The sequence below is a fragment of the Pseudomonas sp. FG43 genome, assembly GCF_057809175.1.
This window is the reverse complement of the sequence record NZ_JBMDJL010000008.1, coordinates 57,672-114,457: the sequence shown is the minus strand read 5'-3', so window position 1 is coordinate 114,457 and position 56,786 is coordinate 57,672. Positions and strand designations below refer to the sequence as shown.

General features: G+C 57.8%; 59 protein-coding genes (2 of these 59 cut by a window edge). 6 read left to right on the top strand and 53 right to left on the bottom strand.

The genetic code is table 11. From position 1 onward, the window contains the following. The 4 genes from ACODS3_RS11910 to ACODS3_RS11895 all read left to right on the top strand — a co-directional run. Positions 1 to 50: the end of a sulfate ABC transporter substrate-binding protein gene (locus ACODS3_RS11910; RefSeq protein ID WP_025260849.1), read on the top strand. The gene continues 949 nt to the left of window position 1, outside the view; only the last 50 of its 999 coding nucleotides appear in the window; its start codon lies beyond the left edge, outside the window; it ends in the stop codon at positions 48 to 50. Between the two features lie 363 nt (positions 51 to 413). After that, entirely contained in the window at positions 414 to 836 is a 423-nt protein-coding gene (locus ACODS3_RS11905) for a hypothetical protein (protein WP_201018457.1), read from the top strand. A gap of 126 nt (positions 837 to 962) precedes the next feature. Next, positions 963 to 1,358 (top strand): hypothetical protein, encoded by a 396-nt coding sequence (locus tag ACODS3_RS11900; protein ID WP_025260851.1) that lies wholly within the window; start codon positions 963 to 965, stop codon positions 1,356 to 1,358. Between the two features lie 459 nt (positions 1,359 to 1,817). Then, on the top strand, positions 1,818 to 2,030 hold the full coding sequence (locus ACODS3_RS11895; protein ID WP_201018456.1) for a DUF6124 family protein: 213 nt from the start codon (positions 1,818 to 1,820) through the stop codon (positions 2,028 to 2,030). A 115-nt stretch (positions 2,031 to 2,145) separates the two neighbouring features. Here the strand turns inward: ACODS3_RS11895 and ACODS3_RS11890 are convergent, their stop codons facing one another. The 10 genes from ACODS3_RS11890 to ccmA form a co-directional block, all read right to left on the bottom strand. Beyond that, entirely contained in the window at positions 2,146 to 2,547 is a 402-nt protein-coding gene (locus ACODS3_RS11890) for a hypothetical protein (protein ID WP_025260854.1), read from the bottom strand. 10 nt (positions 2,548 to 2,557) lie between these two features. After that, entirely contained in the window at positions 2,558 to 3,745 is a 1,188-nt protein-coding gene (ccmI, locus tag ACODS3_RS11885; protein WP_201018453.1) for a c-type cytochrome biogenesis protein CcmI, read from the bottom strand. Next, entirely contained in the window at positions 3,742 to 4,212 is a 471-nt protein-coding gene (locus ACODS3_RS11880) for a cytochrome c-type biogenesis protein (RefSeq protein ID WP_201004669.1), read from the bottom strand. The genes ccmI and ACODS3_RS11880 overlap by 4 nt, the downstream gene beginning before the upstream one ends. Further along, on the bottom strand, positions 4,209 to 4,745 hold the full coding sequence (locus ACODS3_RS11875) for a DsbE family thiol:disulfide interchange protein (protein ID WP_095066870.1): 537 nt from the start codon (positions 4,743 to 4,745) through the stop codon (positions 4,209 to 4,211). Before ACODS3_RS11875 ends, ACODS3_RS11880 begins: the two co-directional genes overlap by 4 nt. After that, entirely contained in the window at positions 4,742 to 6,715 is a 1,974-nt protein-coding gene (locus ACODS3_RS11870) for a heme lyase CcmF/NrfE family subunit (protein ID WP_489034388.1), read from the bottom strand. The genes ACODS3_RS11875 and ACODS3_RS11870 overlap by 4 nt, the downstream gene beginning before the upstream one ends. Positions 6,716 to 6,718: 3 nt before the next feature. Then, a complete protein-coding gene (gene ccmE / locus ACODS3_RS11865) occupies positions 6,719 to 7,186 on the bottom strand; it encodes a cytochrome c maturation protein CcmE (protein WP_201004675.1) in 468 nt (155 codons plus the stop codon). Beyond that, on the bottom strand, positions 7,183 to 7,359 hold the full coding sequence (ccmD, locus tag ACODS3_RS11860; protein WP_122316650.1) for a heme exporter protein CcmD: 177 nt from the start codon (positions 7,357 to 7,359) through the stop codon (positions 7,183 to 7,185). Before ccmD ends, ccmE begins: the two co-directional genes overlap by 4 nt. Further along, positions 7,356 to 8,159 carry a heme ABC transporter permease gene (locus ACODS3_RS11855; RefSeq protein ID WP_489034508.1) on the bottom strand — a complete coding sequence of 268 codons (804 nt, stop codon included), beginning with the start codon at positions 8,157 to 8,159 and terminating at the stop codon, positions 7,356 to 7,358. Before ACODS3_RS11855 ends, ccmD begins: the two co-directional genes overlap by 4 nt. A gap of 72 nt (positions 8,160 to 8,231) precedes the next feature. Continuing rightward, positions 8,232 to 8,903 (bottom strand): heme exporter protein CcmB, encoded by a 672-nt coding sequence (gene ccmB / locus ACODS3_RS11850; protein ID WP_025260862.1) that lies wholly within the window; start codon positions 8,901 to 8,903, stop codon positions 8,232 to 8,234. Beyond that, positions 8,900 to 9,541: a cytochrome c biogenesis heme-transporting ATPase CcmA gene (ccmA, locus tag ACODS3_RS11845; protein ID WP_201018449.1), complete on the bottom strand. Its 642-nt coding sequence runs from the start codon at positions 9,539 to 9,541 to the stop codon at positions 8,900 to 8,902. The genes ccmB and ccmA overlap by 4 nt, the downstream gene beginning before the upstream one ends. A 187-nt stretch (positions 9,542 to 9,728) precedes the next feature. On the opposite strand from ccmA, the gene fliK reads away from it, so the two are divergent. Beyond that, entirely contained in the window at positions 9,729 to 11,333 is a 1,605-nt protein-coding gene (gene fliK, locus ACODS3_RS11840) for a flagellar hook-length control protein FliK (protein ID WP_095066868.1), read from the top strand. Continuing rightward, complete coding sequence (locus ACODS3_RS11835) at positions 11,333 to 11,653, top strand: EscU/YscU/HrcU family type III secretion system export apparatus switch protein (protein WP_201018447.1); 321 nt, start codon at positions 11,333 to 11,335, stop codon at positions 11,651 to 11,653. The genes fliK and ACODS3_RS11835 overlap by 1 nt, the downstream gene beginning before the upstream one ends. A 178-nt stretch (positions 11,654 to 11,831) precedes the next feature. Here the strand turns inward: ACODS3_RS11835 and ACODS3_RS11830 are convergent, their stop codons facing one another. The 43 genes from ACODS3_RS11830 to ACODS3_RS11620 all read right to left on the bottom strand — a co-directional run. Beyond that, complete coding sequence (locus ACODS3_RS11830) at positions 11,832 to 12,236, bottom strand: DUF2802 domain-containing protein (protein WP_201018446.1); 405 nt, start codon at positions 12,234 to 12,236, stop codon at positions 11,832 to 11,834. Next, positions 12,237 to 12,716, bottom strand: coding sequence for a chemotaxis protein CheW (locus ACODS3_RS11825; RefSeq protein ID WP_025260867.1), 480 nt, complete (start codon positions 12,714 to 12,716; stop codon positions 12,237 to 12,239). It lies immediately after the preceding gene. Positions 12,717 to 12,773: 57 nt separating this feature from the next. Continuing rightward, entirely contained in the window at positions 12,774 to 13,664 is an 891-nt protein-coding gene (locus tag ACODS3_RS11820) for a CheW domain-containing protein (RefSeq protein ID WP_489034383.1), read from the bottom strand. A 102-nt stretch (positions 13,665 to 13,766) separates the two neighbouring features. Then, positions 13,767 to 14,555: a ParA family protein gene (locus ACODS3_RS11815; protein WP_221575707.1), complete on the bottom strand. Its 789-nt coding sequence runs from the start codon at positions 14,553 to 14,555 to the stop codon at positions 13,767 to 13,769. A gap of 46 nt (positions 14,556 to 14,601) precedes the next feature. Continuing rightward, a complete protein-coding gene (gene motD / locus ACODS3_RS11810; RefSeq protein ID WP_201004689.1) occupies positions 14,602 to 15,489 on the bottom strand; it encodes a flagellar motor protein MotD in 888 nt (295 codons plus the stop codon). A gap of 6 nt (positions 15,490 to 15,495) precedes the next feature. Next, positions 15,496 to 16,236 carry a flagellar motor protein gene (locus ACODS3_RS11805; RefSeq protein WP_201004690.1) on the bottom strand — a complete coding sequence of 247 codons (741 nt, stop codon included), beginning with the start codon at positions 16,234 to 16,236 and terminating at the stop codon, positions 15,496 to 15,498. After that, complete coding sequence (locus ACODS3_RS11800; protein WP_489034380.1) at positions 16,236 to 17,396, bottom strand: protein-glutamate methylesterase/protein-glutamine glutaminase; 1,161 nt, start codon at positions 17,394 to 17,396, stop codon at positions 16,236 to 16,238. The genes ACODS3_RS11805 and ACODS3_RS11800 overlap by 1 nt, the downstream gene beginning before the upstream one ends. 51 nt (positions 17,397 to 17,447) lie before the next feature. Next, entirely contained in the window at positions 17,448 to 19,718 is a 2,271-nt protein-coding gene (locus tag ACODS3_RS11795) for a chemotaxis protein CheA (protein ID WP_304574350.1), read from the bottom strand. Positions 19,719 to 19,751: 33 nt separating this feature from the next. Continuing rightward, a complete protein-coding gene (locus ACODS3_RS11790) occupies positions 19,752 to 20,537 on the bottom strand; it encodes a protein phosphatase CheZ (protein WP_201004693.1) in 786 nt (261 codons plus the stop codon). 19 nt (positions 20,538 to 20,556) lie between these two features. After that, entirely contained in the window at positions 20,557 to 20,931 is a 375-nt protein-coding gene (locus ACODS3_RS11785) for a chemotaxis response regulator CheY (RefSeq protein ID WP_183134005.1), read from the bottom strand. A gap of 259 nt (positions 20,932 to 21,190) precedes the next feature. Beyond that, entirely contained in the window at positions 21,191 to 21,931 is a 741-nt protein-coding gene (gene fliA, locus ACODS3_RS11780; RefSeq protein WP_025260876.1) for an RNA polymerase sigma factor FliA, read from the bottom strand. Further along, positions 21,928 to 22,761, bottom strand: a complete 834-nt coding sequence (fleN, locus tag ACODS3_RS11775; RefSeq protein ID WP_201004694.1) for a flagellar synthesis regulator FleN — start codon at positions 22,759 to 22,761, stop codon at positions 21,928 to 21,930. The genes fliA and fleN overlap by 4 nt, the downstream gene beginning before the upstream one ends. Before the next feature lie 115 nt (positions 22,762 to 22,876). After that, a complete protein-coding gene (flhF, locus tag ACODS3_RS11770) occupies positions 22,877 to 24,205 on the bottom strand; it encodes a flagellar biosynthesis GTPase FlhF (RefSeq protein ID WP_201004695.1) in 1,329 nt (442 codons plus the stop codon). A gap of 11 nt (positions 24,206 to 24,216) precedes the next feature. Next, a complete protein-coding gene (gene flhA / locus ACODS3_RS11765; RefSeq protein ID WP_201004696.1) occupies positions 24,217 to 26,346 on the bottom strand; it encodes a flagellar biosynthesis protein FlhA in 2,130 nt (709 codons plus the stop codon). A gap of 241 nt (positions 26,347 to 26,587) precedes the next feature. After that, a complete protein-coding gene (gene flhB, locus ACODS3_RS11760) occupies positions 26,588 to 27,724 on the bottom strand; it encodes a flagellar biosynthesis protein FlhB (protein WP_201018442.1) in 1,137 nt (378 codons plus the stop codon). A gap of 1 nt (position 27,725) precedes the next feature. Beyond that, positions 27,726 to 28,511: a flagellar biosynthetic protein FliR gene (fliR, locus tag ACODS3_RS11755; RefSeq protein WP_489034375.1), complete on the bottom strand. Its 786-nt coding sequence runs from the start codon at positions 28,509 to 28,511 to the stop codon at positions 27,726 to 27,728. Positions 28,512 to 28,517: 6 nt separating this feature from the next. Continuing rightward, positions 28,518 to 28,787 (bottom strand): flagellar biosynthesis protein FliQ, encoded by a 270-nt coding sequence (fliQ, locus tag ACODS3_RS11750; protein WP_201018440.1) that lies wholly within the window; start codon positions 28,785 to 28,787, stop codon positions 28,518 to 28,520. Between the two features lie 25 nt (positions 28,788 to 28,812). Next, the gene (gene fliP, locus ACODS3_RS11745) at positions 28,813 to 29,565 is read right to left on the bottom strand and encodes a flagellar type III secretion system pore protein FliP (protein WP_201018439.1); all 753 of its coding nucleotides are present in this window, start codon (positions 29,563 to 29,565) and stop codon (positions 28,813 to 28,815) included. Continuing rightward, positions 29,565 to 30,008 carry a flagellar biosynthetic protein FliO gene (gene fliO / locus ACODS3_RS11740; RefSeq protein ID WP_201018438.1) on the bottom strand — a complete coding sequence of 148 codons (444 nt, stop codon included), beginning with the start codon at positions 30,006 to 30,008 and terminating at the stop codon, positions 29,565 to 29,567. Before fliO ends, fliP begins: the two co-directional genes overlap by 1 nt. Continuing rightward, a complete protein-coding gene (fliN, locus tag ACODS3_RS11735; RefSeq protein WP_117181181.1) occupies positions 30,009 to 30,470 on the bottom strand; it encodes a flagellar motor switch protein FliN in 462 nt (153 codons plus the stop codon). Between the two features lie 60 nt (positions 30,471 to 30,530). Then, positions 30,531 to 31,499 carry a flagellar motor switch protein FliM gene (gene fliM / locus ACODS3_RS11730; RefSeq protein ID WP_201004703.1) on the bottom strand — a complete coding sequence of 323 codons (969 nt, stop codon included), beginning with the start codon at positions 31,497 to 31,499 and terminating at the stop codon, positions 30,531 to 30,533. 9 nt (positions 31,500 to 31,508) lie between these two features. Beyond that, positions 31,509 to 32,009, bottom strand: coding sequence for a flagellar basal body-associated protein FliL (gene fliL / locus ACODS3_RS11725; RefSeq protein ID WP_201004704.1), 501 nt, complete (start codon positions 32,007 to 32,009; stop codon positions 31,509 to 31,511). 181 nt (positions 32,010 to 32,190) lie between these two features. Continuing rightward, positions 32,191 to 33,549 (bottom strand): flagellar hook-length control protein FliK, encoded by a 1,359-nt coding sequence (locus ACODS3_RS11720; RefSeq protein ID WP_304574354.1) that lies wholly within the window; start codon positions 33,547 to 33,549, stop codon positions 32,191 to 32,193. A gap of 85 nt (positions 33,550 to 33,634) precedes the next feature. Beyond that, on the bottom strand, positions 33,635 to 33,997 hold the full coding sequence (locus ACODS3_RS11715) for an Hpt domain-containing protein (RefSeq protein WP_304574355.1): 363 nt from the start codon (positions 33,995 to 33,997) through the stop codon (positions 33,635 to 33,637). 33 nt (positions 33,998 to 34,030) lie between these two features. Then, the gene (locus ACODS3_RS11710; RefSeq protein ID WP_489034370.1) at positions 34,031 to 35,737 is read right to left on the bottom strand and encodes an ATP-binding SpoIIE family protein phosphatase; all 1,707 of its coding nucleotides are present in this window, start codon (positions 35,735 to 35,737) and stop codon (positions 34,031 to 34,033) included. Positions 35,738 to 35,742: 5 nt separating this feature from the next. Next, complete coding sequence (locus ACODS3_RS11705) at positions 35,743 to 36,048, bottom strand: STAS domain-containing protein (protein ID WP_201018434.1); 306 nt, start codon at positions 36,046 to 36,048, stop codon at positions 35,743 to 35,745. Positions 36,049 to 36,107: 59 nt separating this feature from the next. Beyond that, positions 36,108 to 36,557, bottom strand: coding sequence for a flagellar export protein FliJ (gene fliJ, locus ACODS3_RS11700; protein ID WP_201018433.1), 450 nt, complete (start codon positions 36,555 to 36,557; stop codon positions 36,108 to 36,110). A gap of 6 nt (positions 36,558 to 36,563) precedes the next feature. Continuing rightward, positions 36,564 to 37,922 (bottom strand): flagellar protein export ATPase FliI, encoded by a 1,359-nt coding sequence (gene fliI / locus ACODS3_RS11695; RefSeq protein ID WP_201004710.1) that lies wholly within the window; start codon positions 37,920 to 37,922, stop codon positions 36,564 to 36,566. After that, positions 37,912 to 38,718 (bottom strand): flagellar assembly protein FliH, encoded by an 807-nt coding sequence (gene fliH, locus ACODS3_RS11690; RefSeq protein ID WP_201004712.1) that lies wholly within the window; start codon positions 38,716 to 38,718, stop codon positions 37,912 to 37,914. The genes fliI and fliH overlap by 11 nt, the downstream gene beginning before the upstream one ends. Positions 38,719 to 38,733: 15 nt before the next feature. Continuing rightward, the gene (gene fliG, locus ACODS3_RS11685) at positions 38,734 to 39,750 is read right to left on the bottom strand and encodes a flagellar motor switch protein FliG (protein WP_117181174.1); all 1,017 of its coding nucleotides are present in this window, start codon (positions 39,748 to 39,750) and stop codon (positions 38,734 to 38,736) included. Further along, positions 39,743 to 41,539 (bottom strand): flagellar basal-body MS-ring/collar protein FliF, encoded by a 1,797-nt coding sequence (gene fliF, locus ACODS3_RS11680; protein ID WP_201004713.1) that lies wholly within the window; start codon positions 41,537 to 41,539, stop codon positions 39,743 to 39,745. Before fliF ends, fliG begins: the two co-directional genes overlap by 8 nt. A 15-nt stretch (positions 41,540 to 41,554) precedes the next feature. Continuing rightward, entirely contained in the window at positions 41,555 to 41,884 is a 330-nt protein-coding gene (gene fliE / locus ACODS3_RS11675) for a flagellar hook-basal body complex protein FliE (RefSeq protein ID WP_025260897.1), read from the bottom strand. Between the two features lie 240 nt (positions 41,885 to 42,124). Next, entirely contained in the window at positions 42,125 to 43,531 is a 1,407-nt protein-coding gene (locus ACODS3_RS11670; protein WP_489034366.1) for a sigma-54-dependent transcriptional regulator, read from the bottom strand. Next, the gene (locus tag ACODS3_RS11665) at positions 43,531 to 44,745 is read right to left on the bottom strand and encodes a sensor histidine kinase (RefSeq protein ID WP_201004715.1); all 1,215 of its coding nucleotides are present in this window, start codon (positions 44,743 to 44,745) and stop codon (positions 43,531 to 43,533) included. Before ACODS3_RS11665 ends, ACODS3_RS11670 begins: the two co-directional genes overlap by 1 nt. Before the next feature lie 122 nt (positions 44,746 to 44,867). Continuing rightward, on the bottom strand, positions 44,868 to 46,343 hold the full coding sequence (gene fleQ / locus ACODS3_RS11660) for a transcriptional regulator FleQ (protein WP_201004718.1): 1,476 nt from the start codon (positions 46,341 to 46,343) through the stop codon (positions 44,868 to 44,870). 177 nt (positions 46,344 to 46,520) lie between these two features. Further along, complete coding sequence (gene fliT, locus ACODS3_RS11655; protein WP_201004719.1) at positions 46,521 to 46,817, bottom strand: flagellar protein FliT; 297 nt, start codon at positions 46,815 to 46,817, stop codon at positions 46,521 to 46,523. 27 nt (positions 46,818 to 46,844) lie between these two features. Continuing rightward, positions 46,845 to 47,231 (bottom strand): flagellar export chaperone FliS, encoded by a 387-nt coding sequence (gene fliS / locus ACODS3_RS11650; protein ID WP_201018431.1) that lies wholly within the window; start codon positions 47,229 to 47,231, stop codon positions 46,845 to 46,847. Positions 47,232 to 47,349: 118 nt separating this feature from the next. Then, positions 47,350 to 48,804 carry a flagellar filament capping protein FliD gene (gene fliD / locus ACODS3_RS11645; protein ID WP_489034506.1) on the bottom strand — a complete coding sequence of 485 codons (1,455 nt, stop codon included), beginning with the start codon at positions 48,802 to 48,804 and terminating at the stop codon, positions 47,350 to 47,352. An 80-nt stretch (positions 48,805 to 48,884) separates the two neighbouring features. Continuing rightward, a complete protein-coding gene (locus tag ACODS3_RS11640; RefSeq protein WP_201004720.1) occupies positions 48,885 to 49,265 on the bottom strand; it encodes a flagellar protein FlaG in 381 nt (126 codons plus the stop codon). 71 nt (positions 49,266 to 49,336) lie between these two features. Further along, positions 49,337 to 50,185: a flagellin domain-containing protein gene (locus tag ACODS3_RS11635; protein ID WP_201018430.1), complete on the bottom strand. Its 849-nt coding sequence runs from the start codon at positions 50,183 to 50,185 to the stop codon at positions 49,337 to 49,339. Between the two features lie 331 nt (positions 50,186 to 50,516). Next, entirely contained in the window at positions 50,517 to 51,443 is a 927-nt protein-coding gene (locus ACODS3_RS11630) for a ketoacyl-ACP synthase III (RefSeq protein WP_489034362.1), read from the bottom strand. 295 nt (positions 51,444 to 51,738) lie between these two features. Further along, complete coding sequence (locus tag ACODS3_RS11625; RefSeq protein WP_489034360.1) at positions 51,739 to 54,642, bottom strand: glycosyltransferase; 2,904 nt, start codon at positions 54,640 to 54,642, stop codon at positions 51,739 to 51,741. Positions 54,643 to 54,770: 128 nt separating this feature from the next. Further along, positions 54,771 to 56,786 carry the 3' portion of a glycosyltransferase gene (locus ACODS3_RS11620; RefSeq protein WP_489034358.1) on the bottom strand. 1,563 nt of this gene lie beyond the right edge of the window, so 2,016 of the gene's 3,579 nt are visible here — the last part of the coding sequence; its start codon lies off the right edge, out of view; its stop codon occupies positions 54,771 to 54,773.

Sequence of the window (56,786 nt, the reverse complement as noted above, 5' to 3'; positions counted from 1 at the left end):
CCCACTTTGTTGACGGTGGCGTGTTCGATCAGATTTATTCGGGCAAGTAAGTAAATACAGGCCTCACCGGCGCTATCGCGCTGGTGGGGCCTTTTCATTCGTAACAAAACGCTTGCACACCCCAGACATAATCGCTATAAACATGCCACACAAGCACGCTCAGTACTTGAATATGGATATGATCATGTCGACACAGGGAAGGTGTTCAATACCCAAGTGTATTCACACTTAGACCTCCACTTACTTAAATGCATGCGCCTGAACATGACCGCATAACAGCTTGTCAATCTTTCGACGCGCGCCTATTAAAGACAGAATAAAAACAATACCTTTTTTCAAAAAAGGGACACTGCTACGCCTGATTGAAAGTTTAAAACTTTAAAATCATCGTCAACACCAAAAGGACTTTCCACATGCTCAAGAAGACCTGCCTGGCTCTCTTTGCAACTGCCGTACTGGCCACGGGTAACGCCCATGCCGCCTGTGCCAACCTCAACGTCAACGGCAGTGGAGCCAATGTCCTCGCCCAAGGCGATGCCATTGTCTATGGCCCTTACAGCATTTCATGTGCCGGGCCACAGAGCTTCACCTTCCAGGATCTGTCAGCGACAAACAGCAATAACTCGATCAAGCATATTTTCGAGAAACAGAACGGCTCCACCTGGACCGTCGTTTCCAGCAGCACCAGCACCGGCGCAGCGTCCGTTACCAAAAGCTTTTTCATCAGCACTAACGGCACTTACCGTTATCGGATAGAAAACGTCGGCACCTCAAGAATCGCGAACTGGACAATGAGTGGCCGAGTCACCTTGTTCACCATTCCGGGCACGCTGTAACTCTATCGTTCATTAAAGCCCTTTACACATTTAACAAAAATAATACCTTTTTAAAAAAGGAATACTGCTACGCCTGATTGAAAGCTTAAAACCTTAAATCATTGCCAACACCAAAAGGATTTACACATGCTCAAGAAGACTTTCCTGGCCCTCTTTGCGACTGCCGTATTGGCCACGACCAATGCCTATGCCGCCTGTATCAACCTCAACATCAACCGCAGCGGTTCCGATGTTTACCCTCAGGGTGAGACCGTTGTCTATGGTCCCTACACCACTTCATGTGCAGCAACACAGACCTTCAGGTTGCAAGACTTGTCGTCACGATTTGTCACCAACAATATCAAGCACATTTTCGAGAAACAGAACGGTGCCACCTGGACCGTCATTTCCAGCACCACTAGCTATGGTGGCGCATCACTGAGCTTTTACGCCCCCACTCCAGGCACCTACCGCTACCGGATCGAAAACGTAGGCACCACGCCTATCGCGAACTGGACAGCGAGTGGCAGAATCTCCATCTAACTGAACAGCCTGGCAGCGAGTACGGTGTACTCCTGCCAGCCTTCATGATCGGTTTGAACATCCTTCTATAGCGAATTCATTCGCGAAAAATGTCTTCGCGGATAAATCCGCTCCTACCCCATCGCCCACCGCAAGCTTACGAAATGCCGAAAATATAGGACGTTTCTTACAGTCTTATCCCTTTCATGCGCATGAACTTTCCTAGAAAATCCTACCCCCTTGCATGGGTGTTTTTGGCTCTCTAGGCTGTGTCGGTCACTGCTCATCAGTGATCGGGTTTAGCAGCCCTCAGGACATACTCACCATGCAAAAGTACTGCTTATGGCGGCTTTGCGTGGGGCACCTTCGGGTGCGCCGGTTTTTTTGGTGAGTATTCCCCGGTCTGCTAACCCGCGACAAAGCCGCCACCCTCAATCGTTTAGCAGCGAGTGAAAGGTGGCCCCATAAGGAATGCTTACCATGAAAAAAGTAACGCCCGATCCACCAGCCCCGTCACTCGAAGAATCCCTGCTACACGTCTCCGATCTGCTGCGTTGCGCAGCCGCTACCGCCTACGAATCCGGCGACAGCCTCAACGGCCCGAAACGCGACCTGGCCTTTTCTGTCGTGCATCTGATCGGCATGGCCCGAACCGAACTCGATCGCTCGCTGGAACGGGTTGAGCCGCGCTGACACAACCTCTGTAGGAGCGAATTCATTCGCGAGAGGCCCATACATCCGAAGAAAATGTATCGACTTCAAATGACGTCTCGCGGATAAATCCGCTCCTACCCACTTCATCACTCACTCAATTACCAAACTGCCTCCCCAACCCCGCCGGAACCCCACTGGCATCTGTCGCCTGCCATGGGCCATCAGGGCGAGTGGACCAGCTCCAGCCGTTGTTCCATTGGTAGTAGGTGCGCTGGCGGTAGAAGGTATTGGGCTGGTCGTCCATCACGTACACGCCCATGCGCGCATCCCAGTGGCTGTTGCCGCCCGGTGGCGGGGCGAAGCTGGCGGAGGTTTTCGGCGCAGGTGCCGGGGCCTTGGGCGGGGTTTTAGGGGTGGTCGGGCGTGGGCTGCCGGGTTGCTGGCTGCCCGGCAAGGACTGGATGGGTTCCTGGCCATGGGGTTCGGGTGGCTGAACCGCACAAGCACTCAAACCAAGAGCCAGACCCAATAAGGTAATGCGTGCGGTGCGGTACATAAGCGATTCTCTATTTGTCTGGACTGTCGATAGTTAACGCCTGCTGTGCCGTGATGCTACTGGCCAGTGGCTGGCTGCGGCCGATCCACTCACCGGTGGTTGGCTGCCCTGCACGGGACACCCGTGCAACCAGTTGGACTTGCGCAAAGTTCGACAGTTTCAGTTGCGGCATCATTGCGTCGGAATCACCCAGCTCGACCTGCGCCGGCAGGTCGGCCACGGTGATGCGCTTGACCGCCAGAGGTGCCGGCGGGCCGTTCACGGCACGGGCAAAGATGAATACGCTGTCGCCCGGCTGGACACTGGCCTTGAGCGCTGGTGCCAGGTCGACACGCACTTTGATACGCGCAGCATCGGCAACGGCCGGAGCCGCCTTTACCCCCAGGTTTTCGCGGGCACGGGCAATGCCGCCTTCCAGTGCCGAGCGGGACGGGTCCTGTGGGGGCAATACGCCCAGCAGACGGGTCCAGTAATCCACCGCGACCTGATAGCGCTCGCTTTCGAAGGCGGCGATACCCAAGAGCCCAAGGCTGGTGGCCTCTCGCGGATCGGCTGTGAGGGCTTCGTCGGTCAAAGCCTGGACCTGAGGTGTGAATCGCTTGTCGCTGGCGAAGTACAAGGCCTGCGCCCATTGCCCCAGCAGTTCCGGCTGACGCCCGGCCAGGGCCACGGCCCGCTCAAGCATTTTTGCGGCATCGCCCGGACGTTCCTGGGCCATGTAGCTGCGGGCCAGAAAGTAAAAGCCTTCGGCCGAATCCGGCTGAGCCTCGACCGTGCGTTCAAGACGCCGGGTCATGTCCGCCAGGGAAGTCGGCGGCTGGGAGAACTCACGGGCCAGTTCGACCTTGTCGCTGGCCCCGTAATGCAGGTAGAGGCCCATACCGAGAACCGGCACCAGTACCGCCGCCAGCAAAGGCAGGGACTTGCCCAGCCGCGAGTTGCGCACAGGCCCGGTGTCTTCGGTATCGGCCAGCAGTTCCCGCGCCGCTTCCGCACGGCCGCTCTGCATCTGCGCGGCAGACAACACGCCCTCCTCCTGCTGGCCTTGCAACTCGGCCACGCGCTCTTGATACAACGCGACGTTGAGGGCGGTGCGATCCTCTTCCTGTTGCACATGACGACCGCGCAGGATCGGGATCAACAAGAAACTCAGAGCCACCAGTAGCAGCAAGCCGGCTGCCATCCAGAAATCGATCATTCTCGGTTTTTATCCAACAGATGGGCGAGGCGCTGACGCTCCTCCTCGGAAAGAACATCGGCCTCTTCGCGGCGTTCACCGCGGCGGCGACCAACAATCACGCCAATCACGACCAGCCCGAGAAGCAGCAACGCGGCCGGGCCGAACCAGAGCAGCCAGGTGCGCGAACTCAGTTGCGGGTTGTAGCGCACGAATTCGCCGTAACGATTGACCATGAACTCGACGATCTGCTGATTGCTCTGGCCTTCACCGAGCATGCGGTAGATTTCCTTGCGCAGGTCAGCGGCAATCGGTGCGTTGGAGTCGGCGAGGTCCTGGTTCTGGCATTTGGGGCAACGCAGCTCCTTGGTCAGCTCGCTGTAACGGGCACGCTCGGCTTCGTCGCGAAACTGATAGGCATCGATGGCCGCCTGGGCGAAACCGGCCAGACCAAGGCTCAGGACAGCAGCAGTCAACCAGCGCTTCATGGCCTGCCCTCATCGACCAGCGCCTGATACAGGCCGGCCAGTTTTTCCCGCCAGACTGTCTCGTCGATCACGCCGACGTACTTGTGGCGGATGATGCCATTGCTGTCGATCAGGAAGGTTTCAGGTGCGCCATAGACACCCAGGTTCACGCCCAGCGAGCCTGCTTCGTCGCGGATATTGAGCTGGTAGGGATCGTGGAAATCCTTGAGCCACTTGATCGCGTCGGCGTTCACATCCTTGTAGTTGATGCCATAGATCACAACGCCTTGCTGCATCAGCTTGTTGAGCACCGGATGCTCGACACGACAGGCGACACACCAGGTTCCCCACACATTCACCAGTGCCGGTTTGCCCAGCAGATCGGCGCGGGTCAATACCTTGTCGCTCTCGACCTGCGGCAGGGAGAACTCGGGGAATGGCTTGTCGATCAGCGCCGAAGGCAGCTCGGCGGGGTCCAGGTAAAGACCGCGATAGAGAAACACTGCGACAACCAGAAAGATTGCCAGTGGCAGCACCATGATCCAACGCTTCATACCGCCGCTCCCTCCATGCCCAGCGCTTCACTCACTTTATTCTTGACCTTGACCCGGTAACGCCTGTCCATCGCTGCAAGCACTCCACCCAGGCCGGTCAGCAGACCGCCGAACCAGATCCAGCGCACGAACGGTTTGACGTGGACCCGAACCGCCCAGGCGCCGTTGCCCAAGGGCTCGCCAAGGGCGACATACAGGTCGCGTGTCACACCCGCGTCGATACCGGCCTCGGTCATCATCGATTGCTGCACGGTGTAGAGGCGTTTTTCCGGATGCAGCACCGAAATCACTTTGCCGTCCTGCAAGACCCGGACAGTGCCGCGATCGGAGGTGAAGTTCGGCCCTTCGTAGTGCCTGGCTCCCTCGAACACGAACTGATAGCCGCCCAGTTCGGTGGACTCGCCGGGGGCCAGACGCAGGTCGCGCTCGGCGCTGTTCTGGCTCGACAGCACGACACCCAGCGCGCAGACCGCAATCCCGATGTGCGCCAGCTGCATGCCCCAATAGCTGCGGCTCAGACCGCGAGCGCCCTTGAGCAGGCCTTTATGGCGGGTCTTGTCCAGAAGGTCCCGAACACCCGCCAGCAGCACCCAGGCCGCCAGCATGAAGGTGGCCATCACCGCCCAGTGGAAATCCCCCAGTACGAAACCGGCGATAACCGCCAATACCGCACTGCCGATCAGCACTGGCGCCAACATGCCCAACAGCCATTTCAATGGCGTGTCTTTCCAGCGTACCAATACACCGACCGCCATCACCACCATCAACACCCCCATCAGCGGCACGAACAGCGCATTGAAATACGGTGGGCCGACCGACATCTTGGCGCCGCTCACGGCATCGAGTACCAGCGGATAGAGCGTGCCGAGCAGGATCATGGAAGCCGCGACCACCAGCACCAGGTTATTGCCCAGCAACAGCGTCTCGCGGGACCACAGGCCAAAACCCACATGGCTTTTCACCACCGGGGCGCGGACGGCAAACAGTGTCAGCGAGCCGCCCACTACCATCAGCAGGAATATCAGGATGAACACGCCACGCTCCGGGTCGGAGGCGAAGGCATGCACGGAGGTCAGCACGCCGGAACGCACCAGGAACGTACCCAGCAGACTCAGGGAAAACGCCGCAATGGCCAGCAATACTGTCCAGCTTTTGAAAACACCGCGCTTTTCCGTGACCGCCAGCGAGTGAATCAGCGCCGTGCCCACCAGCCAGGGCATGAAGGACGCATTCTCTACCGGGTCCCAGAACCACCAGCCGCCCCAGCCCAGTTCATAATAGGCCCACCAGGAACCCAGAGTGATGCCGATCCCCAGAAACGCCCAGGCGACGATGGTCCACGGACGCGACCAGCGCGCCCACGCCGCATCCAGACGTCCGCCCAGCAAGGCAGCGATGGCAAAGGCGAAGGCCACAGAGAAACCGACATAGCCCATGTACAGCATCGGCGGATGCACGATCAGGCCAATGTCCTGCAACAGCGGGTTGAGATCACGGCCATTGGCCGGAACCTGCGGCAGGATGCGCGAGAACGGGTTGGAGGTCAGGATCAGGAACGACAGAAAGCCGACGCTGATCATGCCCATCACTGCCAGCACCCGAGCCAGCATGATCTGCGGCAATTGCCGGGAGAAGACCGATACGGCAAAGGTCCAGCCGCTGAGGATCAAGGCCCAGAGCAGCAAGGAACCTTCATGGGCGCCCCAGACGGCGCTGAACTTGTAATACCAGGGCAAGGCGCTGTTGGAATTCTGTGCGACGTAAGCCACCGAGAAATCATCGACCATGAAGGCATGGGTCAGGCAACCGAACGCGAAGACCAGAAAGCTGAATTGCCCCCAGGCAGCGGGACGCGCCAATCCCATCCAGAGGCGGTCGCCTCGCCAGGCACCCAGCAGCGGTACGATGGCCTGCACGATAGACAGGCACAGCGCCAGAATCATGGCCAGATGGCCGAGTTCAGGAATCATGGCTCAACCCTGCTTCGATGGTGTGGGGGATGGAGCCGGAGCGGACTGACCGCTTTCCTGCAACGCCTTGGTCACTTCGGGCGGCATGTACTTCTCGTCATGCTTGGCCAGCACTTCATCAGCCACGACCACGCCCTCGGCGTTGAGCTTGCCCAGCGCAACAATGCCCTGCCCTTCACGGAACAGATCCGGCAGGATGCCGCGATAGGTGATGGTTACGGATTTGCTGAAGTCGGTGACCACAAACCGGACATCCAGAGAGTCGGACGAGCGTTGCAACGACCCCTTCTCGACCATACCGCCCGCCCGGATGCGTGTGTCCAGCGGTGCTTCGCCGTTGGCGATCTGGGTCGGGGTGTAAAACAGGTTGATGTTTTCCTTCAGGGCACTGAGCGCCAGGGCCAGGGCAATGCCGACCCCGGCCAGTATTGCGAGGATGATCAACAGACGCTTCTTGCGCAGCGGATTCACTTCTTGCTCTCCCAGCGCAGACGACGCGCCTCTTGTTGCAGGTAACGCCGACGCGCCAGCAACGGCAGCGCCACATTGAGAATCAGCACGAACAGGCAGATACCGTAAGCCGACCAGACGAACAGGCCATGGCGACCCATGGCCAGAAAATCACTGAATGACTCGAAACTCACTGTGCGCCTCCGCTGCTTGAAGAAGGTCGGCTTGCCGGATCCTGGCCGAGACTGGCGAGGACTTCGGCTTTCACCCAGCTGGCACGCGACTCGCGCTTGAGCACTTCAAGGCGCATGCGCACCAGCAGGACCGCACCGAAGAAGCAGTAGAAGCCCAATGTCGTGAACAGCAGCGGCAGCCACATTTCAGCGGGCATTGCCGGTTTTTCCGTCAGCGTGAAGGTCGCGCCCTGATGCAGGGTGTTCCACCACTCCACCGAGTACTTGATGATCGGAATGTTCACGACCCCGACGATGGCCAGCACCGCACAGGCTTTGGCGGCACTGTCGCGGTTGGTGATGGCGTTGCCCAGAGCGATCAGCCCGAAGTACAGGAACAGCAGAATCAGCATGGACGTCAGGCGTGCATCCCACACCCACCATGAACCCCAGGTCGGCTTGCCCCAGATGGCTCCGGTGACCAGCGCCACGGCCGTCATCCAGGCGCCGATGGGCGCCGCGCTCTGCAATGCGACATCGGCCAGCTTCATCTTCCAGACCAGACCGACCACGCCACAGACTGCCAGCATCACGTAACAGGACTGGGCCAGCATGGCAGAGGGAACGTGGATGTAGATGATGCGAAAGCTGTTGCCCTGCTGGTAGTCAGGTGGCGCAAAGGCCAGGCCCCAGACCGTGCCGGTGCCGATCAGCAGCACGGCGGCAATGCTGAGCCAGGGCAACATGCGCCCACTGATGCCATAAAACCACTTCGGCGAACCGAGCTTGTGGAACCAGGCCCAACTGATGCTGTTTTTCATCACGCTGCTTTTCATCACGGTGTATCCCGGGTTTTTACTGATGGCCGGCATTTGCCAGCCTCAGAACCTCAATTATTCGCCGACGCTGATCTTCAGGCCGGCGGCTATTGCAAAGGGTGTCAGGGTTACAGCCAAAGCGGTCAGGCTACCAAGCCAGAGTAGATAACCGGTTGCCGGCATGCCTTGCAGTGCGGCTTGCAATGCGCCACTGCCCAGGATCAGTACCGGGATATACAGCGGCAGGATCAACAAGGCGAGCAACAGGCCACCCCGCTTCAAACCGACTGTCAGTGCGGCTCCGACTGCCCCCAGCAAACTCAGCACTGGCGTTCCCAGTAGCAGGGAAAACAGCAGAACCGGCAAGCATTGGGTGGGCAGGCCGAGCATGAGCGCCAGCAACGGCGCCAACAATACCAGTGCCAGCCCGGAAAAAACCCAGTGTGCCAGCACTTTGGCCAGAACAAGAAGCGCCAGAGGGTGTGGCGAAAGGACCCATTGCTCCAGTGATCCGTCCTCGAAATCACTGCGGAACAGGCCGTCCAGCGAGAGCAGGACCGATAAAAGCGCAGCGACCCAGAGCAGCCCTGGCGACAAGGTTTGCAACAATTGAGTCTGCGGGCCGACCGCCAGTGGGAACAATGCAATCACGATAGCGAAAAAAACCAGTGGGTTGAGCAGCTCCGCCGGGCGACGCACAAGCAGACGCGCCTCACGGGCGAGCAGAAGGGTAAAGACATTGCTCATACCGACCACTGTCCCAGATCAATATCCCGATAACCCGCCGGAATGCGGGTCAGTGTGTGATGGGTGGTCATGACGATCATTCCGCCTTGTTCACAGTGTTGGGCCAGATGGTTTTCCAGTTGCGCGACACCCTGTTTGTCCAGGGCGGTGAAAGGCTCGTCGAGAATCCATATCGGTGGCGCCGCCAGATACAGACGCGCCAGCGCGACGCGCCGCTGCTGCCCGGCCGACAGGGTGTGGCACGGCACATCCTCGAAACCCCGCAAACCGACGGCGTCGAGTGCCTGCCAGATATCGCAGACCTGCACCGGCTGATGCAAGGCACAGAGCCAGCTGAGGTTTTCCACCGGTGTCAGCAGGTCCTTGATCCCGGCGGCATGGCCGATCCACAGCAGGTTACGCGCAAGCTCGGCGCGCTGGCCCTCAAGTGGCAGGCCATTGAGACGAACCTCCCCGCTCGTGGGCTGCATCAGCCCGGACAACAACCGCAGCAGGCTGGTCTTGCCACTGCCATTGGGGCCGCTGATCTGTACCATATCGCCCGTATCGAGGCGCAGCTCGAAATGCTCGAACAGCATGCGCCAGTCACGTTCACAAGACAGACTGTCAGCTTCCAGAAGGGGGGTCGCGAGGGTCATCGATGGCTTCCAGCATTGCGTTGACGTCGTGAGGCATAACGTACAGGGCGCAAACAGAGAAAGGGTGGTTCAAGTCGGCATTGAAACGGCCGTTACATTGGTGCAACTTTATTTCCGGGCCATGCGTGGCCGGCATTATACATGTGTGTCCTGATACCAAGAGGGCAACTTCCAAGGTCGAGATTCAATGACGGGCGATATCACCAGCGTTCCTGCCGCTACACCTGCTACAGCTCTGTTGAAGGCGGGAATTACCCAGGCGCAGGTCCTGACGTTGCTCAATGCGGCAGAAAACCTCGTGCCCGAAGGTGAAACCGCCGAAGCCGAGGTGCTGACCCTCAAACAGGTCAACCAGCAATTCCAGTTACTGCTCAGGCTGATGCTCAGCAATGGCAGTCAGACCAACCTGCCGGTCAACAGCAACCTGCCCTTCACACCGGGCACCACCCTGCAAGTAGCCCAAGCTTCGCCCAATGAACTGACGCTGACCTTGCAGCAGATCAACAATGCGTTGAAAAACTCGCAAACCAGCATAGATCTTAAACAGTTACCTGTGGGGACTCTGCTGCAAGGCAAGGTCATGACCAGCCAGGTCGTCAGCCAGTTGGCGGGGCAAGCCTTGGCAGGCGCAGGCAACCCGCAGGTCTATCGCTCGATCGTGATGCTGCTCAATACCGCTCAGGCGGGTGCCAGCCTGACCATCGAGAGCCCGCAGCCATTGACCGTCGGCAGCCTGCTCAGCGCCCAGGTGCAGGGCAACCAGTCCTTGAACTTCGTCCCCCTGCCCGGCCGTCTCGATCAACTGGCGGTCGCGCAGCAACTGGCCACTCAACAGAATCGTCAGGGCTCGCTGGAAAACCTGATTGCGGCTCTGCAAAACCTGCCACGCGGCAATACAGCGATTCCCGCGCCATTGCAGGCCAGTATCAACCAGTTGCTGGCCGGCATTCCCGATATCGAGCAGATGAGAACATCGGGGAATGTAGCCCAGGCACTCAATGCCAGTGGCATGTTCATGGAGGCCAAGTTGCTGGCGGGCCTGAACCCGATGCAGGCACCGGACATGAAGGCCAACCTGATGCGCCTGATCGCCCAGATATTGCCCGAACTGCCGGGTAACGCTTCTTACAATGCGGCGGCTGCCTCCAACATGCTGACGCGAGTCATCCCCAGCACGATCCGCAACGCCCTGGGCACGCTGGGCCTGGTAGCACCGCGCCCGCAACCGACCAGCTTCCCCCTGCCCTCGCGCGATGTAAGCGGTGGTGACAAGGAAGAGGATCTGGAAATACTCCTCAAACTTGCAGCGGCGGCAGTGTCGCGCCTGCAAAGCCATCAACTGGGCGGTCTGGAGCAGACCCGCACCAATGCCGACGGCACGCAGGTCACCACCTGGCAGATGGAAGTGCCGATGCGCAACGCCCATGACATCGTGCCTTTGCAGGTCAAGATGCAGCGTGAGGACGCACCGGAACAGGAAACCGCCGAGGACCAGGACAGCAACGAAGTCAAAGGGCCTCGGGAAAAGCTCTGGCGCATAGAGCTGGCGTTCGATCTGGAGCCGTTGGGGCCTTTGCAGGTCAGTGCGCAGTTGATCAGTGGCACGCTGTCCAGCCATCTCTGGGCCGAGCGCCCCAACAGTGCAGCCTTGATCGGCCAGGAACTGGGTTATCTGCGTGAACGGCTGATCGCCTGTGGTCTGGCAGTAGGCGAACTGGCTTGCAGCCACGGAGCCCCACCCCAAGGCCCGCGCACCACTCTTGAACAACGCTGGATCGACGAGAACGCCTGATGAGCCTACCTGACCACATGCCTCGTCAGGCCATCGCCCTGACCTACGACGGCCAAAAGGCCCCGACACTGAGCGCCAAAGGCGACGATCAACTGGCGGAAGCGATTCTGGCGATTGCCCGGGAGCATGAAGTCCCGATCTACGAAAATGCCGAGCTGGTCAAATTGCTGGCGCGCATGGAGCTGGGTGACAGCATTCCCGAGCAGTTGTACCTGACCATCGCCGAAATCATCGCGTTTGCCTGGCACCTCAAAGGCAAGTTCCCCGCAGGCCAGGACCCGGATGCCCCACCCATCGAGCGGGATATCACGCCTCGGTAAACAACCTCAAGGATAGGCTGGACACAATCCGGGGGAGCGGCCTTGGCCGCGACAGCATTCTGAAGTGCGCTGAAAATGTGTTGCCTTCAAGCAGGTCGTCACGGCCAAGGCCCCTCCCACATCAGGCGCAATGACCATGTGAGAGGGAGCTTGCCTGCGACGAGGGCTTACAGACTGGTTACTGATCCGCAGTGTTGCGATGCAGTTTGCTCATCAATTGCGCTTCGGCCTGGGTCAGGCCGCAGGATTGAGTCAGCTCATCGACACTTGCACCCATGCCGACCAGGCGTGCAGCCTGGGCGAAGGACAGCGTGGAGGGATCGCGCTGTTCAAGGGCCGTGAGCTTGTCAGGCAGAGGTGCAACCATCGCACGCAACTCATGCAGGTCTTCCCCCATGCGCACCGTGCCGTTCTGGAAGGTGTCCACACGCTTGGCCAACTCCCGGAGCCGCTGGTCCCGCAAGGCACTGGCCGCATCACGTTCAGCATCAAGCAGCCGCTGACGCTTGGTATGGGCCAGGAACATTCCCAGGGTCACAGCCCAGAGAATGCCCAGGAAGACAACTGCTGCCTCAAGAATCAATCAGATGTTCTCCAGCTCGGACCACTCTTCCTCGGACATCATCTTGTCCAGCTCAACCAGAATCAGCAGTTCGCCGTTCTTGTTGCAGACGCCCTGAATGAACTTGGCCGTTTCGTCGTTGCCCACGTTCGGCGCGGTTTCGACTTCAGACTGACGCAGGTAAACCACTTCAGCCACGCTGTCGACCAGAATACCGACGACTTGCTTGTCGGCTTCGATGATCACGATACGGGTGTTGTCGCTGACTTCCACCGGAGCCAGGCCGAAGCGCTGACGGGTGTCGATCACGGTCACAACGTTACCGCGCAGGTTGATGATGCCCAACACATAGCTTGGCGCACCCGGCACAGGAGCGATTTCGGTGTAACGCAGCACTTCCTGGACCTGCATCACATTGATGCCGTACGACTCGTTGTCCAGACGGAAAGTCACCCACTGCAGGATAGGATCTTCGGAACCTTGTGCAGACGTCTTATTCATACCCCTAACCCCTCACGTGTGTACTCTGCGGGCAACGCCTCTGGCGCCAACCCATGATTATTTCGATTTGTTCAACTGCTTGACCGCGCCACTGGCTATCAACTCGGCCAACTCTGCAACATCTACCAACGCGCACATATGCTCGATCACTGTCCCGGCCAGCCATGGACGCTGGCCACGATGGCCTCGCCACTTGATCTCGGCCGGATCGAGGCGCAGTGAACGGCTGACCTGATGCACCGCCAGCCCCCACTCGTAGCCTTGAACCGAGATCACATACTGCAATCCCTGGCGAAAATCGTCGCGGTAGCGATCAGGCATGATCCAGCGCGCTGTATCCAATACTTTCAGGTTGCCTGCCTGACTGGGCAGGATCCCGAGAAACCAGTCCGGCTGACCGAACAACGGTGTCAATTCCTGGCCCGCCAGAGGATAGATCGACCCCAGGCATATCAGCGGTACGGCCAACGTCAAACCCGCTACATCAAACAACAGGCACTCGAAAGGCTCTTCAGCCCAGGCCGGACGCCCCTCACGGGTTGGCGGCGGAGTCGGCGTGCGTTGCCCGACGGCAGTACTCAACTGCACGACAGGTTCGACCACGTCCACCGTCGGCACGGCAACAGGCACTGCCACTTCGGCAACCACAGCCTCGGCAACCACCACCGGCGCCGGCACCACAACAGGCGTCACGACCGGCGCGACAACCGGCGCAGCCACAGCCACGGGGACAGCCACCGGAGCAGGTGCCGCAACAGCGACAGCAACGGGCTTGGCCTGTTGTTGTCTGCGCGCATCCAGTGCTTGCTCTTCGAGCACTGCAGCCTGGAACTCGTCAATGGTATTCGACGGTTCTTCCAGTTCTTCAGTGGCATCCTGAAGCAAGGCATCCAGATACGACTGCAATGCCAGTTTTGGTCGTGTAGCAACTTCTAAAGGGCGGTTCATACCGGGGCCCAACAAAAAATGGAGCGAGTGCCACCTGCTAAGGTTATCGGCCGCATTGAGGCCTGACTTGAGCGGGCTGCACAGAAAGAATAAGGGCGCACGTCAAGCCACCTGAGCCGTAAGCTGCTCGGAGAGCATGTGTTTGAGCAGTGCGCGGTAAGCCATGACACCGCGGCTCTTGCCGTCGTTCTGCGAAGGTGTGACACCCGCCCTGCTGGCATCGCGCAGACGGGTATCGACGGGCACGTAAGCTTTCCAGACATGGTCGGGAAAACTGTCGCGCAGCAACTTGAGCGTGCCCATGGATGCCTGGGTCCGGCGGTCGAACAGGGTTGGCACGATGGTGTACGGCAAAGGCGTCTTGCGCGAACGATTGATCATCGCCAGGGTGTTGACCATACGCTCCAGGCCTTTGACAGCCAGGAACTCGGTCTGGACCGGAATGGCAAGCTGCTGGCTGGCAGCCAGGGCATTGACCATCAACACACCCAGCAAGGGAGGGCTGTCGATCAAGGCATAGTCAAAATCCTGCCACAACTGCGCAAGGCTCTTGGCGATGACCAGACCCAGGCCGCTCTGGCCGGGCGACTGGCGCTCCAGCGTGGCCAGGGCCGTGCTGGAAGGCAACAGGGAAATACGTTCGTCACTGGTCGGCAACAGCAACTGACCGGGCAAGCCGTCAGGAACCGAGCCCTTGTGCAGGAACAGATCGAAGACGCTGTGCTCCAGCTCGTCGGGGTTGTGCCCGAAGTAACTGGTCATGGAGCCGTGGGGGTCCAGATCGACCACGACCACGCGCTTGCCCGCATCAGCCAGTAATCCGGCCAGGGCAATGGTCGTAGTGGTCTTGCCGACTCCACCTTTTTGATTGGCTACTGCCCAGACTCTCATTGATGTTTTTCCTTCCGCACAACGACGACCATATCGATAACGACTGCTAGAGGGCGGGTGACGGAGAATTGACGGAGTTCGCTCGTACCGGCGGCTTTGCTGGCACAGGTGCAGTTTGTGTGCCAGCACGCCTCAATGCCGCATCAGGTTGTGCATTGGCCGTTCCGGTACTGGTCAGACTACGCCGTACATCGAGATTACGCGAAATGACCAGCACCACGCGACGGTTCTTTGCACGCCCCGACGCTGTGCTGTTGGTGGCAATCGGCTGGAACTCGCCATACCCCACCGAAGCCAGCCTGGCAGGATTGACTCCATCCATGGCCAGCATGCGCACGATGCTCGCGGAACGGGCCGAAGACAGCTCCCAGTTGGTCGGGTACTGAGCCGTGCTGATAGGCTGGTCGTCAGTGAAACCTTCTACGTGGATCGGGTTGTCGAAGCGTTTGACGATCCCGGCCACCTTTTCAATGATGGTGAAAGCCTTGTCGCTGGGCATTGCATCACCACTGCCAAACAACAGGCTCGAATTGAGTTCGATCTCTATCCACAACTCGTTGCCGCGCACGGTCATCTGGTCGGACTTGATCAGATCGCCAAAGGCATCGCGCACATCGTTGGCGATGGTCTGTAGCGGGTCATCGGACTTCTGGCCGATACCGGCATCGGTCTGCTCGCTGTCCTTGATCAACGGCTCGGCAGGCGTGACGCTCTGCGGACGCTGCTCGCCGATTGGAATGGGCTTCATGGTGCGCTCGGCGTCGTTGAACACACCGACCAGCGCCTGGGACAGAATCTTGTACTTGCCTTCGTTGATCGACGAAATCGAGTACATCACCACGAAAAAGGCAAACAGCAGGGTAATGAAGTCGGCATAGGAAACCAGCCAACGCTCATGATTCTCGTGCTCTTCGGGCGGACGACGTCGAGCCATGAGGCATTACTCCATGAAGCCTTGCAGCTTGAGTTCGATGGAGCGCGGGTTCTCGCCCTCTGCAATGGAAAGCAGACCTTCGAGCAGCATTTCCCGGTAACGGGCCTGACGATGGGCAATGTTCTTGAGCTTGTTGGCCACCGGCAAGAGGATCAGGTTGGCAATCGCGACGCCATAGATGGTTGCAACGAAAGCCACGGCGATACCGCTGCCCAACTGGCTTGGATCAGCCAGGTTGCCCATCACATGGATCAGGCCCATGACCGCACCGATGATCCCCACAGTCGGCGCATAGCCGCCCATGCTTTCAAATACCTTGGCAGCATGGATATCGCGAGTTTCCTGGGTAATGAAGTCCACTTCCAGAATGCTGCGAATCGCTTCAGGCTCTGCACCGTCCACCAGCAATTGCAGGCCTTTGCGGGCATAGTTGTCGGGTTCGGTGTCGGCAACCGACTCCAGCCCCAGCAGACCTTCCTTGCGGGCAGTCAGGCTCCAGGCAATGACCCGGTCGATGCCGCCCGCCAGATCGATGCGTGGCGGGAACAGAATCCAGCCCACGATCTGCATGGCGCGCTTGAAAGAGCTCATCGGCGACTGCAACAGCGAAGCACCCAGAGTACCGCCCAGCACGATCAAGGCTGCCGGACCGTTGACCAGGGCACTCAGGTGTCCACCTTCGAGAAAGTTACCACCGATGATCGCAACGAACGCCAGGATAAGACCGATAAGACTCAATACATCCATCAGATACAGGCCTCGACCAGATGCCTGCCGATATCGTCCAGGCTGTAGATCGCATCTGCCAGATCGGCTTTGACAATCGCCATTGGCATGCCGTAGATCACGCAGCTCGCTTCATCCTGCGCCCAGATGCTGCTGCCGCCCTGCTTGAGCAGCCGTGCGCCTTCACGGCCATCGGCACCCATGCCGGTCAACACTACGGCCAGCACCTTGTCACCATAGGACTTGGCAGCCGAACCGAACGTGATGTCCACGCAGGGTTTGTAATTGAGGCGTTCGTCACCCGGCAGGATTTTCACCGTGCCGCGGCCATCCACCATCATCTGCTTGCCACCGGGCGCCAGTAACGCCAGACCCGGACGCAGGATGTCGCCATCCTCGGCTTCCTTGACGCTGATGTTGCACAGCTTGTCCAGACGCTCGGCAAAAGCCTTGGTAAACGCTGCCGGCATATGCTGAATCAAGACCAGCGGTGCCGGAAAATTGGCAGGCAATTGAGTCAGGACTCGCTGCAACGCAACCGGGCCACCGGTAGACGTACCAATTGCTACCAGCTTGTAGGCTTTGCGCTTGGGCGCGCCCGAATGAGCGGGCGGTGCGGGTGCGTGATGAGCAGGCGCATGAGCGGCCGGAGCCGCAGCAGTGCGCGATGGCACGGTGCGGGCGGCGGGTGCTGGCGCAGAAGCACGACCTGGCGCAGCAGCCGGAGCCGGTGCTGACGCAGCAGGTGCCGCTGCCGGCGCACTTACGCCACTGAAACGACGATTGCTGCGCGCGATGCTGTTGATCTTCTCGCACAGCAGTTGCTTGACCTTCGTCGGGTTACGCGAAATGTCTTCGAAATTCTTGGGCAGGAAATCCACTGCACCGGCATCCAGCGCATCCAGCGTTACGCGGGCACCTTCATGGGTCAGTGAAGAGAACATCAGGACCGGAGTCGGGATGCGCTGCATGATGTGGCGAACCGACGTAATGCCATCCATCATCGGCATTTCGTAGTCCATGGTGATCACGTCCGGCTTTAGTGCCAGAGCCTGTTCGATTGCTTCCTTGCCATTTGTCGCCGTACCGACGACCTGGATGTTGGGGTCCGAAGAGAGAATTTCCGATACGCGGCGGCGGAAGAAACCGGAATCATCCACCACCAGGACCTTGACTGCCATAAACACTCCAATAGGCGCAGCAGGCAGCATGTGCTGCCCGCTACCCCAGAATCAAATACGCCGTGCGGCGTAACGCTTGAGCATGCTCGGTACATCCAGAATCAAGGCGATGCGACCGTCACCGGTAATGGTGGCGCCCGACATACCCGGCGTGCCTTGCAACATCTTGCCCAGCGGTTTGATAACCACTTCTTCCTGACCGACCAGTTGATCGACCACGAAGCCGATACGCTGGGTGCCAACCGAAAGGATCACCACATGGCCTTCATGCTGTTCTTCGTAAGCGGCAGAGCTGATCAGCCAGCGCTTGAGGTAGAACAGTGGCAAGGCCTTGTCACGCACGATCACGACTTCCTGACCATCGACGACGTTGGTAGTCGACAGGTCCAGGTGGAAGATTTCGTTGACGTTGACCAACGGGAAGGCAAAGGCCTGGTTGCCCAGCATCACCATCAGGGTCGGCATGATTGCCAGGGTCAAAGGCACCTTGATGACAATCTTGGAGCCCTGGCCCTTGGTGGAGTAGATGTTGATCGTACCGTTGAGCTGGGCAATCTTGGTTTTCACCACGTCCATGCCCACACCGCGTCCGGAGATATCGGAAATCTCGGATTTGGTCGAAAAACCTGGAGCAAAGATCAGGTTGTAGCAATCGGTGTCGCTCAGGCGGTCGGCAGCATCCTTGTCCATCACGCCACGCTTCACAGCGATGCCGCGCAGAACGTTAGGGTCCATCCCCTTGCCGTCGTCGGAGATCGACAACAGGATATGGTCACCTTCCTGTTCGGCCGAAAGAATCACACGACCGCCACGGGACTTGCCTGAGGCTTCGCGCTCTTCGGGAGTTTCGATACCGTGGTCGACCGCGTTGCGCACCAAGTGGACCAACGGGTCGGCAAGCGCCTCTACGAGGTTCTTGTCCAGGTCGGTTTCTTCACCAACCAGCTCCAGGTTGATCTCTTTCTTGAGCTGACGCGCCAGGTCGCGAACCAGTCGCGGGAAGCGACCGAAGACTTTCTTGATCGGCTGCATGCGGGTTTTCATCACCGCAGTCTGCAGGTCGGCCGTCACCACATCCAGGTTCGACACAGCCTTGGACATGGCTTCGTCGCCACTGTTGAGACCCAGGCGAACCAGACGGTTACGCACCAGCACCAGTTCGCCGACCATGTTCATGATCTCGTCCAGGCGCGCAGTATCGACCCGCACGGTGGTTTCCGCTTCGGACGCAACAGGCTTTTCAGCAGCGCCGCCAGCAGCAGGAGCACGAGCCGGTGCCGCAGCAGCAGGTGCTGCTGGTTTGGCGGCTGGTGCCGGGGCCGGAGCTGGAGCCGGCTTGGCTGCAGCAGGTGGCGGAGGCGGTGGAGGCGCAGTTGCTGCCGCATTACCGGCAACAGCCTGAGGCTCGAACTTGCCCTTGCCATGCAGCTCATCGAGCAGGTTCTCGAACTCGCTATCCGTGATTTCATCGCTGGCCGCCGCAGCAGGAGCTGCTGGTGCCTTGGCAGGTGCAGCCGCTGCTGCAACCGGAGCCGCAGCGACACCGCCATCGAACGAACCCTTGCCATGCAACTGATCGAGCAAGGCTTCAAATTCGTCGTCGGTAATTTCATCGCTGGCAGGTGCAGCGCCACTGGCCGGGGCAGCCGCTACTGGAGCGGGTGCAGGCGCAGCCACGGCATCAGGCGCAAACTGGCCCTTGCCATGCAACTGATCGAGCAGCGACTCGAATTCCTGATCGGTGATTTCATCGCTGGCCGCAGGCGCTGCCGCAGTTGCAGCAGGCGCTGCATCAGCCTTGGCCGCGCTCATGGTGTCGAGCAGGTGCTCGAACTCGGCGTCGGTGATGTCATCGCTAGCAGCGGGCTCAACGGGAGCCGCCTCGACCACAGGAGGTGGTGGAGGTGGAGCCGCCTCGGCCTGCTGAGCCGACTGTGGCTCTGCAAGACGCGACAGCGCAGCCAGCAGTTCTGGAGTCGCAGGCGTAAGATCGGTCCGCTCGCGCACCTGACCGAACATGCTGTTGACTGTATCCAGAGCTTCAAGGACCACGTCCATCAATTCGGCGTCAACGCGGCGCTCACCCTTGCGAAGGATGTCGAACACGTTTTCGGCGATGTGGCAGCACTCCACCAGCTCATGGAGCTGGAGGAAGCCGGCGCCCCCTTTTACAGTGTGAAAACCGCGAAAAATTGCATTGAGCAGATCCGCATCATCTGGTCGGCTTTCCAGCTCGACCAACTGTTCAGACAACTGCTCCAGAATTTCGCCGGCCTCTACCAGAAAATCCTGAAGGATCTCTTCATCGGCGCCGAAGCTCATTGGGGTGCTCCCTAAAATTAACCGTCAACAGACCTAGAAGCCAAGGCTCGATAGCAGATCGTCTACATCATCCTGTCCGGATACGACGTCTTCACGTTTATCGGCATGAATCTGCGGACCTTCACCCTGCGTGATATGTTTTTTAGGATCTTTTTCAGCAAGGATCGCTTTTTCGTCATGTTCGATGCCCGCAAAGCGGTCGACATGACTGGCCATGAGGACCAGTTTGAGCAGATTGCTTTCGACTTCAGTGACCAGCTGCGTAACGCGCTTGATCACCTGACCGGTAAGATCCTGATAATCCTGGGCCAGCAGAATGTCATTGAGATGGCTGGCAACGGTATGAGCTTCGGATTCGGTACGGGACAGGAAACCGTCGACACGCTTGGCCAGATCACGAAACTCTTCAGCACCGATTTCCCGACGCATGAAACGCCCCCAGTCCGCGCTCAGCGACTTGGCATCTTCGCTCAGCCCGTTCATCAGCGGCGTGCTCTGCTCTACCAGGTCCATCGTGCGGTTGGCCGCATTCTCGGTCAGTCGTACAACATACGACAGACGATCGGCGGCATCAGTGATCTGCGACACTTCTTCGGCTTGCGGCATGTTCGGGTCAATATGAAAATTGACGATCGCACTATGCAGTTCGCGAGTCAGCTTGCCGACTTCCTGATACAGGCCACGATCACGAGCCTGGTTGAGCTCATGGATCAATTGCACGGCATCACCGAAGCGGCCTTTTTCAAGGCTGGCAACCAGTTCCTGCGCGTGTTTCTTCAGGGTTGACTCGAAGTCACCCAGTGAATCGTTGTTGTCCATAGCGCCCTCGCGGCATGCATCAGCTGTTGACGCGTTCAAAGATCTTTTCGATCTTCTCTTGCAGCACTTGGGCCGTGAACGGTTTCACGACGTAACCGTTCACACCAGCCTGGGCAGCTTCAATGATCTGCTCACGCTTGGCTTCAGCGGTCACCATCAGTACCGGGAGACTTTTGAGACGCTCATCCTGACGCACCTGACGCAACAGATCGATACCGGTCATGCCAGGCATGTTCCAGTCAGTCACCAGAAAGTCAAAGGAACCGCTTTGAAGCATCGGCAAGGCAGTGATGCCGTCGTCCGCTTCGGATGTGTTGGTGAACCCCAGGTCACGCAACAGATTTTTTATGATCCGCCGCATCGTTGAGAAGTCATCAACGATGAGGATTTTCATGTTCTTGTCCAATTCGACCTCCAAGCAGTCTTTAACGCATTCAGCACCTGAACACGCTGTTCACTCAATACTGGCACAGCACACCCCCGGCTGTACGAAAACGACGACGGGCTTGGCAAAACAACAAAACAGAAACCTGAACCAGCAGGCCATAGGCTCTGTCCGAACAGGCTCCTGCCTTGTCTATCCTGATACCACGTAACGCTCTGCACAGCCGGCTTGCGACAACCTGAGACTCTTGCAAGTCACAAATCGCCCATCAACGCGCTCGCCACTCCCCCAAACGCCCTCGCAAACGAGCTGCGCACTGGCTGTGTAACTGGCTGACCCGCGACTCGCTGACCCCAAGCACCTCACCGATTTCCTTGAGGTTCAGCTCTTCGTCATAGTACAGCGCCAATACCAGCCGCTCACGCTCCGGCAAGTTGGCGATTGCATCTGCCAGCGCTGCCTGGAAACGCTCATCTTCCAGGTCACGCGACGGTTCGAGCGAGCCGCTTGCGCCGTCCTCATGCAACCCTTCATGGTCGCCGTCCTGCAAAAGGTCGTCGAAGCTGAAGAGACGGCTGCCTAAGGTATCATTCAAAATCCCATAATAATCATCGAGACTTAACTGGAGTTCGGCAGCAACCTCATGATCTTTAGCGTCACGACCGGTTTTTGCTTCAATTGCGCGAATTGCGTCACTCACCATGCGCGTATTGCGATGCACCGAACGTGGCGCCCAGTCACCCTTGCGCACTTCATCGAGCATGGCACCGCGGATACGAATCCCGGCATAAGTCTCGAAACTCGCACCCTTGGTGGAGTCGTACTTGGTAGAAACTTCCAGCAAGCCGATCATGCCGGCCTGGATCAGATCTTCAACCTGCACACTGGCAGGCAGACGCGCCAGCAAGTGGTAGGCAATACGCTTGACCAACGGCGCGTAACGCTCGATGAGTTCGTACTGCGAATTCCTGGAAGCCTTGCTGTACATTTGAAAGCCGCTCGCTGTCATTGAACAGGCCCCGCACTGGTCTGGTGAACAAGTCGTTCGACGAAGAACTCCAGATGACCACGCGGGTTGGCCGGCAACGGCCAGGTATCAACCTTCTGGGCAATGGCCTTGAAAGCCAGTGCGCATTTGGAGCGTGGAAACGCCTCGTAAACAGCGCGCTGCTTCTGAACCGCCTTGCGAACACACTCGTCGTAAGGAACGGCACCGACATATTGCAGAGCCACATCAAGGAAGCGATCAGTCACTTTCGTCAGTTTGGCGAACAGATTGCGCCCTTCCTGTGGGCTCTGGGCCATATTGGCCAGAACACGAAAACGGTTCATGCCGTAGTCGCGGTTAAGCAGCTTGATAAGCGCGTAGGCGTCGGTAATCGAGGTAGGCTCATCGCAGACCACCAGCAATACTTCCTGCGCTGCGCGCACGAAGCTGACAACCGACTCGCCGATACCGGCAGCGGTGTCGATCACCAGCACATCGAGGTTGTCGCCAATCTCGCTGAACGCCTGGATAAGACCGGCATGCTGGGCTGCTGAAAGATGGACCATGCTCTGGGTGCCGGACGCCGCAGGCACGATGCGCACACCGCCCGGCCCCTGCAACAGGACATCGCGCAGGTCGCAACGGCCCTCGATGACGTCAGCCAGCGTGCGCTTGGGCGTCAGGCCCAGCAGAACATCGACATTGGCCAGACCAAGGTCGGCATCGAGCAGCATGACGCGCCGGCCGAGTTCGGCCAGGGCCAGTGAAAGGTTCACTGACACGTTAGTCTTACCGACGCCACCTTTGCCACCGGTCACTGCGATAACCTGTACGGGATGCATGCTGCCCATGTTATTTCTTTACCTTGTCTTGCGTAGACCGAAACCACATTACGGGCTGCACGTTCGCGAACGAACAATGCCTGGCAGACCATTGATGCAGGGACATTCCAGTAATATCCATCAGTTACCCCACTCTCTTGCCAGGGGTGTGATAGAGGTCGGCAAACATATCGGCCATCGCTTCCTCGCTCGGCTCATCCTGCATTTGCACGCTGACTGCGCGGCTCACCAACTGGTGGCGACGCGGCAGGTGCAAGTCATCAGGAATACGTGGTCCATCCGTCAAATAAGCCACAGGTAATTCATGGCCAATCGCAAGGCTCAACACTTCTCCGAGGCTTGCGGTTTCATCAAGCTTGGTCAGGATGCAACCTGCCAAACCACAACGCTTGTAACTGTGATAGGCCGCAGTCAGTACCTGCTTCTGGCTGGTTGTCGCCAGCACCAGGTAGTTGCGGGCACGTATGCCACGTCCGGCGAGGCTTTCCAGTTGCATGCGCAAGGCTGGATCACTGGCCTGCAGGCCGGCGGTATCGATCAGCACCACGCGCTTGCGCAGCAGTGGCTCCAGCGCCTGGGCCAATGACTGGCCCGGATCGACGTGGGTAACCGGAACATTGAGGATGCGCCCCAGAGTCTTGAGCTGCTCCTGGGCACCGATACGGAAACTGTCCATGCTGACCAGCGCGATATTCTGCGGGCCGTACTTGAGAACATAACGAGCCGCCAGCTTGGCGAGGGTCGTGGTCTTGCCCATGCCGGCAGGGCCGACCATGGCGATCACGCCACCTTCTTCGAGCGGTTCGACGTCAGGCACGGCAATCATTCGCGCCAGGTGAGCCAGCAACATGCGCCAGGCCTGACGTGGTTCGTCGATTTCCGGGATCATCGCCAGCAGATCACGCGACAGCGGGCCGGACAGACCGACGCGCTGCAGACGACGCCACAGGCTGGCCTGCTGCGGACGGCTGCCTTGCAGTTGATTCCAGGCCAGGGAGCCGAGCTGGACTTCCAGCAGCTCGCGCAGACCATTCAATTCGTGACGCATGGAGTCGTAGGCGCGTTGACCGACTGCCGGCTCTACAGCGGGTGCTGGTGCCTGGGCAAACGGGCGCGGCGGCTCTTCGAGCGTCGGTTCGATATGTTTATCGAGGGCGTTGAGCGGCATGCCGGAGAACAGCTGACGATTGATCGAAGCATCACTGTCACCGCGGTTGTCCAGTTCGGCCTGGGCGGAAACGATGCGCGACTGAGTCTTGCGCAGTTCGTCCTCAAGCTCCATGTTCGGCACACGAGGCGCCAACGCGGACAGCTTGTAGTCCAGAGCGGCAGTCAGCTCGACACCACCGGCGATGCGGCGATTGCCAATGATGGCTGCCTCGGCGCCCAGCTCATCGCGAACCAACTTCATGGCTTGACGCATATCGGCGGCGAAAAAACGCTTAACTTGCATGACTCACTACCTCAGCCGTTAGGCCCGACAGTCGCTACGATGGTGACTTGCTTATTGTCAGGAATTTCCTGATACGCCAGAACATGCATGTTCGGTACAGCCAATCGTCCAAATCGTGACAGCATGGCCCGGATGGGGCCCGCTACCAACAGAATTACCGGCGACCCTTGCATCTCCTGACGCTGGGCGGCCTCAATCAACGAACGCTGAAGCTTTTCAGCCATGCTCGGTTCAAGAAGAACGCCTTCTTCCTGACCCTGACCAGCCTTCTGCAAACTATTGAGCAATATTTGTTCCAACCTTGGCTCCAGTGTGATCACAGGCAGCTCCGGCTCAATCCCCACAATGCTTTGCACGATTGCGCGGCTCAAACCGACCCGCACGGCCGCCACCAAAGCGGCGGTATCTTGACTCTTGCCAGCGTTGTTCGCGATGGCTTCGGCAATGCTGCGGATATCACGCACAGGCACGTGCTCAGCCAGCAGCGCCTGCAACACATTGAGCAACGCCGACAGCGAAAGAACGCCAGGCACCAGCTCTTCAGCGAGTTTGGGTGAGCTTTTGGCCAGCAATTGCATCAATTGCTGCACTTCTTCGTGCCCGATCAGCTCATGGGAGTGCTTGTAGAGAATCTGGTTGAGGTGAGTTGCCACCACAGTACTTGCATCCACCACCGTATAACCCAGTGACTGAGCCTGGCTGCGCTGGCTGATTTCGATCCAGACCGCCTCAAGACCGAATGCCGGATCTCTGGCAGTAATACCGTTGAGCGTGCCAAACACCTGACCCGGGTTGATCGCCAGTTCGCGATCAGGATAAATCTCGGCTTCAGCCAGAATCACGCCCATGAGCGTCAAACGATAGGCGCTGGGCGCCAGATCCAGGTTGTCGCGAATGTGTACGGTCGGCATCAGGAAGCCCAGTTCCTGAGAGAGCTTCTTGCGCACACCCTTGATACGCGCCAGCAGTTGACCACCCTGGTTGCGATCCACCAGCGGAATCAGGCGATACCCGACTTCCAGACCGATGATGTCGATAGGGGTCACATCATCCCAGCCAAGCTCCTTGGAGTCCTGAACGCGGGTTGGCGACGGCAGCAGTTCCTGTTGGCGCTGCACCTCGGCCAAGGCCTCGACCTTTGCCATGTTCTGCTTCTTCCACAGCCAGTAGGCTGCACCGCCCGCCACCAGACCCAGGCTGATGAAGGAGAAGTGCGGCATGCCCGGCACCAGGCCCATGACAATCATGATCGCTGCCGATACGGCCAGGGCCTTGTGAGAGGTGAACATCTGGCGATTGATCATCTTGCCCATTTCTTCCGAACCGGAAGCACGGGTCACCATGATCGCCGCAGCAGTGGACAACAGCAGTGATGGCAATTGCGCCACCAAACCGTCACCGATGGTCAACAGCGTGTACACACGCCCCGCATCGGCAAAAGTCATGTTGTGCTGGAAGATACCCACCAGCATGCCGCCGATAAGGTTGATGAACAGAATCAGCAGACCCGCAATCGCATCACCGCGCACGAATTTGCTGGCACCGTCCATGGAGCCGTAGAACTCGGCTTCCTGGGCCACTTCGGCACGACGGCGCTTGGCTTCTGGCTGATCGATCAGACCGGCGTTGAGGTCGGCGTCGATTGCCATCTGCTTGCCCGGCATCGCATCGAGGGTGAACCGCGCACTGACTTCGGAGATACGCCCGGCACCCTTGGTGATTACCACGAAGTTGATGATCATCAGGATCGCGAACACCACGATACCAACCACGTAATTACCACCGATGACCACTTCACCGAAGGCCTGGATCACCTTGCCCGCAGCAGCATGACCATCCTGACCATGGAGCATGACCACACGAGTGGACGCCACGTTCAGTGCCAGACGCAGCAATGTGGCGACCAGCAGAATGGTCGGGAAAACCGAGAAATCCAGTGGTCGCAAGGCGTAGACGCAGACCAGCAGAACGACGATGGACAATGCAATGTTGAACGTGAAGAACACGTCCAGCAGGAAAGGCGGTATGGGCAACATCATCATTGCCATCATGACCAGCAACAACAGCGGGACGCCCAGTTGCCCACGACCAAAGCCGGCAAGGTTGCTACGTGCGCTACTGATTATCTGAGAGCGATCCACTGTTCTTTACCTGCGCACTAAATCAAAACTTTGACGCCCAAGGCGACCTGAATCGACCTATTGCAAAAAGCCGTCCAACTTTAGCAGCGAGTAGCCAGTACAAAGCTGCAAGCTGATGACAACTTGTTGTCCTGCTTGGAGATATGGGGGTTTTCGCGAATGAATTCGCTCCTACAGAGAATCAATCTGCAGATGTCATTCGCTAATGAGTTCGCGCCTACGCAGGTGTGAACTTTCGCGATCAGGCGTCGCGTTGCAGATCCGGCGGAATAGGCAGAACACCCAGCGGATCGGGGCGCTTGCCTCGACCAGAGTGGTACTGGCGGATCTGATAGACATAGGCCAACACCTGGGCCACGGCCAGGTAAAGCCCGGCCGGGATCTCCTGCTCAAGCTCGGTGCTGTAGTAGATAGAGCGAGCCAGGGCGGCCGACTCCAGTATCAGAATCTGGTTGTGGGCACCAATTTCGCGAATCTTCATGGCGACAAGATCGGCACCCTTGGCCAGCAGCATCGGCGCCCCGCCCTTCTCGGGATCGTACTTGAGCGCCACGGCAAAGTGAGTCGGGTTGGTGATGATGACATCGGCTTCGGGAATCGCCGCCATCATCCGGCGATGGGACATCTCGCGCTGCAACTGGCGAATGCGCTGCTTGACCTCAGGGCTACCTTCGCTGTTCTTGTGCTCGTCACGCACTTCCTGCTTGGTCATCAACAGCTTCTTGTGCGCCTCATACAACTGGAAGGGCACATCGGCCGCCGCAATGAAAAACAATCCGCACGCCATCCAGAAGCTGCTCCACCCCACCACCAGCAGGCTGTGGATGATGGCCTGTTCCAACGGCTCATGGGCAATGGAGACCAGATCGTTACGCTCCTTGCTGAGCACCACCAGCGCCACCGCCAGAATGATCAAAAATTTGGCGAAAGACTTGAGCAACTCCACCAATGCATGAGGCGAAAACATGCGCTTGAGCCCGGAAGCCGGGTTCATGCGACTGAATTTGGGGGCCAGCGACTTGGTCGCAAACAACCAGCCACCCAGCATGATCGGCCCTACCAATGCCGCCACCAGCATGGCAATCAGAAACGGCAACACCACAATCAGCGCATGCTCACCGGAGCTGAGCAGCAGCTTGCCCATGTAGGTGGTGTCCATCAGGGTTTCGCGGCTGATCGTGAAGTTGTTGCGCATCAACTCCACCATCATTTGCGCAATATCACTGCCGAACATCAGCAGCCCGCCCGCCCCCATCAGCATCACGACGAGGGTGGTCAGCTCCTTGGAGCGGGCAATCTGCCCTTCGGCCCGGGAGTCCCGGACCTTTTTCTCCGTGGGGTCTTCTGTCTTGTCCTGACCATTCTCGTTCTCAGCCATTTCAGCGAGCCCTCACCATGTCACGCAAGGCCTGCAAAGCCTGAACGGCGATGGGCTGATACTGATTGAGAATGTCAGCCATGGTCATCCACAGGATGACCATGCCAAGCACCAGAGTCAGGGGAAAACCGATGGAGAAGATATTGAGCTGCGGTGCCGCACGAGTCATGACACCAAACGCGATGTTGATGATCAGCAATGCCGTAATGGCCGGCAACACCAGCCTCAGCCCTGAACTCATCACCCAGCCGAGCCCCGTGGCCAGCTCCCAGAAATTGCTGACCAGCAAACCGCTGCCCACCGGCATGGTGGTGAAACTCTCGACCAGGATCTCAAGGACTACGAGATGCCCGTTCATGGCCAGAAACAACAGCGTGACCAGCATGGTGAAGAACTGGCCAATGACCGCCGACGACACGCCGTTGGTGGGGTCGACCATCGAGGCAAAGCCCATACCCATCTGGGTGGCGATGATCTGCCCTGCCACGACGAATATATGGAAGAACAACTGAAGCGAAAGCCCCATGCCTGCACCGATGAGAACCTGCTCACCAATCAACAGCAGCGCGCTGAGATCAAGGGCTTCGACCGGCGGCATGGCCGGCAGCACAGGCGCGACCACCACCGTGACCGCCACCGCAAAATACAGACGCACGCGACGCGGTACCAGGGTCGTACCAATGATCGGCATGGTCATCAGAACCGCGACGATGCGAAACAAAGGCAACATGAAGCTGGCGACCCAGGTACTGATCTGGGTGTCGGTCAGCGCAAGCAAAGGTTGCATGCAGTATTAGCCGATCAAGGTCGGAATACTGCCGTACAACGACAGGATGTATTCCATGAATATTTTCAAAAGCCAGGGACCCACGACAATCAGGGTCAAGAGCATCACGATCAGACGCGGAAGAAAACTCAAGGTCTGTTCGTTGATCTGCGTGGCCGCCTGAAACATCGCGACCAGCAGACCACAGACAAGGCTCGGCACCACCAGAATCGCAACCAGCACAGTGGTCAGCCATAACGCTTCACGAAACAGATCGACCGCTACTTCTGGCGTCATCAGGCAGACTCCTCGTCAAAACGACTCATACACCACCAAAACTTCCCGCCAGCGTACCGACGATCAACGCCCAGCCATCCACCAGCACGAACAGCATGATCTTGAACGGCAAGGAAATGATCAGCGGCGACAGCATCATCATACCCATGGCCATCAGCACACTGGCGACGACCAGGTCGATGATCAGGAACGGGATAAAGATCATGAAGCCGATCTGGAAGGCCGTCTTGAGTTCGGAAATAACGAAGGCCGGGACCAGAATGGTCAAGGGTGCAGCGTCAGGCGTCTGAATATCGGTACGCTTGGACAGGCGCATGAACAGGTCCAGATCGCTGGTGCGGGTCTGGGCCAGCATGAAGTCCTTGATCGGCACCTGCGCCTTGGCCACTGCGTCCTGCGCACTGAGCGTTTCTGCCAGATAAGGCTGCAAGGCATCCTGATTCACCCGATCGAACACCGGCGCCATGATGAACATGGTCAGAAACAGCGCCATGCCGGTCAGAATCTGGTTGGACGGTGTCTGCTGCAAGCCAAGGGCCTGACGCAGGATAGAGAAGACGATGATGATCCGCGTAAAGCTGGTCATCAGCATGACGAACGCCGGGATGAAACTCAGCGCCGTCATGATCAGCAGGATTTGCAGGCTGACCGAATACTCCTGCTGACCGGCAGGATTGTTGGACAGTGTGATCGCCGGTATCGACAACGGATCGGCAGCGAACGCGACAGGTGCTGCCATCGTCAACAGCAGCAATATCAGGAAACGCAAGGCACCCATCACTTCTTGTCCTTATCCTTGCCCATCAACTCCAGAAGCCGCTGGGCGAACTCAGGGGTTGCCTGCTCGCGAACCGGAACCTGCACCGGCTCCTTGAGCACATGCAAAGGCGTGATATGCCCCGGCGTGACACCCAGCAGAATCTGCTCGTTACCCACCTGAACCAGCAACAGGCGATCACGTGTCCCGAGCGCCCGGGAGCCAAGCAGTTCGATCACCTGACCACTGTTTGGCCCAACGCTCTGGACACGACGCATGACCCAGGCCAGAACGAAAATCAGGCCGACCACTACCAGCAGACCGAGCAGCAGTTGCAACACTTGCCCGCCCATTCCGCCAGAAACCGTGTTGGCGACCTGCGGGGCGGCAGCAGCCTGAGCCACAGGCTCGGCCGCCCACGCCAGCGAAGGCAGCGTCAGCAGAACACCCAGCAAGCGCCTCACTTAGCGCAACTTCTTGATGCGTTCACTCGGACTGATGACATCCGTCAGACGAATGCCGAACTTCTCGTTGACCACCACCACCTCGCCATGAGCAATCAAGGTGCCGTTGACCAACACGTCCAGCGGCTCGCCAGCCAGACGATCCAGCTCGATCACCGAACCCTGGTTGAGCTGCAACAGGTTACGGATGTTGATATCCGTGCTGCCCACTTCCATGGAAATCGACACCGGAATATCCAGAATCACATCCAGGTTAGGGCCGTCCAGAGTGACGGGCGCATTGCTCTTGGGCACGCTGCCGAATTCTTCCATCGCCATGCGCGACGAAGAATTGCCTTCATCGGCCGCCAACAATGCGTCGATATCAGCCTGACCTCCCTCACCGGCTTCACCCAGTGCCGCGGCCCATTCATCGGCCAACGCCTGATCTTCAGCAGACGTCATTTCGTTTTCATCAGCCATCGGTTGTCCTCAGCGGGCATTTATTCAGTTACGCAACAATTCCGGCATCGACCTGACAGATCAACGCCGCTCTATGGGTTCGATTACTTGCAGGGCAAGGTTGCCCTTGTGCGAGCCTAGCTTGACCTTGAAAGAAGGCACGCCATTGGCACGCATGACCAGCGTTTCGGGCAACTCGACCGGAATCACATCGCCAGGCTGCATGTGCAGGATGTCGCGCAGCAACAGCTGACGCTGAACGATGGTCGTGCTCAGCGGAACATTGACGTCGAGAACGTCTTCCTTGAGCGCCTTGATCCAGCGCTCGTCCTGATCGTCGAGGTCCGACTGGAAACCGGCGTCGAGCATTTCGCGGATCGGCTCGATCATCGAATACGGCATGGTCACGTGCAAATCACCGCCACCACCATCGAGTTCGATATGGAAAGTGGAAATCACTACCGCCTCGCTCGGGCCGACAATGTTGGCCATGGCCGGGTTCACTTCCGAGTTGATGTACTCGAAGTTCACTTCCATGATCGCCTGCCAGGCTTCCTTGAGGTCGATGAACGCCTGATCCAGAACGATACGCACCACGCGCAGTTCGGTCGGCGTGAATTCGCGCCCTTCGATCTTGGCGTGACGACCGTCACCACCAAAGAAGTTGTCCACCAGCTTGAACACCAGCTTGGCATCGAGGATGAACAGGGCCGTACCACGCAGCGGCTTGATCTTGGCCAGGTTGAGGCTGGTCGGCACGTACAGCGAGTGAACATACTCACCGAACTTCATGACCTGGACACCGCCCACCGCCACATCAGCCGAGCGACGCAACAGGTTGAACATGCTGATGCGGGTGTAACGGGCAAAACGTTCGTTGATCATTTCCAGGGTCGGCATCCGACCCCGCACGATCCGGTCCTGGCTGGTCAGGTCGTAACTCTTGATGCTGCCAGGCTCATTGTTACTTTCGGTCTGGACCATCCCATCGTCAACGCCATGCAGCAGCGCATCGATTTCGTCCTGGGACAGCAGGTCTTGAACGGCCATGTCAGAGTCCTACTGCAATACGAAGTTAGTGAAGAGCAACTGTTCGATCACGGTCTTGCCGAGTTCTTTCTGTGCCACTTCCTGGATGCTGGCGGTCGCTTTCTGACGCAGCATTTCCTGGCCGATTGGCGTGGCCAGCGACTCGAAAGGAATCGCAGCGAACAACATCACCAGATTGTTGCGAATGACCGGCATATGAACCTTCAAGGCCTCCATGTCCGCAGCATTGCGCGCCAGCATGGTGATGCTGACCTGCATGTAACGCTGACGACCATTGGAATTGAAGTTGACCACGAACGCCGGAGTCAGGGCTTCAAAGACTGCCACTGGCTTGACGTTGGCTGCCGCCGCTACCGCCGCCGGATCAGGCGCGCTCGCAGACTTGTGCATGATGAACCAGGTCGCGCCTACCGAGAGGCCTACAGCAAGCAATAAAGCCACGACTGCGACGATGATGAGCTTGAGTTTGCCTTTGGAAGCGGGGTCTTTAACTTCTTCGCTCTTCGCCATGCCAATAATCCGTCACTATTCAAGGGGTTCGCTGATGCGTGAGAGAGGCAGAGCAAGTGTTATGCCAGAGTTGCGAAGAGGAAGGCGTGAGCGTGAATGAATTCGTTACATATGCGGAGGTTTATCGCGAATGAATTCGCTCCTGCGGGTGCAGGAGCGAATTCATTTGAGAAAAGATCAATCAAGCGTAGAAATCGATCTCGCTGGAGCCGATCACGCGAGCCGCTGGCTGGCTGACCGGAGTGGCGGCGTCGGCAACAGCGGTATCGTCCTGCCCGTCACCGGAACCCGAACCACCGCTACGGCCACCGCGCTGTGCGCGACTGGCCTGTTCCTGCGCCTGCTGCTGGGCTTGCTGCTGAGACTGGTCGGATACGTTGACATCCACCTGACCAAGCCCCTGCTGCACAAACGACTCACGCAAGCGTGACATCTGGCTTTCCAGCGCTTCGCGCACACCCATATGGGCGCTCATGAAGGTCACCTGGGTCTGTTGCTCCGGCGCCATATTGACGCGAATGTCCAGACGACCAAGCTCGGCAGGTTCCAGCTTGATTTCAGCCGACTTCAGGTTCTGGCTCGACAGGTACATCACGCGATCAACGATCCCTTCGCTCCAGCCGCTCTGGTTCATGGCCAGAGGCTGGTTGATCAGAGGCGCAGGCGAAGCCGCAGTCCTGGCAGGCTGCGCAGCCTGACTCAAGGCCGCCAGACGCTCGGCGAAGTTATCGACCCGCGTATCGCCAGTGACGCTCTTGGTGTCTTTCAGGCCGTCGCTGATCAGGTTGCTGAACGACTTGTCGCTGCTTTCGGTGCTGCTCTCGTCCGACGGCAACTGCTCGCTCAAGGCCGCCAGGTTATTGGCAACATTTTGACTCGGGTCATTATCGGCATTGTTTGTCCGACCCGACGCATGAGCCTGTTGCGCCGCCTGCGCCTTGGAGTTGGCGTTTTCCAGCGCAAGCTGCACCGCATGCAAGCCGTCCAGCGGATCGGCCTCAGGGTCGAACGAATCATCTTCAGCAACAGGCGCCGCCACGGACAACGCCGCCACGACCGGTAATGCCTGGACCGCATCGACGTCAGCCTTTGCCGCCGACGTAACAGGCGTCTGGGCAGCAGCGAGCTGCAATGCCGGATCAAGCGCGGGATCGGTGACCACAGGCGTGACCACCTCGGCGACCGCTTCACCCTCGGCATGAGACTTGTCATCGGTGCTGGCACTGGCCGAGTCGGCAGGCAAGCCCTTGCCGCTTTCGGCAACGGTCGAGTCATCAGCGGCAGTTGCCGTGTCAGTGTCGGTCTTGTCTTTGCCAGCGACCGTCTTGTCCTTTTCAGGAACGGACTTGTCACGCGCAGGCTTGACCGCAGTATCGTTGCGATCAGCGACCTTGTCCTTGGCCTGCTTGGCGTAGACATTGGAAAAGCTGGAAGCATCGCCCTTGCCGCTGTCAGCAGACTTGATCGCATTATTGGCCGCACTGGACTTTGACGCCGCAGTCACATTGGCCTGAAGAAGCACGTTAGGGGCAAGGGGCATTTCGATCTCCGCACATAAGCAGCTGGTTACCCGAATGACAGCAAGATACGGGCCAGTTTTGCCAGAAAGCGGAGACAGGGGGAAATCAGGTTTGTCCGATGAACAATTGGCGCTCGGCGTCGAATAACCGGCGGATGGTCAGGTACTCGCTGTCGATCCTGCCAATCAACTCTTCGAGGCCTGCGCGCTGCTGCTGACGAGCACGCTCTTCAAGCTGGCGACACAGATCCGACAAGAGCAAGGCGCCCATATTGCTGCTGCTGCCCTTGAAGCTATGAGCCGTCAGGCTCAACTCCTGCAGGTCCAGCATCTCGGTATCGACAGCCCGACGCAATTGAGTCACGCGCTGCTCGGAATCCTTGAGGAAAACATCGAGCAACGTTGGATATTCGTCTTCCATGACTTCCTGCAAAACGCTTAACACGCTGTAATCCAGATGAATCGACACTTGCTCACTCCTTGATCAAGACTCTGCAGGCGATTATGCCATTGCTCTCCAGAAAAATTCCACGCAAGCAACCCGGCCGTCCTTAGACCATTGCGCCTGCTGGCTCAACTCACGAATCAACTTCAGACCACGACCATGCAGCCCATCCAGCGAAGGCGGCATGGCAAGCACCTCCTGCACATCGAACCCCTGGCCACTGTCTTCGACACGAACAGTCAGCCGACCACCCTGCTCTACAGGCTCGACCTGCAGATGCACGCGAATGAAGCCCGACTGCAACGCCTCCAGACGCTCCGTCCGCTCTTTATAATAGCGGGCAAATCCGGTGGCATCCTGCTTGAGTGCCGAATCCAGCCCCAACACACCATGCTCCAGCGCATTGCTGTACAGCTCGGTGAGAACGCTATGCAGCGCAGCACTCTGCGCCTGAAGCGCTGGCACCTCAAGCAATAACTGCATCAGATAGGGCAAAGGATTGAATCGGCGCAGAGTCGAAGCCCGAAACTCGAAGCTGACCGACCAGTCCAGAGGGCGCGACGCCGCACTCTCGAAATAATTCGATACCGCCGGTGTGTCCTGCGCCTCATCGATGACACTGATTTCCAGCATGCTGACGTCATCACGGGCACGTCCGCCAAAATCGTTCAGCGCCTGAAGAATCTCCTCAATCAACAAGGGCGGCTGACGGTTTGCCGTCAGGACTTCACGCAGGCGCTGCACACCAAACAACTCTTCGCGATTGTTGCTGGTATCCAGCACGCCATCGGACAGCAGAAAAATGCGATCCCCCGTCGACAGCGGATAAACCTCCGTCCGGTCATCGAAAGAACTGGCACTCAGTATCCCAAGCGGCAAATGCCGCGACACCATCGGCAAGTGACTGCCATCGGTCACTCGCAACAGATAAGCATCCGGCAACCCGCCATTCCATATCTCGACTTGTTGCTGCTTGAGATCGACCGAGAGCAGCGCTGCACAGCAGAACATGTCTACCGGCAGGATGCGCTTGAGCTTGGCATTCATTTCCCGAAGCATTTCAGACACGCCGTAGCCCTTGGCGGTCATGCCGTAAAACACTTCGGCCAAGGGCATCGCTCCCACTGCCGCAGGCAGGCCATGGCCGGTGAAATCACCGAGCAATACATGCATATTCCCGGCCGGCGTGTAGGCAGCAAGCATCAGGTCGCCATTGAACAGCGCGTAAGGCGATTGCAGATAGCGGATATTGTCCGCCCCCAGACACCCCGAATGCGCTACCTGATCGAATACGGCCTTGGCGACGCGCTGTTCGTTGAGCAGGTAGTCATGATGCCTGGCGATCAGGTCGCGCTGATGCAGGACGGTTTCCTGCAACAGCCTCAGCCGGTTCATGGCATTGATCTTGGCAGCCAGAACCAGCGGGTTATAGGGCTTGGAAATGAAGTCATCACCACCGGCATCCAGGCAGCGTGCCAAGGCTTCGCCTTCAGTGAGAGACGTCAGAAAGATGATCGGGACCAGCGACTCGCCGGACAGGCTCTTGATACGCCGCGCCGCCTCGAAACCATCCATGACCGGCATCATCGCGTCCATCAGGATCAGCTGCGGCCGCTCGGTCTCGAATATCGCCAATGCTTCGATGCCATTGGCCGCACTCAGGACTCTATGGCCCAACCGCCCGATGATGGTCGACAGCAGCAGACGATCACTGGCGCTGTCATCGGCGATCAGTATGCACAACCCCCTGAATGCCGAGGACAAGGGCGTCAACTCAGCTGGAACAGCTTCGAGAAATTGGAAATGGTGAGAATCTTGACGATATCGGGTGTGCAATTGGCCAGTCGCACCACGGCATCATCACCGCCGGCGTGATCACGCAGCAGCAACAGCATGCCCAGTGCCGAACTGTCCAGATAGTGAGTTCCCCCCAGATCCACCACGTAACTCAGGCTGCCAGCATGCCCTTCATAAGCACCGCGAAAATCTTGATGAGTGGAAAAATCGAAACGCCCCTCAATGAATACGGTCAGTTGCTGACCGTCTTGAGAAAGCCCGGAAGTGATCTTCGCCATAAGGATTCCTGAAGTACGCCATCACACCTCTCGCAAGCGTAGCCGAGAGAATCGACATATCAATACTGCTCATGGCGCGGCAGGCGCTGGGACAACTCATCGAGCAGCTTCTGCTCGCGCTTGTCTTCAAGTTGACGCGCTTCGTCGATATAGCGCTGCACCAGCTTGCGCAGCCCCTCGACTCGCGCATAACACTCCTGCCAGGCACCACGAGCCTTTTCGAGGTTGACCTTGTGCCACTCCAGGCTCTTGTTCTGCTGGCCGACGGCAGTCTCCAACTGATTGAGAAAGCGCTGGTAGTTGGTCAGCCATTGGCCGGACACACCGTTACTGCCCTGGTTGATCCATTGTTCCTGATAACTCAGGCGGAACCGCTCCAGCTCTTCAAGCTTGCTGTAGGCCAGGTTGACCTGCCCCTGAAAGTGCCCCAGACGCTGGGCCGCCGTACGCTCGGCGGCCTCTGCCATCTCGACCACGGGCGCCAGACGCGCCGCACGACTCTGGGCCATGATCTATCAGCCGCCAGGAGCCGGAGCGAACACGGCCGCCAGTGCATCGCTGCTGGCCTGCATGCTTTCGTTGTCGCGCAAACCCTGGCGCAGGTAACGCGCAAGGGCGGGTTGCAGGGCAATGGCCGTGTCGGTTTCCCGGTCGCCACCTGCCACATAGGCACCCACGCTGATCAAATCGCGACTCTGCTGATAACGGGACCACAGCTGTTTGAAGAACTGCGCACGCCCCATGTGATCAGGGCTGACAACCGCCGGCATGACCCGACTGATGGAAGCTTCAATATCGATGGCCGGGTAATGCCCCTCCTCGGCCAGACGCCGGGACAACACGATATGACCGTCAAGCACACCCCGCGCAGAGTCGGCAATCGGGTCCTGTTGATCGTCACCTTCGGACAGCACCGTATAGAACGCGGTGATGGAACCACCACCGGCCTCGGCATTACCGGCACGCTCGACCAGCTTGGGCAAACGGGCAAATACCGAAGGCGGATAACCCTTGGTTGCAGGCGGCTCACCGATGGCCAGGGCGATTTCCCGCTGGGCCTGGGCAAAACGGGTCAGAGAGTCCATCAGCAGCAGAACATTCTTGCCCCGGTCACGGAAATACTCGGCAATGCGCGTGCAATACATGGCAGCGCGCAGACGCATGAGCGGTGCATCGTCGGCAGGCGAAGCCACGACGACAGAGCGCTTGAGCCCCTCTTCTCCGAGGATATGCTCGATGAACTCCTTGACCTCACGACCCCGCTCACCGATCAGGCCGACGATAATAATGTCCGCCTCGGTAAAGCGCGTCATCATGCCCAGGAGCACACTCTTGCCCACGCCAGTACCGGCAAACAGGCCGAGACGCTGGCCGCGACCGACCGTCAATAATCCGTTGATACAGCGAATCCCCACATCCAGCGGCTGGCTGATGGGGTCACGCTTGAGCGGGTTGATGGCCGGGCCGTCCATGGGCACCCAGTCTTCGGCCTTGATGGGCGGACGTCCGTCCAGCGGTCGACCGGCACCATCGAGTACACGACCCAGCATGCTCATGCCCATCGGCAGGCGTCCGGTATCGGCAAGCGGTACAACCCGCGCACCCGGCGCGATACCCGCCACACTGCCCACAGGCATCAGGAATACCTTGTTACCCGAAAAGCCCATCACCTCGGCATCAACTTCGACCGGATGATGGCTGTCATCGTTGATCACCACACAGCGACTGCCCATGGCTGCACGCAACCCTTCGGCTTCGAGGGTCAGGCCGACCATGCGCAGCAGGCGCCCTTCCACCACCGGCTGGGCAGGCAAGGTGATGGAGTCGGCATACGAGCCCAGGCGCTTGCCGAAGCTGGTGCGATCAAGGCGCATCGTTTTTCTCGATATCGACTGCACTGGCAGGAGTGCCGGTCAGTTCGATATTCAGATCGGCTGCGCCGGGGTGTGCGACCTGCTCGTGCAATTGGTCGTACATTTTGGAGATGGCCAGGGAAATGCGCGTCTCGACACTGGCATCGATGCGACTATGTTCGGTTTCGATCCGGCAGCCGCCGGGCAACAGGCTATCGTCCTCAAGGATTTTCCAGCTTTCCTCATGGCGCTCACGCAACGCCTTGACGAGCCCGAAGTCTTGCGGATTGATAAAGATACGCAGGTTCTGCGCGCCCATCGGCAGCAGTTTCAAGGAGTCACGCAAGACATGGGCGATCTGCTGCGAGTCAGTCTGCAACTCGCGCTGAATGACCTGACGCGCGATGTGCTCGACAAGGTGGATAACCGCCTTTTCGATCTGCGTGTCCTGCTCGGCAACCGGCTCCAGCAGATTGAGCATCAACTGCTCAAGGCTGGCGATCTTGGCCGCCAGCGCCACTTCCGCTTCCTGGCGAACCTTGAGTTGTGTGCTGTGAAAGCCTTCTTTTTCGCCCGTGGCGAACCCTTCGTTCCAGGCTTCCTGGCGAATGCTTTCCAGCTCTTCCAGGGTCAGCGGCTGAACCTCCTCCAATGGAACTTCTTCCATTTCGGCAGGTTCTTCCTCCACTGGCTCCGGCTCGGGTTCCGGCTCAGGTTCTTTATGTGGGTCAAAGCTGGGCAATGACCACATGTCGAAACCAACGACATCCTTGGCGCGAATAAGATCGCTAACCGATTCTTTACTGGAGCTGGACATGAGTCAGGGCAATCCTTAGATCATTTCCTCGCCACCTTTGCCACCGAGCACGATCTCGCCGGCCTCGGCCATACGACGTGCAATGGTGAGGATTTCTTTCTGTGCGGTTTCCACGTCGCTGACACGCACCGGACCCTTGGCTTCCAGGTCGTCGCGCAACAGTTCGGCAGCACGCTTGGACATGTTCTTGAAGATCTTTTCCTTGATCGCCTCGTCCGAACCCTTGAGCGCAAGCACCAGTACGTCCGAAGACACTTCGCGCAGCAGCGCCTGGATACCACGGTCGTCCACGTCGGACAGGTTGTTGAACACGAACATGAGGTCTTCGATCTGCACCGACAGGTCTTCATCGACCTCGCGGATCGAATCCATGAGCGCGCCTTCGATAGAACTGTCGAGGAAGTTCATGATGTCGGCAGCGCGCTTGATACCACCCAGGGTAGTACGCGAAGTGTTTGCGTTGCCGGAGAACTGCTTCTCGAGAATCTGGTTGAGCTCCTTGAGAGCTGCCGGTTGAACGGTATTGAGCGATGAAACGCGCAGGATGATGTCCAGACGCACCTTATGGTCGAAATGCCCAAGCACTTCACCCGCCTGGTCGGCATCCAGATACGCCACCACAATCGCCTGGATCTGCGGGTGCTCGAAACGGATCACATCGGCGACCGCACGCGGCTCCATCCACTTGAGGCTGTCCAGGCCGCTGGTGTTGCCACCCAGCAGAATACGGTCGATCAGGCCGTTGGCCTTGTCTTCGCCCAGGGCCTGGGTGAGCATCTTGCGGATATAGCCATCAGAACCAACGCCAAGGCTGGTCTGGTCGCCGACGATATCGACGAACTCGCTCATGACCTCTTCGACCTGCTCGCGATGCACGTTGCGCATCTGAGCCATGGCCACACCCACTTTCTGGACTTCCTTTGGTCCCATGTGCCGAAGCACCTGGGCCGCATCGGTTTCACCCAGAGAAAGCAGCAGCACGGCTGCCTTCTCCACCCTGCTCAGTTTGGCTACGACGGCTCGATCATTCATCAGTGTTAATCCACTCTTTCACAACCTGGGCCACACGACCCGGGTCTTCGGCCACCAAACTCTTGATTGCATTCAACTGTGCGTCATAACCCTCGGTCGGGCTAGGCAGCAGGATACTTTGCGGACCACCCAGGCTGACGCGGTCATTGGACAGTTCGCCATCCATGCCACCGCCGCCCATACCACCGAAGCCACCCAGCTCCGAGTCGCCGAACCCGCCCAGCTCCTTACCCTTGCCGCTGGTGATGTTGTTCAGCACTGGACGCAGAACACCGAACACCAGAATCAGGATGAAGATCACACCCACGGCCTGTTTGAGGATGTCCCAGAACCATGGCTGCGAGTAGAACGGAATTTCCGGAATCACTTCACCGCGCTCAGTAGAGAACGGCACGTTGATCACGCTGACACTGTCACCACGGCTGGCATCGAAACCGACGGCATCCTGAACCAGGCGCGTGAAGCGGGCCAGATCAGTAGCACTCCATGGCGCACGGGTCACTTCGCCATTGGCCGGGTTGGTCTTGACCATGTCATCGACGACCACCGCCACCGACAGACGAGTCAGACGACCCTGCTGTTGCTTGGTGTGGCTGATAGAGCGATCCAGCTCGAAGTTCTTGGTCGACTGCACACGCTTGTCGGCCGGGTACGGAGCCAGGGCTGGCTGACCAGTGGCCGGGTCCATGATCTGCTGGCCATTGGCATCGAGCAGCGGCTGGCCAGGCGCGATAGCCGCTGCGGCACCGGCAGCACCGCCACCGGCAGTCTGGGGTGCGGTCGCAGGGCCTGGAGGCTGGTTGCTCAAGGCACCCGGTACACCTTGCGGGCCGGAACTGCTGGAGCGCTGTTCATTGACCGACTGCTCGCTGCGCAGGGCAGGCTGGTCAGGGTTGAAGCTTTCGGCTGTCGATTCGACGGCGCTGAAATCCACCACTGCCGAGACTTCGGCCTTGTAGCGGTCACTGCCCAGAATAGGTTGCAGGATATTCTGCACGCGCTGGGTCAGCATGCCTTCCATGCGACGGCTGTAGTCGAACTGCTTGCCAGCCATGGTCAGCTCGGAGTTTTCGGCCTGATCGGAAAGCAGGTGACCCTTCTGATCCACAACCGTGATCTGCGATTTGCTCAGTTCGGGAACGCTGGTCGCAACCAGGTTCACGATAGCCACGACCTGACTTGGCTCAAGAGTGCGCCCGGCGTACAGCTCGACCAGAACCGAAGCACTTGGCTTGCGATCGTCGCGTACAAAGACCGAACTCTTTGGAATCGCCAGATGCACACGCGCAGCCTTGACGTTGTTCAAGGACGAAATGGTGCGAGCCAGCTCACCTTCCAGGCCACGGCGGTAGCGTGTGGCTTCCATGAACTGGCTGGTACCCAAGCCCTGGTCCTTGTCCAGAATCTCGAAACCGATGTTGGAGTCGTTCTGCACCACACCTGCCTGAGCCAGCTGGATACGCGCACGCTGCACGTCATCGGCCTTCACCAGCAAGGCACCGGAGTTGGGCTCGACGGTATAGGAGATGTTCGCGGCAGTCAGGGTTTCCATGATCTGCTTGCTGTCCATCCCCGCCAGGCTGCCGTAAAGCGGCCGGTAATCGGGTTGCTGGGACCAGAGCACCACGGCAAAGCCAATGGCCACGCTGGCAGCCAGACCGACCATGAGGCCAATCTGACGCAGCATGGTCATTTCAGAAAGATTTTCCAGAAAAGACAGACCAAACAATGGCTTCTTGTCTGGAGAGCCCGCTCTTGCCGGAACGGTTTCGGCTGTTGCTTCGGCCATGACTCAGTACGTCCTTTAAACCGGCATCTGCATGATGTCTTGATAGGCTTGAACCAGCTTGTTACGAACCTGGGTCAAAGCCTGAAACGAGACGCTGGCTTTTTGTGAGGAAATCATGACGTCAGTCAAATCGACACCACTCTTGCCGATTTCAAATGCGTTAGCCAGCTGACCTGCGGCCTGCTGGGTTTCGGAAACCTTGTTGACGGCCTGGCCAAGCATATCGGCAAAGCTGCTGGTGCCGACTTCCGGCGTAGCGGTCACTGGTTTGGAGGCCGCCATGGCATCCATCTGCATGGCCCGCATATCCAACATCAAGCGATTAAATTCAACACCTTGGCTCATGGACATTTTCTCTCGTAAGGCCCGCAATTTTTTGACACTGATTCAGCGGATAGTGAAGACATAGCAACAAGAGTGCCAAATAGATAACGACATCTCGTTTCGCCCTGCTCTCACCCGCGACCCAGACCTTCTGGGTGAACCCCTTCCCTTGCACCAATGACGTCAATATGCCATTGAATTACATCATTCATACGACAAAGCCAAAAGAAAGGATCACCCTCCCCGACCTGCCTGAACAACTCAAGTCGCGAACAGATAACCCTCGACATCCATGCCCGCATCACGCATCTGCGCCAGCTTGTAGCGCAAAGTCCTTGGGCTGATCCCCAATCGCTCGGCCGCCTCCTTTCGACGCCCACGCTCAGTACGCAGCGTGTCAATAATCACTTGAAACTCACGACGCCTGAGATCATCCCCCAGCGCACCAGCCGACTCGGCACTCGCGCCTGCCTGCACATTGTCGACCGCAGCCACAGGCGCCGACGGCAGCGAAGCTACAGACTGCACGGCCCCCGTGACAGGTCCCGCCAGACAGAAATCCTCGGCCTCGATCACGCCGCCCTGCTGCAGGATCAAGGCCCGCTGCACGGCATTATCCAGTTCCCGCACGTTGCCCGGCCACGAATATCCCACCAGACACGCCTGCGCCTGGGCAGACAACCGCACAGGCGCATGCTTCATTTTATTGACGTGCTTGGCCAACAGACGCTCAGCCAACGGCAGAATATCGGCAGTCCTTTGACGCAGCGCCTGCCATGCCAATGGAAATACCGATAACCGATAAAACAGATCCTCACGAAACCGCCCTGCCGACACTTCACCCGCCAGATCACGGTTGGTGGTCGCCAGCACCCGAATATCCAGACTGATCGGTTTACGGGCACCCACACGCTCTACTTCCCGCTCCTGAAGCACTCGCAACAGTTTGGCTTGCAAGCCCATGGGCATCTCAGAAATCTCATCAAGCAGGATCGTACCGCCATCAGCCTGCTCGAACTTGCCTGCCTGCGCCGCAATGGCGCCGGTAAACGAGCCCTTCTCATGACCGAACAGCGTCGCCTCCAGCATGTTGTCCGGAATCGCCGCGCAGTTGATCGCGATAAAAGGCTTATCGGCACGCGGAGAATTTTGATGAATGAATCGCGCCAATACTTCTTTGCCGGTCCCGGACTCGCCTGAAATCAGCACGGTGGAATCGCTTTTCGCCACCCGGCTTGCCAGATTAAGAAGCTGAATACTGGCGGGCTCCACAGCAATCGGCCCATCGCTTTCAACAGGCCCCAAGCGCCCAAGCGCATGCCTGGCAACCAACGCCAGCAAGGCTCGCGGCTCGAACGGCTTGACCAGATAATCCGCCGCCCCCTGACGCATGGCATCGACGGCACGCTCGACAGCGCCATGAGCCGTCATCAGCAGAACAGGCAATTGCGGATGGCGAGTGCGCAACAGCGCCAGCAATTGATGCCCATCCATGCCCGGCATGTTCACATCACTGATGACCAGACTGAACGGCTCCTGATCCACCGCGAGCAAGGCATCTTCAGCCGAACCCACCGCACGGTAGCCGTATCCGGCCAACTCAAGAGTCTCACCCAGCGCCTCGCGCAATGAACGGTCGTCTTCGACCAACAGCACCTTGATCGACATCAGCTATTACTCACTGAGGCGCAGACCGGAATCAACGGCAAACTGACGATTGCACAAGTCCCGCGATTGACAGTGGAACGGTACTGCACACCACCCTGGTGAGCCCGTGTTACCGCCGTGACCACCGCAAGACCAAGGCCGGTGCCGGTCGTCTTGGTAGTGAAAAACGGCTCACCAATACGCGATAGCGCTGACTTGTCCATGCCGCCGCCGTTATCACTGAAGCACAGGCGCAAGGTATTGCCACGGCTGTAGGCATGAATTTTCAGGCGGGTCCTGCCCACACTGGCCTGCACTGCGTTTTCCACCAGATTGAGCAACGCACCCACCAGCGTGTCGCGATTGCACAGCAACTCACCATCAATCGAATCGCACTGCCAGCGCACCGCCACATCCTGGACATGAGTCTGCGCCGCAGACTGCAAAGCCTGGAACAACTCGCCCGGCGTCAGGCGATCGGTCAACGGCAGTTCGCCACGCGCAAAGACCAGCATGTCACGCACTTGATGCTCAAGCTCATGCAAGCGCTCCTTGAGCCGCGAAGCAAAACGCTGCTGGGTTTCGACCGGCAACTCCTGCTCGGTCAAATGACTGGCATAGATCATGGCTGCCGACAGAGGTGTGCGGATCTGATGCGCCAGAGAAGCGACCATTCGCCCCAGAGAAGACAAACGCTCATGGCGCGCCAGTTGCTCCTGAAGATGACGGGTTTCAGTCAGATCGTTGAGCAATACCAGTTGCCCCGGCTCTGCATCCAGCGATCGAGTGGCAATGGACAGACGACGCCCGTCCCGTAGAGAGATTTCGTGCCCGTCATCTTCACGAGGGGCAAAGCAGCGACTGATAACGTGACGCCACAACATGCCCAGCAAAGGCTGACCCAACATTTCGATGGCCGCCGGATTGGCCTCGCGCACAACCCCCATGCCGTCTATGACGATCACGCCACCAGGCAGTAGATCCAGAAGATTCTGCAAACGGTTGGCCAGGCGCTCTTTCTCTGCCAACTCCTGCATACGCTGAACACCAGCCTCGGCCAGTTCCCCTTTCAACTCCGCGACGCGAGTTTCCAGCAGGCCGTAGGAATCAGACAGTTGTGCTGACATCTGGTTAAACAACGAGAACGCCTGCTCAAGCCCCTGGCGACTTTCCAATTCCAGGGAAGGTTGAGCTTGGCTGGGCAAGTCAGAAGACATTTGGGCGGCCTTGGACATAAATCATCTCTCGCATGGCGAACCGTCATTAAACGGTATGTTGAGAGTGACTTAGCAATCCTCGTGCCTAAAAAAAACCCCTGAAAATTCAGAGGTTTGATTTTTGGCACCTGGAAGAAGCGTCAATCATCCGCCTGATCATCACCTTCCCGGCGACTCATGCCATATTTGCGCATCTTTTCCACAAGCGTTGTACGACGAATCCGCAAACGCTCTGCAGCACGGGCCACGATGCCATTTGCATCATCCAGCGCCTGCTGAATCAGACCCTGCTCCAGACCACCCAGATAATCCTTGAGGTCCAGACCTTCCGGTGGAAGCACGGCGCCGGAAGCGAAGTTCGGCGTATGGCCATTGATAGCCACACGCTCTTCCAGATCACTGCGCAGGCTGTCGACCATCTGCTCGTCTTCATCGTCGACATAGCGGAATTTCTTCGGCAGTTCCGCAACACCGATAACACCATATGGATGCATGATCGCCATGCGCTCCACAAGGTTGGCCAGCTCGCGAACGTTACCCGGCCAGGCATGGCGACACAGCGACATGATGGCGGCCGAATTGAAACGGATCGAACCGCGCTTTTCGTGCTCCATGCGCGAGATAAGCTCGTTCATCAGCAACGGAATGTCTTCGACGCGCTCACGCAGCGGCGCCATCTCGATCGGGAAAACGTTCAGACGATAATAGAGGTCTTCACGGAAACTGCCGATCTCGATCATGTTTTCGAGATTCTTGTGAGTCGCAGCAATGATTCGCACATCGATACTTTGAGTCTTGTTGCTGCCGACCCGCTCGAAAGTGCGCTCCTGCAGGACACGCAGCAGCTTGACCTGCATCGGCAACGGCATGTCACCGATCTCATCGAGGAACAGAGTACCGCCATTGGCCAGTTCAAAGCGCCCGGCACGACTGGTGATCGCCCCGGTAAATGCACCCTTCTCATGACCGAACAATTCGCTTTCCAGCAACTCGGCCGGAATCGCACCACAGTTCACCGGAACAAAAGGCGCGTCGCGACGCTTGGAGTGATAGTGCAGGTTGCGAGCGACCACTTCCTTGCCCGTACCCGACTCACCCAGAATCAGCACGCTGGCATCAGTATCGGCAACCTGCTGCATCATCTGCCGCACGTGCTGAATGGCACGGCTGGTACCTACCAGGCTGCGGAACAGATTGGGCTCGCGATGCCGACCACGCTCTCGGGCCTGATCGTACATTTCACGATAAACCTGGGCACGATGCAGAGCATCCAGCAACTTGCTGTAGCTGGGAGGCATTTCGAGGGTGGAAAGCACACGCCGGCGCAGGTCTTCGGGAAGGTCGACAGCAGAATTTTCGCCCATCAACAGAACGGGAAGGAACTCATCCCATGCAGCGACTGTCTTAAGGAGTCCTTGCAGGCTACCTGGAGCGCTCACACTCCCCACGAGGACGCAGAGAACTTCGCGAGTGGAGGCCAATGAACCGACAACCTGCTGCCAGTCCTGGCTGGAACAGGATAAATTTTCTTCGCCCAGAAAATTCAGGATAACCGCCAGATCCCGGCGGCGCTGGCTATCGTCATCGATTAGCAGAATCTTGATTTCACGCCACATGCAATAGCAACTTCCCTAGTCAACTCAATGCCCGAGATCGGGGGCAGCTTGGCATCTCAGCCGTAATATCCGATAAGACGCCAGAAAATAGTGAACATCACTAGTTAAGTCAAAAAAACATACACAGTCAAATTTATGGCGAAACTATTGTCGGACAATCAAACCGACAATTAAAAGCTAGCCAAACAGATGGTATACCTTCGCGGCATTTTTGGCATTGCGGATTTGTGTCATTTCATCGGCGATTGCCTGACGCTCATCTGTAGCAACGTCAATCAATTGTCGATATACACCCAGCAGCTCTTCGAGATTGCTACGCAAACCCGGCTCATCGGCAGGCGCTTCGCTGACAACTGCTTCAACACATTCACGGCACGCCAGATCAAGCTTGACGATTGCTTCCCAGTCACGCTCGGCCAAGGCCCCGACCAACGCTTCACGGGTTTCTTCGATACGCTTGAGCGCAGCACTCATGGTGTTTTTCTCCAGAAGACAGCGAACTTATTGTTGTACAGCGCCGATTGCATCCCAGCCTTCCTTGACAGTAATCAGCAGGCCGGCAACTTCATCGAGCATTTTTTCATCGTTCTTGGCATTGGCTTCAGCCAGACGCTTCATCATGTAGTGATAAAGACTGTCCTGGCGAACCAGCGTCGGGTCGTTTTCCAGATCCAGTCCTTCACGCAACCCACCCACAATGCCAATGGCCTTGCCGATAAAAATGCATTTATTGGGGATATCCTTACGCGCCATGGCGCCCTTGGCCTGGGCGATGCGGTCAAGGCCACCCTCCATCAACATCTGAACCAGACGGTGAGGGCTGGCTTCAGAGGTCTGTGCCTGGGAGCCAATCTTCTGATACTGACGCAGTGCTAACATCGGGTTCATAGGGGGCCTCGTAGCAGATCCATATTACGTATACCCAAGCTATCGACGTACGGTCAAAAAACTTTAGCCCAAAAGCAAAAACCCGACACGGGGTCGGGTTCTTGGCATCATCTTTAATTTACGAAGCGTTTTTCTGTGCATTCATCGCCTCGAAAATCGAGGTGATACTGCTGGCCGTTGCCTTGAGCCTACCTACCGCCAGGTCCATCGCGTTGTACTTTTTGGTCAGCGTATCAGTCAGCGTATCAATACGACGATCAAGAGCCTCTTGCTCAGCAGTGAGTCGAGTCTGAACCTGAGTCAGCATGGTTTTCTTGGAAGCAAGAACCCCTCCCGACCTCGTGTAGGGTTCGAGGGCTTTTTCCATACGCTCGATCAAGCCACCACTACCGGTGAATAACTGCTGAATCTCACCACCAAACTTCTTTTCATTCAGAGCAGCAGTAAATTCAGTGGTATTCAAAAACAGCGTACCGTCGTTTTGCTGTGTCGTGATACCCAACTGAGCCAGAGACCCAAGACCACTGCTGGAGGTCGCCGTAGCAATCTGGTTACGAACAACCGCGAGCAAGGCACGAGGCGTCGAATCACCGGTCATGGCAGCTGCAGTGAAGCTTTTCCCATCGGCAGATACAGTGCCTTTGGTCAGCGTCGTTACAAGCTTGGCCAAGGTGTTGTAGGAGTCGACAAAGGTCTGCAGCGAGGTTTTCAAACCCTCGGTATTGGTTGCCACTGTGATCGCCGTGTCCGCGGTGTTACTGGCACTCTTGGCCACCAGCTCGAACGTCAGACCGGATACAGCATTGCTGACCGTATTGGTCGCACTGGTAATCTTCAGCCCGTCGATAGTGAACTCGGCATCCATGGCCAAGGCCGAAATCGCGCCGGCGCCTGGAATAGGATTGCCATTGGCGTCGTTCGAGGTACTGGTGGTGCTCATCAACTTGGTGCCATCAACACTCAGCATGCTGAGGTCTGTACCACCATCCACTGAAATATCACTGCCCTTGCCGGTAGTCGTCGAGCTATACACCAACCGAGAGCCGTTGCTGTCGGTAATGATGTTCGCCGTAATACCCTTACCCTGGAGCGTGGAGTTGATCGTGTCACGCACCTGCTGCAGCGTAGAAGTCGAAGTAATCTTGACTTCGTGAATAGTGCCATTTTGAGTGATTTTCAGGGTACCACTCGGAATAGCACTGATTTGAGACGAATTGAGCGCAGCCGTCGCAACCTTGGAACTGGTCGCCAACTGGCTCACGTTAAGAGAGTAAGTACCACTGACCGCCGCATTACCCGCAGTTGCCTTGACCACAGACTCATTGGCCGAAGTGGCGGCAAAACCCTGAAAGGCAGGTGTTGTGGTGCTCTTGAGAGCGTTCATCGCCGTCTGGAAGGCACTCAATGCAGCAGTCAGCTGATCGACACCACCAGAAGCCGCAGTATTGACACTTGTCTGCCTGGTGATCTGGTTTTGCTTGGCAGCCTTCTCGACCCCAACCAGACCATCAACGATATCTTTGATATTCAGACCAGAGTTGATGCCTGTACTTGCTGTAATTGTAGCCATGATGCTTACCCCTCAAGAATGTCGCCGATCTTTTGACCCTTTCCAAGGAATCGGAAAACCTGCAACAAGTTTCGTGCCAGTAGTCAGGCCTTGACGTGAAACAACAAGCTATGCGCGTTGTTCAAGCTATCGGCCAGTTTCAGGATTTCCGCATTGGGAATCTGTCGAACCACCTCACCGGAGTCACTCGCAATCACTTTGACAATGACTTTTCCAGAATCTTCGTCAATCGAAAATTCGAGGTTACGCTTGAACGACTGAAAGAACTTCTGAATGTCTTCCGCCGCAGCTTTCACCTTCTCCTCATCCTGTGAGTCGTCCTTTTGCAAGTCGGAACCCTTACTTTCGGACGTCGGAGCCACTCGCTCGACGGAAGGCTTATCAACTGGCTTATCCGTTGCTACAACAGGACTTGCCGGTTGAGCGGGTGGATAAGACACGTTCAGCTTTACACTCATATCCATGACCATCACCTCCGAAAGTAAAAAAGCGAGAGAGCACTGTTAAGCACTCCCCCGCCAAACTCATTCCGATATTACTGAAGCAGTTTCAGTACAGCGGAAGGCAGCTGGTTAGCCTGAGCCAGAACAGAGGTGGAAGCCTGTTGCAGGGTCTGTTGCTTGGTCAGCTGTGCAGTTTCAGCAGCGAAGTCGGTATCTTGTACACGACCCAGTGCAGCACTGGCGTTTTCGTTGATGTTCTGCAGGTTGGAGATGGTGCTGGTCAGACGGTTTTGTGCAGCACCGAGGTCAGCACGAGTGGCGTTGATGGTCGACAGAGCGGAGTCGATAGCGTCCATTGCAGCAGAGAATTTCAACTCTGCATCAGCGCTGTCGGAACCGGCGATGCTGATAGTCGAACCAACACCCAGGGTGCTCGCATCAAAGCTGGAGCTCAGAGTCAGAGTGATCTGGTTCGAAGCGCCAGTGTTGGAGCCGACCTGGAAGGTCATGGTGCTGGCAGTACCGTCGATCAGGTTCTTGCCGTTCAGGTTGGTGCTGTTTGCGATACGAGTCAGTTCTTCACTCATCGCGGTGAATTCTTTGTTCAGAGCGTCACGGTCAGTAGCGCTGTTGCTGTCGTTTCGCGACTGGACAGCCAGTTCACGCATACGCTGCAGAATGTTGGTGGACTCTTGCAGAGCACCTTCAGCGGTCTGAGCCAGGGACATACCGTCGTAGGCGTTCTTGATGGCCATGGTCTGGCCTTTGATCTGCGAGTTGATACGGGTGGAGATTTGCAGACCGGCAGCGTCGTCTTTGGCGCTGTTGATTTTCAGACCGGAAGACAGACGAGTCATCGAAGTCGACAGTGCGTCAGAGGCGCGACCCAGGTTCTTCTGAACGTTCAACGATGCAACGTTGGTGTTTACTGTTAAAGCCATGATGAATTCCTCGTTGGTTGGGTACTACGTGGCTTCCGGCCCCTGCAAGCGCCGGGTGTGCCTAGAGAACCTTCGTAATAGTTATCGTCGCGGTGGCAGGTTGCTTGAGCATTTTTTTGAAAATTTTTGCCAGCAATCTGCCAGCCCTTATAAAACAAGGGCTTGGGACCCTGCTCACGAGGAAATAACACCGGTAAACGGCCTTGCATGAAAGGACTTGCGAGGATGGAAAAAGCAGAAACTCAAAACTGCTGCTATTACGCAACCACTCTTTTTCATGAAAAAAGCGCTTGAGGGAGACCCCGCAAGCGCTTTTTTGAACAGGCCGGAATCAGGCTCTGTAGATGATCGCCGATCCCCAGGACAGTCCGACACCAAAACCGCTCAGTGCAACGCGCTTCCAGGAAGAGTCGAGCACATGTTTTTCAATCAGCAGCGGAATGCTCGAAGACACCGTATTGCCGGTTTCGACCATATCCTTGAGAAACTTCTCGGGCTTGTCTTCAAAACGACGCGCCACGGCATCAACGATGGCTGCGCTTCCCTGATGAATGCAGAAGGCATCGATATCGTCAGGCTGCAGGCCGGAATCACCCAGCAGCTCATGCAGGTGCGCAGGCACTTTAAGCAATGCGAAGTTGAAGACCTGACGGCCATTCATGAAGAACACGCCATTGCTGACCTTCAAGTGCGGCGCACCGGAACCGTCAGTACCGAACTTGGCCTTGCCCAACTGCCAGGGAGCATCTTCGCCCATCCAGGTCGCAGTGGCGGCATCGCCAAACAGCATGGTGGTGTTGCGATCTTCAGGGTCGACGATCTTCGAGTAAGGGTCGGCAGTCACCAGCAAGCCGTTCTTCAGGCCCGCAGCTTCCATGAAGCCCTTGATCGCATAGATGCCGTAGACATAACCGGAGCAACCCAGAGAGATATCGAACGCAGCGACACTGGTCGACAGGCCCAGCTTGTCCTGCACGATGGCAGCAGTATGCGGCAGCCCTTCTTCGTCACCGTTCTGAGTGACAACGATGAGCACATCGATGCTTTCGCGCGTCAGCTGAGGATTGTTGGCCAGCAGTTTATTGACCGCTTCCACGCACAGATCCGACGTCTCCTGTGCGGAATCCTTGCGCGGGAGAAATGTGGAGCCTATTTTCCCAAAGATGAACTCTTCATCCTTGCCGAATCTGGCACCTTGAGCGTAGTTATCCACGCCATCTGTGGGCACGTAACTCGCTATGCTTTTTATGCCAATCATCATGGCTTCCCGATTAGTAAACAGGTAAATGTTCGTCCCAAAGAAATCAGGGCGCTACCGAATAGAGGCGATTTGCGGGCATTTTCAGGGGGCGGTGCATGCTTACGCAAGTCGAACGCACGTCGCTCCCTGTAACACGATACAGTGGAGATGCACTTTATGACCCGCAGGTCACTCCGAGATGCGTGCTTTACGGTTTGTGGAGCATGGAAAAACAGAAAAAAGCGTCTCCCCTGACCTTGCCAGGGAAAGGTGATCCGCCTGCGTTACAGACGGATCACCTGATCAGGCAGGATTAACGCGCAGCCAGCGTGAAGCCCGGGCCATTGAGGTCAAGATTGCGACTGTAAGCTTCATCATGCGCGAACTGTGCCGACCATTTGTCGATCAGTGCCGCAAGCTCCTCGTCAGGAGCATTCACCACGCCGGAATGCACGACCTGGACATGGGGCGTCCAGACCGTCAGATAACCGGCCTGGGAAGCCTTGAGGCACAAATCGACATCGGACAGGGCCTCGGCAAAATCACCTTCATCCAGACCGCCTACCGAGTCAAACAACGACTTCTCGATCATCAGGCAAGCCGAGGACACAGCCGAGTAATTCTGCTCGACCACCAGACGGTGCATGTAGCCTCTGGATTTTTTCGACTCACCCACGAAGCCTGAACCGACACCGCCATTCAAGCCCAGAATCAGGCCCGCCTGCGTCACGGTACCTTCGCGATCCACCAGCCTGACACCAACGATACCGACTTCCGGACGCTGGGCCTGGTTGAGCAACGACTCGATCCAGCCAACGTTGACGATCTGGCTCTGGGCATCAAGCAGAATCAGGTACTCGCCCTTGGCTTCCTGGCTGACGAGGTTATTCAAGACCGCCGGGCTCAAACGCTGGTCAGACCTGAACACACGAACCCGGTTGGACAACTTCTCTTGCTGATCGAGCCAGGTCGACAGCTCAGGAGAACTGCTGTTGTTATCGGCAATCAACACTTCAAAGCGCTGATAACGGGTGCGCTGCAGAATGCTTTGCAGGCAGCGTTGCAACTGCGGCAGGTTGTCCTGGCTTTGCAGCAGGATCGAGACCATCGGCCGATGAGTGTGGCGGTAGTCGATCTTGTAGGTGCCCGGCAGTATCGAACTGACTTCAGCCTGATAGCCGCGCTTGCCAAGATGGCGAGTCAGCACCTTTTTCTCGTCTTCATTCTCCACAAGCTCGGGCGCTTCACAGATCAGAACCGGCTCACTCAGGTGCGCCAATCCGCTCATGCCACCCTGCTCGATCAAGCGCAGCAGCAGATCGAACTCCAGCGCTTTCGGGAATTCACGGGAGTAACCACCGGACTCGACCAGCAAGTCACGGCGGATCAGCCAGTGAGGCGCCATCAGCGCAGGCAGGCTTTGCAGCAGATCCAGGTTGAAGCCCGGACGGAACAGAGGTGCCAGCGTACCGTTAGGCTGACGATGGATTTCATCTACCGCCACCGCCCGGCATTGGGATGCGTCGATCAGTTCGATACTGGCCTGGAGCAGGCCGCTTTGGGTGAACTCTTCACCGGCACGCGCCAGCATCAGCCAGTCACTTGGAGACTGCTTGACCACCTGATTGATCTTGTCGACATAGTTGCTTTCGGTGACTTTCACGAAATGCAGGGTATTTTGCAGCGTGGTGGTCGCTGGCAGCTCACCCGTGGTGAAAACAATGACCTTGAACGCTCGATAATGACCATTGATCAAGCTATCGAAAGTGGCCTGCAATTTGAAAATATCGGCGTCAAGATCAAGCAGCAGAATGCCGACCTGCGAACCCGCCGGCTTTTTCTCCAGCCGGGCATTGAGCTTCTTCAGCTCTACAGGGCTCGGGCTGCGCGCACCCAGCCACTTGAGCAGACGACCGGAAGCCATGCCGTCGAGCAGTTTGCCGTTGTCATTGCCGGAAACAGCCTGCAGGCGCTTGCCCCAGGCCACGAGCCGCTCTGCCTCTTCCTCATCGTCTGCAGACTTGCCCAGCTCCTGAGCCAGTTTCTGCACAACGCCATGACTGAAGGCGTAGGCTCCATATGCCTGCCAGAGCCGGCTGACCAGCGTCTCGGCATCGGGGTTGCTTTGTGGGCGCAGCAGCTCGCTCTGCTTGAGTAACGCAGCTTCCAGCCCCTCCAGTTGCTGACGACCGGCCGGCAGGATATGAATCAGAAACTCGATCCTTGCCAGCTCGTCGAAAAATGACTGGTTGTAAAAAGGCATTTCGACGAACTGCTGGGGCTCGAAACGCGGCTCGGAACGCTCGAAGGCAACGCTCCATACCGCACTGACAATTTTTTCCTTGCCTTGAAAGCTCTGAGTGTCCAAGGACTCGCCCATAACCTCAAAACCGGCCAGAATCTGCTTTTTACCCTCTTCGCCCGCAAAGCCCGCAGCCGAACCCAGGACAGACACCAGCGTCTGGGCAAAACCTTCGCGCCCAGCCCTGGCCTTGGGATCCATATGCGTAAGCGCAGCATTGATCGCAGCATTATGACTCGACAGCACTTCTTCACTTTCAATGAAGTGCAGTCCATAGGGAACGGGCAGGACACGCAGTTTGGCAGCCGCTGCCAGATACGCCATGTAGCCGATTTCCTGCCAGTGCAGATCCGTATTTTCGGGTACAGCGGCGAACCACTGCCGGGCCAGTTCAGTTCGGGTGACGGCGTTGAGCAAGGAAATGCCCTCCCTCAGGAAGCCGACAAGCCGCTCACCCGGCTGATCCGATGAATGATCCTCGATGACCTTGCGATCGCGACGCAGATAATCCACCTGACCAACCTGGGCCTGATAGCTCAGGCTATAGCCCTGGCTAGCACCGTATTGGTCATTCTCTTCAAGAAAGCGCAATGCCTCAGTCAGTGCGCCTGGCAACAGGAAACTGCCGGCATCGAGATAGGCAACAAAAGGCGTGGTAACACGTTTGATACCCTCGGCAATCCGGGCGCTCAAACCGGCCTCGGCGAGTGCCGCATCGTGCCAGTACTCAAGACCCGGGGTCTTGGCGATTTCGGTATCGGGCACCCGAGATGTATCCACAACCACCAGAGCACAGGGATAGTCGCTGTAGTACTTCAAGGCTCGACGCAGAAAGTCCGGCTGATCCTGAGCCAGCAATACCAGTGTCAGACGCTGATTCAACGGCGTAGCTTCATTCCCGAAATTGCTTTGCATAGTCTTTCCCATAGCGAACCGATGACTCTCTCAACAGAGGGGACTGCTCGGCCCGCTGCTGAAACAAGAGCAAAAACATAGCATCTCCAGCGCAAGTCCTGCGCTGGAGAGCATTCATTTTGTGTGGATCAATCCGGCAACCAGCCGTTGGCCCAGTACTGCAGGTTATCGCCGCGCAGCATGAAATCACGCAATACCGTTTCACGCAGTTCATCGCCCATGCGATAGCTGGCGTTGGGGTCGGACAAGTGCATGCGAATTGCCTGCAACCACTCATCCGAACTGTTGGTGTAAATGCGCGTGGCTGGCAAGTGACCGCGATAGGCCTCGGTATCCGAACAGATCACCGGGTAGCCGCAAGCCCCGTACTCCAGCAGACGCAGGTTGCTCTTGCAGTCGTTGAAGATATGGAACTCCAGCGGTGCCAGAGCCAGATCCAGATTCAGGCTCGCCAATTTGGCCGGGTACGTGTGCAGGCTCACAGCCGAATGGAATTCATGGATGTAAGGCCTGAGCAGGTCAGGGCACATGCCGAAGAAAACCCATTCCACTTCATCGGCCAGCTCGCGTATCACATCGACAATCAGTTCCAGATCGCCGCGGTGGCTGGTTCCGCCACCCCAGCCGATCCGCGGCTTGCCGGAGCTACGACGCAAACTCCTGAGGTTGCTCCACAGATGGGGTGCCAGCATGTTGGGCACCACGCGAATATCGCTGTGCATGCTGGACAAGGCCTGAGCCAGTGGATGAGTCGACACCACGACCCGGTCACAGAGCCCGATCCCCTTGCGCAACATGGCCGCAATGTTGTCCGGCATATTGCGGCGATGCTCGTTTTTCTCGGGAACATCGGCGATGTAGTCATCCAGCTCGAAAATACGCATTGCGCTGGAGTAATTCTTTGCCAGGACAATATCCGGCACCTTGCCTTCGCTGTAGCGCCCCTGGAAGACGATGACATCAGGGGTCTGGCGCTCGATCTCGATAGCCGAAGGCGACTCGTAGGTCATTTTCCCGAGCACACGCCCGGCGGCCACCAGCTCCAGCAAAGGCTGACTGACCCGATAGTGACCCACCGCCGAGGAATTGACGGCCATGCCCAGAATCGAGGGCAAATGGCGAGTGCAGAACGGGTTCCAGCCTGCCAGCAACCCGGTTTCCAGATTGAAGGAGGATACCTCGCCCAGACACAGATTCGGGTTATAGGCCGGATCCCTGGCCATTTTCGGCAGCCATTTCAGGTAAAAGGACTTCTGCTCGTTATCAAGCTTCTCGCGAGAAGACTCCGAACGCTGAGCAGTTGCAGGCTCGGCCAGGACTACAGAGGAACATGGCGTTCCGACAATCAGATAACCTTCGCCGCCAACGCGCATACACAAGTCAAGATCATGCAGCCCCAATGAGAATGAGGCCGCATCCATCCCGCCAACACTGTCAAATACCTCTTTGCGCACCATCAGGCAGTTGCCACTGACAGCGCTCCAGTTTTGCGTCAGTTGCAGCCGATGCATGTAACCACTCGCCCCTGCTGGCAAGTTGATGAACGGCCTGCCTGCCAGCCCGTCCATACCCAGCACCATACCGGCGTACAGGATATTGCCCTGCGGGTTGAGGATCCGCGAGCCGACAATACCGACCTCCGGACGCTGGGCATGATTAAGCAACTCATCAAGCCAGTCGGCCTGATGAATCAGCGCGTGAGGGCTGAGGGTAACCAGATACTGGCCACGGGCATGGGAGGCCGCAAAGTTCTGCGTGGCTGCTTCGTTATCGGCATCGGGCGAAGCGAAAATCCGCAGCTTCTCGCTACCCAGCTCACCCATGGCAGCAAACCAGGTCCGGGCCTCGGCGCTCTCGCTGGCCTTGTCGACAATCAATACTTCGTAATTCGGATACCGGGTCTTGCTGAGCAGGCTGTCGAGACAACGCTCCAGATCGACCAATTGATCTCGGGTGCTGATGATGATCGAGACCAGCGGGCTGGACGCATGCAGATACTCGACACGGTTAAGCAGCGGCAACTGGTCATGATGGATCACATGCTCCAGGCCGATACGCTGCAGATGAGCCGAAACCAGCGGCTCGCTGCGCTCGATCACTGCTGGCAGTGACAGCCATTGGGCAAACGACAGGCTGGACTCGAC

What these genes read in the sequence shown, in the direction of transcription:
- ACODS3_RS11905 (WP_201018457.1), top strand. Translation starts at nt 414, where the DNA reads ATGCTCAAGAAGACCTGCCTGGCTCTCTTTGCAACTGCCGTACTGGCC.
- ACODS3_RS11900 (WP_025260851.1), top strand. Translation starts at nt 963, where the DNA reads ATGCTCAAGAAGACTTTCCTGGCCCTCTTTGCGACTGCCGTATTGGCC.
- ACODS3_RS11895 (WP_201018456.1), top strand. Translation starts at nt 1,818, where the DNA reads ATGAAAAAAGTAACGCCCGATCCACCAGCCCCGTCACTCGAAGAATCC.
- ACODS3_RS11890 (WP_025260854.1), bottom strand. Translation starts at nt 2,547, where the DNA reads ATGTACCGCACCGCACGCATTACCTTATTGGGTCTGGCTCTTGGTTTG.
- ccmI (WP_201018453.1), bottom strand. Translation starts at nt 3,745, where the DNA reads ATGATCGATTTCTGGATGGCAGCCGGCTTGCTGCTACTGGTGGCTCTG.
- ACODS3_RS11880 (WP_201004669.1), bottom strand. Translation starts at nt 4,212, where the DNA reads ATGAAGCGCTGGTTGACTGCTGCTGTCCTGAGCCTTGGTCTGGCCGGT.
- ACODS3_RS11875 (WP_095066870.1), bottom strand. Translation starts at nt 4,745, where the DNA reads ATGAAGCGTTGGATCATGGTGCTGCCACTGGCAATCTTTCTGGTTGTC.
- ACODS3_RS11870 (WP_489034388.1), bottom strand. Translation starts at nt 6,715, where the DNA reads ATGATTCCTGAACTCGGCCATCTGGCCATGATTCTGGCGCTGTGCCTG.
- ACODS3_RS11855 (WP_489034508.1), bottom strand. Translation starts at nt 8,159, where the DNA reads ATGAAAAACAGCATCAGTTGGGCCTGGTTCCACAAGCTCGGTTCGCCG.
- ccmB (WP_025260862.1), bottom strand. Translation starts at nt 8,903, where the DNA reads ATGAGCAATGTCTTTACCCTTCTGCTCGCCCGTGAGGCGCGTCTGCTT.
- ccmA (WP_201018449.1), bottom strand. Translation starts at nt 9,541, where the DNA reads ATGACCCTCGCGACCCCCCTTCTGGAAGCTGACAGTCTGTCTTGTGAA.
- fliK (WP_095066868.1), top strand. Translation starts at nt 9,729, where the DNA reads ATGACGGGCGATATCACCAGCGTTCCTGCCGCTACACCTGCTACAGCT.
- ACODS3_RS11835 (WP_201018447.1), top strand. Translation starts at nt 11,333, where the DNA reads ATGAGCCTACCTGACCACATGCCTCGTCAGGCCATCGCCCTGACCTAC.
- ACODS3_RS11825 (WP_025260867.1), bottom strand. Translation starts at nt 12,716, where the DNA reads ATGAATAAGACGTCTGCACAAGGTTCCGAAGATCCTATCCTGCAGTGG.
- ACODS3_RS11820 (WP_489034383.1), bottom strand. Translation starts at nt 13,664, where the DNA reads ATGAACCGCCCTTTAGAAGTTGCTACACGACCAAAACTGGCATTGCAG.
- ACODS3_RS11815 (WP_221575707.1), bottom strand. Translation starts at nt 14,555, where the DNA reads ATGAGAGTCTGGGCAGTAGCCAATCAAAAAGGTGGAGTCGGCAAGACC.
- motD (WP_201004689.1), bottom strand. Translation starts at nt 15,489, where the DNA reads ATGGCTCGACGTCGTCCGCCCGAAGAGCACGAGAATCATGAGCGTTGG.
- ACODS3_RS11805 (WP_201004690.1), bottom strand. Translation starts at nt 16,236, where the DNA reads ATGGATGTATTGAGTCTTATCGGTCTTATCCTGGCGTTCGTTGCGATC.
- ACODS3_RS11800 (WP_489034380.1), bottom strand. Translation starts at nt 17,396, where the DNA reads ATGGCAGTCAAGGTCCTGGTGGTGGATGATTCCGGTTTCTTCCGCCGC.
- ACODS3_RS11795 (WP_304574350.1), bottom strand. Translation starts at nt 19,718, where the DNA reads ATGAGCTTCGGCGCCGATGAAGAGATCCTTCAGGATTTTCTGGTAGAG.
- ACODS3_RS11790 (WP_201004693.1), bottom strand. Translation starts at nt 20,537, where the DNA reads ATGGACAACAACGATTCACTGGGTGACTTCGAGTCAACCCTGAAGAAA.
- ACODS3_RS11785 (WP_183134005.1), bottom strand. Translation starts at nt 20,931, where the DNA reads ATGAAAATCCTCATCGTTGATGACTTCTCAACGATGCGGCGGATCATA.
- fliA (WP_025260876.1), bottom strand. Translation starts at nt 21,931, where the DNA reads ATGACAGCGAGCGGCTTTCAAATGTACAGCAAGGCTTCCAGGAATTCG.
- fleN (WP_201004694.1), bottom strand. Translation starts at nt 22,761, where the DNA reads ATGGGCAGCATGCATCCCGTACAGGTTATCGCAGTGACCGGTGGCAAA.
- flhF (WP_201004695.1), bottom strand. Translation starts at nt 24,205, where the DNA reads ATGCAAGTTAAGCGTTTTTTCGCCGCCGATATGCGTCAAGCCATGAAG.
- flhB (WP_201018442.1), bottom strand. Translation starts at nt 27,724, where the DNA reads ATGGCTGAGAACGAGAATGGTCAGGACAAGACAGAAGACCCCACGGAG.
- fliR (WP_489034375.1), bottom strand. Translation starts at nt 28,511, where the DNA reads ATGCAACCTTTGCTTGCGCTGACCGACACCCAGATCAGTACCTGGGTC.
- fliQ (WP_201018440.1), bottom strand. Translation starts at nt 28,787, where the DNA reads ATGACGCCAGAAGTAGCGGTCGATCTGTTTCGTGAAGCGTTATGGCTG.
- fliP (WP_201018439.1), bottom strand. Translation starts at nt 29,565, where the DNA reads ATGGGTGCCTTGCGTTTCCTGATATTGCTGCTGTTGACGATGGCAGCA.
- fliN (WP_117181181.1), bottom strand. Translation starts at nt 30,470, where the DNA reads ATGGCTGATGAAAACGAAATGACGTCTGCTGAAGATCAGGCGTTGGCC.
- fliM (WP_201004703.1), bottom strand. Translation starts at nt 31,499, where the DNA reads ATGGCCGTTCAAGACCTGCTGTCCCAGGACGAAATCGATGCGCTGCTG.
- fliL (WP_201004704.1), bottom strand. Translation starts at nt 32,009, where the DNA reads ATGGCGAAGAGCGAAGAAGTTAAAGACCCCGCTTCCAAAGGCAAACTC.
- ACODS3_RS11720 (WP_304574354.1), bottom strand. Translation starts at nt 33,549, where the DNA reads ATGCCCCTTGCCCCTAACGTGCTTCTTCAGGCCAATGTGACTGCGGCG.
- ACODS3_RS11705 (WP_201018434.1), bottom strand. Translation starts at nt 36,048, where the DNA reads ATGGCGAAGATCACTTCCGGGCTTTCTCAAGACGGTCAGCAACTGACC.
- fliJ (WP_201018433.1), bottom strand. Translation starts at nt 36,557, where the DNA reads ATGGCCCAGAGTCGTGCGGCGCGTCTGGCGCCCGTGGTCGAGATGGCA.
- fliI (WP_201004710.1), bottom strand. Translation starts at nt 37,922, where the DNA reads ATGCGCCTTGATCGCACCAGCTTCGGCAAGCGCCTGGGCTCGTATGCC.
- fliH (WP_201004712.1), bottom strand. Translation starts at nt 38,718, where the DNA reads ATGTCCAGCTCCAGTAAAGAATCGGTTAGCGATCTTATTCGCGCCAAG.
- fliG (WP_117181174.1), bottom strand. Translation starts at nt 39,750, where the DNA reads ATGAATGATCGAGCCGTCGTAGCCAAACTGAGCAGGGTGGAGAAGGCA.
- fliF (WP_201004713.1), bottom strand. Translation starts at nt 41,539, where the DNA reads ATGGCCGAAGCAACAGCCGAAACCGTTCCGGCAAGAGCGGGCTCTCCA.
- fliE (WP_025260897.1), bottom strand. Translation starts at nt 41,884, where the DNA reads ATGAGCCAAGGTGTTGAATTTAATCGCTTGATGTTGGATATGCGGGCC.
- ACODS3_RS11670 (WP_489034366.1), bottom strand. Translation starts at nt 43,531, where the DNA reads ATGTCGATCAAGGTGCTGTTGGTCGAAGACGACCGTTCATTGCGCGAG.
- ACODS3_RS11665 (WP_201004715.1), bottom strand. Translation starts at nt 44,745, where the DNA reads ATGTCCAAGGCCGCCCAAATGTCTTCTGACTTGCCCAGCCAAGCTCAA.
- fleQ (WP_201004718.1), bottom strand. Translation starts at nt 46,343, where the DNA reads ATGTGGCGTGAAATCAAGATTCTGCTAATCGATGACGATAGCCAGCGC.
- fliT (WP_201004719.1), bottom strand. Translation starts at nt 46,817, where the DNA reads ATGAGTGCTGCGCTCAAGCGTATCGAAGAAACCCGTGAAGCGTTGGTC.
- fliS (WP_201018431.1), bottom strand. Translation starts at nt 47,231, where the DNA reads ATGAACCCGATGTTAGCACTGCGTCAGTATCAGAAGATTGGCTCCCAG.
- ACODS3_RS11640 (WP_201004720.1), bottom strand. Translation starts at nt 49,265, where the DNA reads ATGGATATGAGTGTAAAGCTGAACGTGTCTTATCCACCCGCTCAACCG.
- ACODS3_RS11635 (WP_201018430.1), bottom strand. Translation starts at nt 50,185, where the DNA reads ATGGCTTTAACAGTAAACACCAACGTTGCATCGTTGAACGTTCAGAAG.
- ACODS3_RS11630 (WP_489034362.1), bottom strand. Translation starts at nt 51,443, where the DNA reads ATGATTGGCATAAAAAGCATAGCGAGTTACGTGCCCACAGATGGCGTG.
- ACODS3_RS11625 (WP_489034360.1), bottom strand. Translation starts at nt 54,642, where the DNA reads ATGCAAAGCAATTTCGGGAATGAAGCTACGCCGTTGAATCAGCGTCTG.